Origin of the sequence: Petrotoga mobilis SJ95 (genome assembly GCF_000018605.1) — a bacterium.
GTDB lineage: Bacteria > Thermotogota > Thermotogae > Petrotogales > Petrotogaceae > Petrotoga > Petrotoga mobilis.
In genome coordinates this window covers 2087299-2144969 of sequence record NC_010003.1, presented here as the reverse complement: position 1 = coordinate 2144969, position 57671 = coordinate 2087299, and the positions used below count along the sequence as shown (strand labels likewise).

At 34.6% G+C, this 57671-nt stretch carries 51 protein-coding genes and 1 tRNA gene (2 of these 52 only partly in view); 13 read left to right on the top strand and 39 right to left on the bottom strand.

All coding sequences use genetic code 11. The features are described from left to right. The 4 genes from PMOB_RS09955 to PMOB_RS09940 all read right to left on the bottom strand — a co-directional run. A protein-coding gene (locus PMOB_RS09955; protein WP_012209720.1) for a tetratricopeptide repeat protein crosses the window boundary here: on the bottom strand, positions 1–3058 show its 5' portion. The gene continues 2678 nt to the left of window position 1, outside the view; 3058 of the gene's 5736 nt are visible here — the first part of the coding sequence; it begins with the start codon at positions 3056–3058; its stop codon lies beyond the left edge, outside the window. A 615-nt stretch (positions 3059–3673) separates the two neighbouring features. After that, positions 3674–3871: a hypothetical protein gene (locus tag PMOB_RS09950; protein WP_012209719.1), complete on the bottom strand. Its 198-nt coding sequence runs from the start codon at positions 3869–3871 to the stop codon at positions 3674–3676. A gap of 32 nt (positions 3872–3903) precedes the next feature. Beyond that, on the bottom strand, positions 3904–4356 hold the full coding sequence (dtd, locus tag PMOB_RS09945) for a D-aminoacyl-tRNA deacylase (protein WP_012209718.1): 453 nt from the start codon (positions 4354–4356) through the stop codon (positions 3904–3906). 1 nt (position 4357) lies between these two features. Then, the gene (locus PMOB_RS09940) at positions 4358–6496 is read right to left on the bottom strand and encodes a RelA/SpoT family protein (RefSeq protein WP_012209717.1); all 2139 of its coding nucleotides are present in this window, start codon (positions 6494–6496) and stop codon (positions 4358–4360) included. 272 nt (positions 6497–6768) lie between these two features. Between PMOB_RS09940 and PMOB_RS09935 the strand changes: the two genes are divergently transcribed. From PMOB_RS09935 to PMOB_RS09885, 11 genes are all read left to right on the top strand, one after another. After that, complete coding sequence (locus PMOB_RS09935) at positions 6769–7593, top strand: phosphate ABC transporter substrate-binding protein PstS family protein (RefSeq protein WP_012209716.1); 825 nt, start codon at positions 6769–6771, stop codon at positions 7591–7593. A gap of 71 nt (positions 7594–7664) precedes the next feature. Then, positions 7665–8492 (top strand): phosphate ABC transporter permease subunit PstC, encoded by an 828-nt coding sequence (gene pstC / locus PMOB_RS09930; RefSeq protein WP_041534449.1) that lies wholly within the window; start codon positions 7665–7667, stop codon positions 8490–8492. Next, complete coding sequence (gene pstA, locus PMOB_RS09925) at positions 8480–9328, top strand: phosphate ABC transporter permease PstA (protein WP_012209714.1); 849 nt, start codon at positions 8480–8482, stop codon at positions 9326–9328. Before pstC ends, pstA begins: the two co-directional genes overlap by 13 nt. After that, positions 9325–10092, top strand: a complete 768-nt coding sequence (gene pstB, locus PMOB_RS09920; protein ID WP_012209713.1) for a phosphate ABC transporter ATP-binding protein PstB — start codon at positions 9325–9327, stop codon at positions 10090–10092. The genes pstA and pstB overlap by 4 nt, the downstream gene beginning before the upstream one ends. Positions 10093–10150: 58 nt before the next feature. Then, the gene (gene phoU, locus PMOB_RS09915) at positions 10151–10813 is read left to right on the top strand and encodes a phosphate signaling complex protein PhoU (protein WP_012209712.1); all 663 of its coding nucleotides are present in this window, start codon (positions 10151–10153) and stop codon (positions 10811–10813) included. A 14-nt stretch (positions 10814–10827) separates the two neighbouring features. Next, positions 10828–11526: a response regulator transcription factor gene (locus PMOB_RS09910; protein WP_012209711.1), complete on the top strand. Its 699-nt coding sequence runs from the start codon at positions 10828–10830 to the stop codon at positions 11524–11526. Continuing rightward, on the top strand, positions 11523–12494 hold the full coding sequence (locus PMOB_RS09905; protein WP_012209710.1) for a sensor histidine kinase: 972 nt from the start codon (positions 11523–11525) through the stop codon (positions 12492–12494). Before PMOB_RS09910 ends, PMOB_RS09905 begins: the two co-directional genes overlap by 4 nt. Before the next feature lie 323 nt (positions 12495–12817). Continuing rightward, positions 12818–13984 (top strand): ROK family transcriptional regulator, encoded by a 1167-nt coding sequence (locus tag PMOB_RS09900; RefSeq protein ID WP_012209709.1) that lies wholly within the window; start codon positions 12818–12820, stop codon positions 13982–13984. A gap of 60 nt (positions 13985–14044) precedes the next feature. After that, on the top strand, positions 14045–15292 hold the full coding sequence (locus PMOB_RS09895) for an ABC transporter substrate-binding protein (RefSeq protein ID WP_012209708.1): 1248 nt from the start codon (positions 14045–14047) through the stop codon (positions 15290–15292). A 76-nt stretch (positions 15293–15368) separates the two neighbouring features. Continuing rightward, a complete protein-coding gene (locus PMOB_RS09890; RefSeq protein ID WP_012209707.1) occupies positions 15369–16292 on the top strand; it encodes a carbohydrate ABC transporter permease in 924 nt (307 codons plus the stop codon). After that, on the top strand, positions 16289–17122 hold the full coding sequence (locus tag PMOB_RS09885; RefSeq protein WP_012209706.1) for a carbohydrate ABC transporter permease: 834 nt from the start codon (positions 16289–16291) through the stop codon (positions 17120–17122). Before PMOB_RS09890 ends, PMOB_RS09885 begins: the two co-directional genes overlap by 4 nt. Before the next feature lie 103 nt (positions 17123–17225). On the opposite strand, the gene PMOB_RS09880 is transcribed toward PMOB_RS09885, so the two are convergent. The 6 genes from PMOB_RS09880 to pfkA all read right to left on the bottom strand — a co-directional run bounded on the left by PMOB_RS09880 (position 17226) and on the right by pfkA (position 23949). Continuing rightward, entirely contained in the window at positions 17226–18770 is a 1545-nt protein-coding gene (locus PMOB_RS09880) for a TrkH family potassium uptake protein (RefSeq protein ID WP_012209705.1), read from the bottom strand. Between the two features lie 10 nt (positions 18771–18780). Then, positions 18781–19455 carry a potassium channel family protein gene (locus PMOB_RS09875; RefSeq protein ID WP_012209704.1) on the bottom strand — a complete coding sequence of 225 codons (675 nt, stop codon included), beginning with the start codon at positions 19453–19455 and terminating at the stop codon, positions 18781–18783. After that, positions 19448–19882 carry an NAD(P)-binding protein gene (locus PMOB_RS09870; protein ID WP_012209703.1) on the bottom strand — a complete coding sequence of 145 codons (435 nt, stop codon included), beginning with the start codon at positions 19880–19882 and terminating at the stop codon, positions 19448–19450. Before PMOB_RS09870 ends, PMOB_RS09875 begins: the two co-directional genes overlap by 8 nt. Positions 19883–19942: 60 nt before the next feature. Continuing rightward, positions 19943–21352, bottom strand: coding sequence for an ATP-dependent protease ATPase subunit HslU (gene hslU, locus PMOB_RS09865; RefSeq protein WP_012209702.1), 1410 nt, complete (start codon positions 21350–21352; stop codon positions 19943–19945). A 44-nt stretch (positions 21353–21396) separates the two neighbouring features. Beyond that, on the bottom strand, positions 21397–22833 hold the full coding sequence (pyk, locus tag PMOB_RS09860; RefSeq protein WP_012209701.1) for a pyruvate kinase: 1437 nt from the start codon (positions 22831–22833) through the stop codon (positions 21397–21399). A gap of 108 nt (positions 22834–22941) precedes the next feature. Next, positions 22942–23949 carry a 6-phosphofructokinase gene (pfkA, locus tag PMOB_RS09855; RefSeq protein WP_012209700.1) on the bottom strand — a complete coding sequence of 336 codons (1008 nt, stop codon included), beginning with the start codon at positions 23947–23949 and terminating at the stop codon, positions 22942–22944. 214 nt (positions 23950–24163) lie between these two features. On the opposite strand from pfkA, the gene PMOB_RS09850 reads away from it, so the two are divergent. Further along, positions 24164–24637 (top strand): Fur family transcriptional regulator, encoded by a 474-nt coding sequence (locus tag PMOB_RS09850; protein WP_012209699.1) that lies wholly within the window; start codon positions 24164–24166, stop codon positions 24635–24637. Positions 24638–24714: 77 nt separating this feature from the next. Here the strand turns inward: PMOB_RS09850 and gcvPB are convergent, their stop codons facing one another. The 13 genes from gcvPB to PMOB_RS09785 all read right to left on the bottom strand — a co-directional run bounded on the left by gcvPB (position 24715) and on the right by PMOB_RS09785 (position 37394). After that, positions 24715–26151 carry an aminomethyl-transferring glycine dehydrogenase subunit GcvPB gene (gcvPB, locus tag PMOB_RS09845; RefSeq protein WP_012209698.1) on the bottom strand — a complete coding sequence of 479 codons (1437 nt, stop codon included), beginning with the start codon at positions 26149–26151 and terminating at the stop codon, positions 24715–24717. Continuing rightward, positions 26148–27494 (bottom strand): aminomethyl-transferring glycine dehydrogenase subunit GcvPA, encoded by a 1347-nt coding sequence (gene gcvPA / locus PMOB_RS09840; RefSeq protein WP_012209697.1) that lies wholly within the window; start codon positions 27492–27494, stop codon positions 26148–26150. The genes gcvPB and gcvPA overlap by 4 nt, the downstream gene beginning before the upstream one ends. Positions 27495–27559: 65 nt before the next feature. After that, positions 27560–28885 carry a glycine cleavage system aminomethyltransferase GcvT gene (gcvT, locus tag PMOB_RS09835; protein ID WP_012209696.1) on the bottom strand — a complete coding sequence of 442 codons (1326 nt, stop codon included), beginning with the start codon at positions 28883–28885 and terminating at the stop codon, positions 27560–27562. 138 nt (positions 28886–29023) lie between these two features. Beyond that, positions 29024–29695 carry a metallophosphoesterase family protein gene (locus PMOB_RS09830; RefSeq protein WP_012209695.1) on the bottom strand — a complete coding sequence of 224 codons (672 nt, stop codon included), beginning with the start codon at positions 29693–29695 and terminating at the stop codon, positions 29024–29026. A gap of 71 nt (positions 29696–29766) precedes the next feature. Beyond that, entirely contained in the window at positions 29767–30039 is a 273-nt protein-coding gene (locus PMOB_RS09825) for an HU family DNA-binding protein (protein WP_012209694.1), read from the bottom strand. A 115-nt stretch (positions 30040–30154) separates the two neighbouring features. Beyond that, a complete protein-coding gene (rdgB, locus tag PMOB_RS09820) occupies positions 30155–30778 on the bottom strand; it encodes an RdgB/HAM1 family non-canonical purine NTP pyrophosphatase (RefSeq protein WP_012209693.1) in 624 nt (207 codons plus the stop codon). Then, complete coding sequence (rpe, locus tag PMOB_RS09815; RefSeq protein WP_012209692.1) at positions 30771–31430, bottom strand: ribulose-phosphate 3-epimerase; 660 nt, start codon at positions 31428–31430, stop codon at positions 30771–30773. The genes rdgB and rpe overlap by 8 nt, the downstream gene beginning before the upstream one ends. 12 nt (positions 31431–31442) lie before the next feature. Then, the gene (gene rsgA / locus PMOB_RS09810; protein WP_012209691.1) at positions 31443–32345 is read right to left on the bottom strand and encodes a ribosome small subunit-dependent GTPase A; all 903 of its coding nucleotides are present in this window, start codon (positions 32343–32345) and stop codon (positions 31443–31445) included. Further along, entirely contained in the window at positions 32342–32845 is a 504-nt protein-coding gene (locus tag PMOB_RS09805) for a PASTA domain-containing protein (RefSeq protein WP_012209690.1), read from the bottom strand. Before PMOB_RS09805 ends, rsgA begins: the two co-directional genes overlap by 4 nt. A 5-nt stretch (positions 32846–32850) precedes the next feature. Next, on the bottom strand, positions 32851–33894 hold the full coding sequence (gene rlmN / locus PMOB_RS09800) for a 23S rRNA (adenine(2503)-C(2))-methyltransferase RlmN (protein ID WP_012209689.1): 1044 nt from the start codon (positions 33892–33894) through the stop codon (positions 32851–32853). Between the two features lie 291 nt (positions 33895–34185). After that, the gene (gene guaB, locus PMOB_RS09795; RefSeq protein WP_012209688.1) at positions 34186–35637 is read right to left on the bottom strand and encodes an IMP dehydrogenase; all 1452 of its coding nucleotides are present in this window, start codon (positions 35635–35637) and stop codon (positions 34186–34188) included. Positions 35638–35839: 202 nt separating this feature from the next. After that, positions 35840–35915: transfer RNA gene (locus PMOB_RS09790), tRNA-Ala, on the bottom strand. A gap of 123 nt (positions 35916–36038) precedes the next feature. Beyond that, a complete protein-coding gene (locus PMOB_RS09785; RefSeq protein ID WP_012209687.1) occupies positions 36039–37394 on the bottom strand; it encodes an MBL fold metallo-hydrolase in 1356 nt (451 codons plus the stop codon). A 307-nt stretch (positions 37395–37701) separates the two neighbouring features. Between PMOB_RS09785 and PMOB_RS09780 the strand changes: the two genes are divergently transcribed. Further along, positions 37702–38802 (top strand): BMP family lipoprotein, encoded by a 1101-nt coding sequence (locus PMOB_RS09780; RefSeq protein WP_012209686.1) that lies wholly within the window; start codon positions 37702–37704, stop codon positions 38800–38802. 53 nt (positions 38803–38855) lie between these two features. On the opposite strand, the gene PMOB_RS09775 is transcribed toward PMOB_RS09780, so the two are convergent. From PMOB_RS09775 to cobO, 16 genes are all read right to left on the bottom strand, one after another. Beyond that, positions 38856–39497, bottom strand: coding sequence for a protein-L-isoaspartate(D-aspartate) O-methyltransferase (locus tag PMOB_RS09775; protein WP_012209685.1), 642 nt, complete (start codon positions 39495–39497; stop codon positions 38856–38858). Further along, on the bottom strand, positions 39497–41740 hold the full coding sequence (locus PMOB_RS09770) for a bifunctional dihydroorotate dehydrogenase B NAD binding subunit/NADPH-dependent glutamate synthase (protein WP_012209684.1): 2244 nt from the start codon (positions 41738–41740) through the stop codon (positions 39497–39499). The genes PMOB_RS09775 and PMOB_RS09770 overlap by 1 nt, the downstream gene beginning before the upstream one ends. Positions 41741–41755: 15 nt before the next feature. Beyond that, positions 41756–42034, bottom strand: coding sequence for a M48 metallopeptidase family protein (locus tag PMOB_RS09765; protein WP_012209683.1), 279 nt, complete (start codon positions 42032–42034; stop codon positions 41756–41758). After that, entirely contained in the window at positions 42027–44972 is a 2946-nt protein-coding gene (locus PMOB_RS09760) for a type I restriction endonuclease subunit R (protein ID WP_012209682.1), read from the bottom strand. The genes PMOB_RS09765 and PMOB_RS09760 overlap by 8 nt, the downstream gene beginning before the upstream one ends. An 88-nt stretch (positions 44973–45060) precedes the next feature. Then, positions 45061–46362 (bottom strand): restriction endonuclease subunit S, encoded by a 1302-nt coding sequence (locus PMOB_RS09755; RefSeq protein WP_012209681.1) that lies wholly within the window; start codon positions 46360–46362, stop codon positions 45061–45063. Further along, the gene (locus PMOB_RS09750) at positions 46353–47888 is read right to left on the bottom strand and encodes a type I restriction-modification system subunit M (protein WP_012209680.1); all 1536 of its coding nucleotides are present in this window, start codon (positions 47886–47888) and stop codon (positions 46353–46355) included. Before PMOB_RS09750 ends, PMOB_RS09755 begins: the two co-directional genes overlap by 10 nt. 37 nt (positions 47889–47925) lie before the next feature. Next, positions 47926–48501, bottom strand: a complete 576-nt coding sequence (locus PMOB_RS09745) for a nitroreductase family protein (RefSeq protein WP_012209679.1) — start codon at positions 48499–48501, stop codon at positions 47926–47928. A gap of 248 nt (positions 48502–48749) precedes the next feature. Next, positions 48750–49433, bottom strand: a complete 684-nt coding sequence (locus PMOB_RS10355) for an RsiV family protein (RefSeq protein ID WP_012209678.1) — start codon at positions 49431–49433, stop codon at positions 48750–48752. 14 nt (positions 49434–49447) lie between these two features. Continuing rightward, positions 49448–50371: an L-lactate dehydrogenase gene (locus PMOB_RS09735; RefSeq protein ID WP_012209677.1), complete on the bottom strand. Its 924-nt coding sequence runs from the start codon at positions 50369–50371 to the stop codon at positions 49448–49450. 74 nt (positions 50372–50445) lie between these two features. After that, positions 50446–51540: a M14 family metallopeptidase gene (locus PMOB_RS09730; protein WP_012209676.1), complete on the bottom strand. Its 1095-nt coding sequence runs from the start codon at positions 51538–51540 to the stop codon at positions 50446–50448. A 14-nt stretch (positions 51541–51554) separates the two neighbouring features. Beyond that, complete coding sequence (locus PMOB_RS09725; protein ID WP_012209675.1) at positions 51555–52949, bottom strand: YfcC family protein; 1395 nt, start codon at positions 52947–52949, stop codon at positions 51555–51557. 52 nt (positions 52950–53001) lie between these two features. Next, complete coding sequence (locus tag PMOB_RS09720; RefSeq protein ID WP_012209674.1) at positions 53002–53658, bottom strand: MBL fold metallo-hydrolase; 657 nt, start codon at positions 53656–53658, stop codon at positions 53002–53004. 424 nt (positions 53659–54082) lie between these two features. Then, complete coding sequence (locus PMOB_RS09715; RefSeq protein ID WP_012209673.1) at positions 54083–55678, bottom strand: hypothetical protein; 1596 nt, start codon at positions 55676–55678, stop codon at positions 54083–54085. Between the two features lie 21 nt (positions 55679–55699). Further along, positions 55700–56449, bottom strand: coding sequence for an ABC transporter ATP-binding protein (locus PMOB_RS09710; protein WP_012209672.1), 750 nt, complete (start codon positions 56447–56449; stop codon positions 55700–55702). A gap of 80 nt (positions 56450–56529) precedes the next feature. Continuing rightward, on the bottom strand, positions 56530–57024 hold the full coding sequence (locus PMOB_RS09705; RefSeq protein WP_146026671.1) for a hypothetical protein: 495 nt from the start codon (positions 57022–57024) through the stop codon (positions 56530–56532). Positions 57025–57245: 221 nt separating this feature from the next. Then, positions 57246–57671 carry the 3' portion of a cob(I)yrinic acid a,c-diamide adenosyltransferase gene (cobO, locus tag PMOB_RS09700; RefSeq protein WP_012209670.1) on the bottom strand. The gene runs 90 nt beyond the window's last position, so 426 of the gene's 516 nt are visible here — the last part of the coding sequence; the start codon falls outside the window, past its right edge — the gene reads right to left on this strand; it ends in the stop codon at positions 57246–57248.

Below are 57671 nucleotides of genomic sequence, written 5' to 3'. Positions count from 1 at the left end.
TCGTTCGTAGTTTAGCCAGTTGGGAGTATGCATCCCCTAGGTTTTTTTGAATCATTGCATACTCTTGCGAAGATAGCTTAAGAATCCCAACTTTCAATGCTCCTTCATAGGCTTTGATTTCTCTTTCCCAATTCTCTGGTGTCTTTTCTATTTTAACAAGGTTGTTGTACACATCTCCAAGGTTTTTTTGCACCATTGCATACTCTTCTGGGAATCGCTCAAGAATCCCAACTTTCAGAGCTTCTTCATAGGCTTTGATTGCATTCTCCCAATTCCTTGATGTCGTTCGTAGTTTAGCCAGTTGGGAGTATGCATCCCCTAGGTTTTTTTGAATCATTGCATATTCTAGCGAAGATAGCTTAAGACTCCCAACTTTCAATGCTCCTTCATAGGCTTTGATTTCTCTTTCCCAATTCTCTGGTGTCTTTTCTATTTTAACAAGGTTGTTGTACACATCTCCAAGGTTTTTTTGCACCATTGCATACTCTTCTGGGAATCGCTCAAGAATCCCAACTTTCAGTGCGTCTTCATAAGCTTTGATTGCTTTCTTCCAATCCTCTGATGCCTTTTCAATTTTAGCAAGGCTGGTGTATGCATCCACAAGATTTTTTTGTGTGATTGCATACTCCCCCGTGTCTCCTTTAAGACTCCCAACCTTCATTGCTTCTTCATAGGCTTTGATAGCATTCTTGCAATTCTCTGATGTCGCATCAACCCATCCAAGTCTGGCGTAAGCATCCCCAAGATTTTTTTGTGTGATTGCATACTCTTCAGGAAATTGCTCAAGAACCCCAACTTTTAGCGCTTCCTCGTAGGCTTTTATTGCATTCTTGGAATTCCCTGATATCGCTTCAATTTTTGCCAGCCTAGTGTATGCATCCACAAGATTTTTTTGTGTGATTGCATACTTTTCAGGAAATTGCTCAAGAATCCCAACTTTTAGCGCTTCCTCGTAGGCTTTTATTGCATTCTCCCAATTCCCTTTTGTCGCCTCTACCTCAGCAAGCTTGGTGTATGAATCCACAAGATTTATTTGAATCATTTCATACTCTTCTGGGAATCGCTCTAAAATTTCAACCTTCAGTGCTTCTTCGCAGGCTTTGACTGCATTCTTGCAATTCTCTGAAGTCGTTTCAGCTTTTGCCAGTCTAGTGTATGCATTCACAAGATTTTTTTGTGTGATTGCATACTTTTCAGGAAATTGCTCAAGAATCCCAACTTTCAGGGCTCCTTCATAAGTTTTGATTGCATTTTTCCATTTCCTTGATGTTGTTTCTATTTTAGCAAGCTTAATGTATGCATCCACAAGATTTTTTTGTGTGATTGCATAATCTTCTGGAAACCGTTTAAGAATCCGAACTTTAAGAGCTTCCTCGTAAGCTTTTATTACATTCTCCCAATCCCCTTTTGTTGCCTCTACCCCAGCAAGCTTAGTGTATGCATCTACAAGATTTATTTGAATCATTTCATAGTCTTCTGGAAATCGCTCAAGAGTATACACTTTAAGTGCTTCTTCGTAGGCTTTAACTGCATTCTTGCAATTCTCTGATGTCGTTTCAGTTTTTGCCAATCTGGTGTATGCATCGCCAAGGTTTTTTTGTACTATTGCATAATCTATTGGGAATCGCTCAAGAGTATACACCTTAAGGGTTTTTTTGTAGGATTTGATTGAATTCTTACAATTCTCTGATGCCTTTTCAAGCCCGGCAAGCTTGGTATATGCATCACCAAGATTTTTTTGTACTATTGCATAATCTATTGGGAATCGCTCAAGAGTATACACCTTAAGGGTTTCTTCGTAGGCTTTGATTGCATTCTCCCCATTCTCTGATGTTGCTTCTATTTTAGCAAGTTTGGTGTATGTATCACCAAGATTTTTCTGCACCATTGCATACTCTTCTGGAAAATGCTCAAGAGTATATTCTTTAAGAGTTTCTTTGTAGGTTTTGATTACTACTTTCAAATACTTTGATTTTTCTTCTTCTAATTGAATATCAGCTAATTCCTGTGCTCTGTTTTTAATTTTAAATAATACGTCAGGAACCTTTGAAAAAGCTGAGACCATAATTTCAAATACGTTTAATTCTGTTATTGTTGTTTCTAGTTTAATTACATAGTCTAAATATGCCTCGTCAACCCAAATTTGATTATCTTTTATTAATTTAACGAATCCTTTCTCTTCTAGAGTCTTGATATGATCAGTCCATTCAAAATCTTTTATTTTTAAACCATCTTTTTTAGAGACGATTTTCACCCATTCTAGAGGAAAGAGCAAGTTTCCTTTATAACATCCACATATGTATAGCTTTTTTAGCGCTTTTAAAATATTCTTCTCAACTGATTCAAAAGTTTCAAATCTTTTTTCCAACTTATCCAAAGGCATGAAAATAGATCCTATAGTTCCATCAAATTTAATTTCCTCCCACTTTTTATTAACTTCAGAGGCAATCTTTTTCCCTTCCGCCGTTGGTATTTTGTTAAGCTCTATCTCCCTCTCGAATATAGTTTCTGAATTTATATTCTTACTTAGCATCTTCTGTTTTACTTTTTTTTCTTCTAATCCTGAGCGACAAGTAGCAATAATAAACACATTGTTCTTTTTTGAGATTCTAAAAAAATGCTCAAAATTTTCTTGATCTACAAATCTATGCAAATCATCAATAAACAGAATTTTTGGTCTCCAAAACGCTAGAGAGTGGGGGAGTGAGATCTCCTTGTCTATGCCATTGCATCCTGCGATTATTACACTATATGGAGCCTTTAAATTAATCAGAGCTTGATAGGCTGCTCTAGTTTTACCACTTAATGGAGGTCCCTTTATGAGTATATTTTCCTTAATATTCAAACTTTCACTAATCATTTTGTCTTCTTCTCTTTGATAATAGTATGGATCAAATGGACGCTCTTTCAACATTTCTTCCGGCTTAAGCAAAGATGATTTTTTCCACACAAGCTTATCCAATGCTTTGAGCCTTTTATTTCTTTTATGGATAGATAAAATTAGTGTAATAAAAATAGGCCATCTGATTCCAATAAGCTTTATAATAATCTTGAACATAATTTCTTCCTCCCTACCGCCAGTCAAACTGTCTTTTAACGTTCAATACACGAAAATGAAGCTAGATGAGATCGGTTATAAACCAGGCCTATCAAGTTTTTTCTTATCCAACCCTCATCTTTCGATTTTAAAAAATCGCCGAAAAAGGAGATCGTACAAATGTAATTATACGGTAACTCTTATCTACTCTACTTCGATTTCGTCTACTCTGATTATATGAAAGAACCTTCTGAATTTAAATATTCCTTGTTCTAATCGATATGATCGATTAGAACAAGGAGTTTAGTTCTTTTTATTTGAACTAAGTTATTGTTTTTAAGGCTCTTAAATATATCAAAAAATTTCTTCCATACTCCAAGGAAGCTTACAAGAAAGGTACTCTAATTGAATGGTTATTTTCTGAGTTACCTTTGTGCAATTATCCAATATTTTAGTTTTTTCTTTCCTTATTTTCCTTTAACCCTCTTAAAGTGTTTTCTTTCGTTCGTCGCGTTTTTTAATTATTCTCAAGTGTGTATTGCATACTACAATTATTTCACAACCTAAAACATTTCTCCCTTCTTAAATGAATTAGAAAGTATTCTCACTAACTCTTTCCAAATGAAATAGAATCATCTATTCACCCCTAATGTATTTTTTCTCGCCGTTAGGTAGTTTGAATTTAACAACGACTCCTTTTTGAGGTTTTTCATAACCTAAATATATTTTATGCACATTAGATTGATTAACTCCTGATTCTACACCTTCCGATGAAATGTGTGCTTCAAAAGGATCTTCGTTGTAGACAAAAACGGTAACTTCTAACTCTTTCATAAAATCCCTCCAATCAAAGATATTTGTTAAATTCAAAACAACTTTTGAGAATCTAAAAGTAAAGTCACTGGACCATCGTTGACAATATTTACTTTCATATGAGCTTGAAACTCACCTTGTTGAACGTTTATAGGGTATTTTTCTTTAAGATAGGAAAGAAAATTATCGTAAAGAACTTTAGCTTTCTCAGGAGTTGCCGAATCAGTGAAGGATGGTCTCCTTCCTTTTCTACAATCACCATATAAAGTGAATTGAGAGACAACGATCATATCCCCCATAATATCTAATAAAGATCTATTCATTTTATTTTGATCATCTTCAAAAATTCTAAGATTTACAATCTTATCAGCCATCCAACTAATATCTGATACTTGATCAATTTTCGAAATGCCCAAGAAAACCAGGAGACCTTTTTCTATTTGAGCAACAATGTTATCAGAAATGGTTACGGAAGCTTGTGATACTCTTTGAACCACTGCCCTCAAATTATACCCTCCTAACAGAATAAACACCTTTAGAATTTTTCAATTTATTACTCAAAAGACTCAGATGCTTTAAATTCTGAACAGCTAAATATATCCTAATATTAAGATAATTAGAATTATTTGTCATTTCGAATTTTTCAATATGTCCCCCTTCATTATTTATAACATTTCTAACGTTATTTAAGACATTTTTACTTTCCACATCAATCATTAATACCGTAGAAAATTTGTTTTGATTGAGTTCGTTCCACTCAACATTTACCTTCTTACTATCATCAATATCCTGAATATTATTACAATCTTTTCTATGTATGCCGATGCCTCTACGGGTTATCACACCAATAATTTCATCACCTGGAACAGGCATACAACATTTAGCAAAATAACTTTCGACTCCTTCTTCACCATCAACAAGAACGGAGATCCCTTTCCTACTTGAATTAGTTTTTTCGACCGTAGTGATTGTTTCCTCTTCTTTTTCATTGAGGGTAAAAATATTTCTAATAGTATTAATACTGATATCTTCTAAAGATAACTTAATGAAAAATTCGTCGTCACTTTTTATATTGTATTTAATATAAAATCCTATTTCTTTCAATTTCTCGAGAATTTCATCCATAGAAAAATTAAGTTTTTTAGACAGCTCTCTAAACTTGTCTTTGCCTCTTTCTATTAACTCCACTTCGTTTTTTTGCCTGTAATATTTTTTTATCTTTGATATAGTCTTGGGAGAATGAGCATATTTTAACCAATCAATACTAGGTCCTTGAAAATTCCTATTGATCAATATCTCTACTATGTCCCCAGTCTGTAATTTGTATGAAATAGGGACTAATTTACCGTTGACTTTCGCTCCAGAAAAATGATTGCCAACCTCAGTATGAATAGCAAAAGCAAAATCAATAGGTGTTGCTCCTCTTGGTAAATGGATTATTTCTCCCTTTGGTGTAAATACAAAAGTTTCTTTTGAAAGAAGATTCGTTTCGATATCTTTCAATTCAAAAGCATTTTGAGCAATATACCTATGTAATTCCATAAGATCAGTTAAAAATTTCAATTTTTCCTGACTAACACCCTCTTTATAGACCCAATGGGCAGCTAAGCCGTATTCAGCTTCTTCATGCATTTCCCAATCTCGAATTTGAATTTCCAAAGGATCTCCTTTATGGGTTATAACGGTGGTATGCAGGGATTTATAACCATTGAATTTAGGGGTTGCAATGTAATCTTTTATTCTACCTGGAACAGGGGACCAAATAGAATGAATTATTCCCAACACAGCATAGCATTTATTCTGATCTTCAGTAATTATCCTAAGAGCTATGTAGTCATATATTTCATCTAAAGTTTTTCCTTTTCGAATCATCTTATCCCATATACTATATAAATGCTTAGAGCGACCTTCAACCGTCGCTTTAATTTTCTGATTATCAAGCTCTTGTTTAATAATCTGCGCGTATTCGTTCAATCGATTTTGCCCAAGTCTAATTTTTTCCTCGATTTTCGTCTTTAGATCAAAATATGTCTCAGGATACAAATACCGAAAAGACAAATCTTCCAACTCTTCCTTCATCTTATAGATACCCAATCTATGGGCAATAGGTGCGTATATTTTTAAAGTTTCGTCGGCCTTGGCTATCTGCTTTTTTCTATCGACGAATTCTAAAGTTCTCATGTTATGTAATCTATCTGCCAATTTAACGATTATGACTCTTATATCCTCAGACATAGCAAAAAGCATCTTTCTGATAGTTTCTACTTTTTCTAAAGATTTCATGTCATTTTCGTTTAGCCGCTCATTGAGCTTTAAATTGCTAATCTTAGTGACACCTGAAACTATATTAGCAACATCGATCCCAAAAAGATCTTTTATTTTATCTATTGAAACACCACAATCTTCAACTACATCGTGCAAAAGACCAGCTATAATAGTATCCACATCCATTTTTAAACCTGCGAGTATCAATCCAACACTTTTTGGATGCTCAAAAAATTCCTCACCAGAATCCCTAAATTGACCACTATGAGATGTTTCAGCCAATTCATAGGCAATTTTTATTCTTTCTTTTTCTTTTTTAGTAAGCTTCACATTTAATAGCTTTTCTACTTCTTTCTCATAACTTTTCGATTCAATCAACATAATCAAACACCTCTTAACGATTCTTAAAAATAATTACTTATTTCATTTAAAAACAGTACAATAAAATTATAGCACAAATTCTAGAAATTTGAAACAGAATAAAAGCTTAAAAAATTTATCAAATTGTAATAGCATTTTTATTTTTAGGTTCATCAATTATGGTTAAATATCAATGAAAGTACCTCCTTAATATTTCTTAATATCACTTGATTTTACCTAAAAAAAAGATTGTTATAATAACATCGAAAACATAAATTAAGGAGGGAAATATTGTGAAGAAAGTATTATTAACGTTTGTTTTAGTTGGTATAGCTCTTTTCAGTTTTGCAGAAACACTTGTTCTAAAAGGTTCAAACACGATTTTTCCAGTAGCTCAACTTTGGATTGAAGAGTTAAAAGATATGTATCCCGATTTAACAATCACATTGGAAGGTGCTGGCTCTTCAACCGGTATTGCTGCTTTATTCAACGGAACAACAGACATTGCAAACTCAAGTAGATGGCTTAAAGATTCTGAATTAGAGCAGATGCATGAAGAAGGTAAGTACTTCATTCCCGTTGTTTTAGGATACGATGGAATAGCAGTAATAGTTAATCCGAATCTTGGAATTGATGATATCACTATAGAAGAATTGGCAAAAATTTACACTGGTGAAATCACAAGATGGAACCAATTGAGCCCTAATTTACCAGGTCAAAGAATCGTTGTATATTCAAGGAACACAGCCTCAGGAACCTATGAAACATTTGTAGAAAAAGTTTTAGAGGGTAAAAGGATGACTCCAACAGTTCAGATGTTAGAATCTACCCAAGCGGAAATACAAGCAGTTGCACAAAACATGTATGCCATAGCTTATACAGGTGTAGGTTACGTAACTGACGATGTAAAAGTTTTATCGGTTGAAGGTGTACAACCAACAAAACTGAATATTTTAAATTCTGTATATCCAATCTCAAGACCATTGTATATGTTTGTTGATGCTACAAACGGTTACCCAGAAACTGGTCCAGTTAAACAATATTTGACATTTGGACTATCAAAAAGAGGTCAAGAGTTAGTTGAACAGGCTGGTTACGTTGCAGCATACGGATTTTAAAAAGATTATCTTTTAGAAGGAGTGCTTTATTCGTGAATAGACGAGATTTAAAAAATATCGTAAATCAAAGTATAATCACAGCTGTTGCAATGGTAGGAATTTTGGCATTAATTGGTCTATTCATTTTTATCATAAGAGAATCACTTCCAGCCCTGACAGAAGTTGGGGCTGAAATTTTTACCAGTAAATATTGGTATCCAACATATGATCCACCAGAGTACGGCATGTTAGCAATGATAGTAGGTTCTTTCATACTAACGGGATTTGCTTCTATTATAGTTATACCCATAGGGTATATAATTGCGTTTTTCTTGTATGACTACGCCACGAACAGGGAGCAAAGAATTATAAAATCAGCGATAGATTTGTTATCCGGGATCCCAACTGTTATAATAGGTTCATTCTTATTCATTTATATTTCACCTATCCTGATGAATTTCGGTGCTTGGTCAGCAGGTAATTTGCTTTTGGCAGCTATTGGATTATCAATTTTATCTCTGCCATACGCTGCATCTCTCATGCAGGAAGCATTATCATCTGTTGACATCAGTTTAAAAGAAAGCGCCTTAGCCTTAGGAGCAAGTAGGTTCACTGCCGGATTTAGAATAGTAAGCAAAGCAGCCCTATCAGGAATTTTGAATTCAATAATTCTAACTATAAATAGAATCATAGGAGAAACTATTGTTGTATTGATGGTTTCGGGTGGAGCTGCCATAATTCCTAGATCAATTTGGGATCCGGTTAGACCTTTGACCGCTACTATTGCAAGCGAGATGGGGGAAGTACCGATAGGAAGTACTCACTACTCTGCGTTGTTTACAGCGGGTTTAATTTTGTTAACGATATCTTTTATTCTTACGATGATATCTAGGAGAATAACGAGGAGTTGGAAAAGTTGAAACAGCAAACTGGAATAGATTCTATTATATCACTCATTTTCAGAATTATAAGTTATATCGCCTTTGGCATAATATTGTCAATAATCATAATAGTAATAGTAGATGGTGCAAGATATTTTACTCCTTCTTTTTTTGTAGAGTACCCCAGCCAAGGTATGACTGCAGGAGGAATTGGACCAGCTATATTGGGAAGTCTATTGATGATTTTTTTTATCCTGTTATTTTCAATACCAATAGGAGTTCTCACTGGTACATTCCTATCTGAATACGGCCAAAAATCAAGATTAGGAAGAATAATTGACGTATCCGTAACCTCGTTGTCCGGTGTTCCTTCTGTTGTCTATGGATTGTTTGGATTAGCACTCTTTTCAATAACTCTTGGATTTGGGACGTCGCTTCTTAGTGGAAGTTTAACTTTGGCGATAATGACTTTACCAGTAATATCATCATCAGTAAAAGAAGCCCTTGCCTCTCTACCTAGAGAACTAAGGGAATCAGCCTATGCATTAGGAGCAAAAAAAACTGAAACTATTTACAAAATACTATTTCCTGCAGCAAAAAATAGAATAATAACAGCAATATTAATTGGTGCGGGAAGAGTTATCGGAGAAACCGCTCCTGTCTTATTAACCGGTGCAGTTTTCTATTCAACTAAGTTACCAAACTCTTTACTCGATCCCGTTATGACTCTCCCAACTCATATATATTTTATAACCATGGCTTATGGTGAGAGTGCTCAATGGATGGCAAAAGCAACTTCCGCATTCTTAATATTACTTATTTTAGTAATATACTCTATAGCCTTTAAAATAAGAGGAGGAAAACAAAAAAGTTGAATACAGAAAAAGAAATTGTGATAGAAATCAAAAATTTTAATGGTTGGTACGATCAAAAACAAGCCTTAAAAGATATAAATATGGAAATCAAAAAGAAAAGAGTCAGCGCAATAATAGGACCTTCAGGTTGTGGAAAATCAACTTTGTTGAGAAGTATTAATAGAATCAACGATGAAATTCCAGGCTATAGAACAAGCGGAGAAATAATATTTGAGGGGAAAAATGTATACGAAAATAACATTGATTTATCAACGCTTCGAAAAAAAATTGGAATGGTTTTTCAAAAACCTGTTCCTTTTCCGATGTCTATTTATGAAAACATTGCCTTTGGAATAAAATTACACACACCAAGAAATAGTAGAAAAATGGATGAAATCATCGAAGCAGCACTAAAAAGAGCAGCTTTATGGGAAGAAGTAAAAGACGACCTCGACAAACCAGCGAGCTCACTTTCTGGTGGACAACAACAACGTTTGTGTATTGCTAGGGCTATCGCCATTGATCCTGAAATAATCTTATTGGACGAGCCTACATCTGCCCTAGATCCTATAGCAACGCAAAAAATTGAGAATTTAATTGAACACCTGTCGGAAAATTACACTATAATCATTGTTACACATAACCTAGCTCAAGCCATTAGAATATCAGATTATATGTATTTTATGTTTCAAGGAGAGCTTATCGAATCTGGAAAAACAGAAGACATTATAAAAAACCCTAAAGAACAATTGACAGAAGATTATTTAAATGGTAGAATTAGCTAAAACTTTAATAAACAAGCAAACAAAAGAAAGTATATAAGGAAAATAGGGAGTGGAATAAATGGATTACACACATTTTGAAACTGAAATGACACGATTAACAAGCGAAATATCCAAGCTTTTAACTGTAGTTTTAAGATCCTTTGAAAATTCTATTAAATCGCTAGAAGATAAAAACCTTGAATTAGCCGAAAAAGTCTTAAAAGCGGATGATCAAATAGATGAATTAAACCGCCAAATTGAAGAATCAGTATATCAAATTGTAGCAAGGTATCGACCTTTAGCTAAGGATTTGAGATACGCAGTAACAATGATAAAGTTTGCAAACAATCTTGAAAGGATAGGAGACCTTTCATGCAATATTGCAGAAAAAACTGAAACCTATGCCCATGTTGATTTAAAGGACATTGTAAATAATAAAGAAATAAAAAAGATGTTCGGTATATCTTTAGAAATGATAAAGGACTCGTATAAAGCCTTTGGAGAAAAAAACATTCAACAAGCAGTTAAAATATGGAAAAGAGACGACGAAGTAGACGACCTAGAAAGACAAATTCGAAAAATAGCTGTGCAAAAATTGGAGGATGAATCATTCAACAAAGAACTTATCATACCTTATATATTGTTGGCTAGAGACATAGAGAGGATCGCTGATCACGCAACAAACCTTTGCGAAGAAATAGTTTACATAGAAACAGGCAAGGAAATCGAAGAGTATCTATAAATGGAGGCTTTTTCATGCCTAAAGTATTAATTGTTGAAGACGATGAAGACATAAGAGATATATTAAAAACTTATCTTCGTTTAGAAGATTTACAAATCTTCGAAGCCGGTACGTTATCACAAATGAGAAATGTTTTAAACAAAGAATCAAACATCGATATAATCTTACTAGATTTAATGCTACCCGATGGTAACGCAGTTGATGAGTTACCTAAAGTTAGGGCTTTGAATAGAGAAATAGGTATAATAATCATTTCTGCAAAAAATACAGATGGAGAAAAAATCTTGGGAATTGAATCAGGAGCAGATGACTATATCACTAAACCCTTCAATCCCAGAGAAGTTACAGCAAGGGTGAGGGCTTTATTAAAAAGACTAAAAAAATCCGAAAGTAAAATGATTTTTGGACCAATGGAAATATACTCAAACAATTATTTAGTAACTTACAAAGGTAAAAATATTGAATTGACCTCAAAAGAGTTTGAAATACTTGATCTATTAGCAAGGAATTCAGAAAAAGTTTACACCAGAGAAGAAATTATCGACAAGATTTGGTTTGGAGATGAATTTATTACAGACCGGGTCATCGACGTACATATAAGCATGATCAGATCAAAGATAGGGAAAGAATGGATAAAAACTATTAGAAACGTAGGATACAAGTTCAACAAAAACGCTTATGCAGTAGATAACAACGGTGAAAATAAAATATGAAAAATACCAGTTCGTTTGATTTTCAAATATTTGACTCTTTAGAAGACGCGGTATTACAGTTAGAAAACAAAACAACTATACTTAACGCAAATACCACGGCCAAAGCTTGGGGATTAGGAGCAAATAAAGAATTATTGAACACCATAAGTTTCAATGAAATCGATCAGCTTGCAAAGCATATATTGAATAATGAGGACTTTGAAATAGAAACAAATATATATTTCTTTGAAGGATACAGCAAGTTTTGCAAACTCACATTCAAACAAAAATATCAACTTTTGATATTACAGGACAAAACAGAATTTGAATTACTAAAAAAAGTGAAAGAGGATTTCATAACTTCTGTATCCCACGAACTCAGAACTCCCCTCACTATAGCAAAAGGAAATACTCAAATTCTCAAAGACTTCATGAAAGATAATCAATTTATAAAACAAGTTACCAAAATCGAAGAATCTCTTGACAGAATAGAAAATATAATTTCTCAACTAACTCTTCTTTCGAAAGCAGAATTTGGAGAATACGAATTAAAAAAAGAAGTAATAAATCCAAGTACACTATACAATGAAGTAGTAACTGATCTCTACGAAAAAATACAAGAAAAATCGGTAAAGCTACACTTCAACTGCCATATTCACTCCTTAAAAGGTGACAAGTTTGTACTCTACACAATCTTCAGAAATCTACTTTCCAATGCGATTAAATATTCTTACGAAAATTCTGATATATACATTGATTTCCAAAATGAACAACTCATTATAAAAGATGAAGGTATAGGTATAAGAGAAGAAGAACAAAAAAGAATTTTTGAAAGATTCTATCGTGGGGTCGAGGCAAAAAATCACGCCAAAGGATCGGGGTTGGGTTTGGCGGTGGTTAAATATCTATGTGAACTAGCAAATTATAAAATAGAATTTGAATCAAAATGGATGGTAGGTACAACCTTTAAAGTCTTTTTCTACAAGTAAGCTTAACTTCTAATTCCCACTCAAACAGCCTCAACAAATTTATTATCTAAATTTTTTAAAATTTTCATTAGGTATTACTGCATAATGAGCAGTATTTAATGAGGTTTTCATATGAAAACCACATATTCGTTCAAGTATTGAACTATAAATATATAGACCAAATTTTTTTAAATAAAAAAAGTATGATTTCTTAAGATATTCCTAAATAATCGCTTTTAAATGATAATAATTGGGTATAAACGCTCATAATCAAACTTGACATTTATAATAAAATGTATTTAAATTGAAAGTGAAGCAGAAATAAAATGCAAAGGGGTTTACTGATGACAAATAAAACATACAATATAGAATTAGTTAAAGAGCGAAACAGGACTGTTGTTCTAGAATTATTGAATTCTAAAGGGACAAGCACAAGATCAGAAATATCAGACATAACAGGGCTTACAAACGCAACTATAACAAATATAGTCAACGAATTAATTTCCAAGGATTTAGTAGAAGAAGTTGGAACTGTAGACGGCAAATTAGGTAGAAAAAGAAAACTTATAAAAATCAAAGAAGACGCTTTTTATGTTATAGGTATTGAATTCGGGGTAAATATAGTACGTGCAGGAATATTCAATATTAAGGGTAAAAAAATTAATAGTATTGAAAAAGAAATAAATTCATATGGAAGGCCGACTGATGTTTTAAAAAACCTAATTTTAATAATTGATGAATTGATCAATAACTCCAAAGTCGATTTCTACAAGATTAAAGGGATGGGTATTGCTATGCCGGGTTTGATAGACAGTCAAAAAAGAATTTTACGATCAGTTCATCCTTTCCCATTACTAAAAGAATACCCGCTAGTTGAGCAGCTAGAAGAACACTATGAAAAAACAATTTGGTTAGAAAATGATGCAAATGGTGCCGTTTTAGGTAAAAAGTGGTTTGGACATGGAAAAAAATTTAACAATTATGTTTTTATTGTAGGTGATTCCGGAATCGGCGCAGGAATTATAATAAACGGAAAGTTATATTCGGGAACTTCTAATTCTGCTGGAGAAATAGGCCATACAGTCATAACTAAAGATTTAATTCCTTTGGAAAGTTTCGGAGGTTTATCAAGGTTAGCAGATGAATTTAACTTACCATTAGAGATAATTTTAAATGAATCAAAAAAGTCTGATGAAATTAAAAAAGCAATTGATGAAATCAGTAAATTTTTAGCTTTGGGAATAGTGAACCTGGTAAATACGATTGATCCCGAAGCAGTAATTTTAGGAGGGAGAATTTTAAAAGTAGGCAACTCTGTAATCAGAGAAATAAAAAAAATAGTTGAACAATACACCTTTTCCAATGAAATACCAGAAATTTTAGTCGCAACAAAGAAAGAAGATGCTATTTTGTCAGGTGCAGCCTCAATTGCGATCGAACACATCGTATCTTCTCCATATGAATTTTTGCTAAACAATGCCAAAAACATATCTTATAACAAACCCAAATAAAAAAGAAAGTTTTAGAGCTTCCAAATAAATTGTGAATTCTCAAAAAGGAGGTAGCGTAAGATGAGAAAATTAGTAGGTTTAGTACTTCTAAGTGTATTAAGTTTCACAATGATCTTTGCCCAAAGCGGGCAGGTAGAGATATTCAGTTGGTGGACAGGTGGAGGAGAAGAAGAGGCTCTTTTAGCAACTATTGAGGATTTCAATGAACTATATCCAAACATTGAAGTAATTAACGCAACTGTTGCCGGTGGTGCAGGGACTAACGCCAAAGCGGTATTGAAAACAAGAACCCTTGGTGGTAACCCACCAGATACATTCCAAGTACATGCTGGTTGGGAGCTAACAGATACATACGTAATACCTGGACTCATGGAACCTTTAACAGACTATCTCAAATCTTGGGGAGTATACGATAAATTTCCAAAAGGTCTAATAGACATTGTAAGTTATCAGGGTGAAGTATATTCCATTCCTCTGACTATCCATCGAAGTAACGTAATCTTCTATAACAAGAAATTATTCAACGAAATAGGTTTGACAAAAGAGCCAGAAACTTGGATGGAATTCATAGACGCATTAGAAAAAGCAAAAGCTGCAGGTTATACCCCACTTGCTTTGGGAGATAAAAACAAGTGGGAAGCCGGTCAAATTGCGGAAAATCTCATGGTAGCCGAATTTGGAGCCGTTAATTACAACGCATTATTCAACGGTGAACTATCGTTCAACGACAAAAGGCTTGACAGTGCATTAGAGAAAATGGTGCAACTTATGAACTACGTGAACGTAGACCATGCAGCTTTGGAATGGCAAGATGCTGCAAGGCTATTGTATGAAGACAAAGCTGTTTTCAACTTAATGGGTGACTGGGCGGAAGGTTACTACAAAACCTTAGGTTGGACACCAGGAGAAGACTTTGGATGGTTTGAACTGCCTGGTACGCAAGCGGTATTTGTACTAGTATCTGATACCTTCGGATTACCAAAGAATGCCCCACACAGACAAAATGCACTAATCTTTTTGGAATATTTGGCTTCCACAAGGGCTCAATCATTGTTTAACCCAATCAAAGGTTCTATCCCAGCAAGAATTGATGCAGATCCAGGAGATGATCCATATCTAATAGAAACAGCTGAAGATTTCAGAACTCTCATCATATCACCATCCATCGTTCACGGATCCGCTGCGCCCGAAGCATTTGTCACATCATTTAACGATGCCATCAACAATTTAGTAACTACTAAAAATGTTAACCAGGCAAAACAAATGATATTATGGGCTGCTGAAGACGTAAATCTACTCACAGATTAACATTAAGATAACTTAATCTCGGCCCTTTATGGGGCCGAGATTTTCAATATACCTCAATCGATAAGGAGAGATAGATATGTCCGTTCAAAAGAAAAAAGCAAGAGCAGGATTCCTTATAATTCTCCCTTCTTTAGCATTCATAGGAATATTTGTATATTATTTCATATTTTTAACTCTAAGAACATCAACATCCAACTGGAATAGTTTCTCCTCATTATTAAGTGGGGAATACAAGTTTGTAGGGCTTAGAAATTATCAAAGGTTATTCATGGATCCCAGATTTCAAACAGATTTATGGAATACATTATTCTTTACCCTATTTTTTCTTGCTGGTTGTATTATACTCGGTATATTTTTAGCCAATATTATTGACAAAAAATTGAAAGGATCAAGTTTTTTTCAAAACCTCTTTTTATTCCCAATGGCAATTTCATTTGTCGTAACAGGAACTGTTTGGGGTTGGATATTCGCTCCGGGGAACATACCAACTTCCCCACAGGGAATTAACTTATTACTTGAAAACCTTGGATGGTCAAACTTACAATGGATGTGGTACACGAGTACTCAATCAATAGGAAAATTCAATTTAGCGTTGATACCAGTGGTAATAGCAGCAACCTGGCAGATGTCAGGATACGTAATGGCAATGTATTTAGCTGGGCTTAGAGCTATCCCTGAAGAGATGATAGAAGCAGCACAAGTAGACGGTGCAACAGGTACTCAATTATTTTGGAGAATAAAGATGCCTATGCTTAGACCAATTACACTTAGTGCAATGATAGTAATAGGACACATGTCCTTAAAGATATTTGATTTAATATACGCTATGACTGGAAGTGGGCCTAACAACGTTACCGATATGCCTGCTGTTTACATGTTTGAACAGATGTTCAGATCAAACAGATATGCAGTAGCATCAGCTATTGCAATAATAATGTTGGTAATGGTAGCAGCGGTTATAGTACCATATCTTTATAGCTCTTTTAGGGGGGAGAGATGATGGCAGAAAAAACAAATAAAACTTCGCTTACAATCTATTACATTATATTGGCTTTATTCACAATATTTTACGTGCTGCCGTTTTATGTAACTCTAAGCACCTCTTTTAAACCGTTTGAAGAAGTCTCTATATCAAACATGTGGAAACTTCCAACTAAGATTTCTTTTGAAGGTTTCAAAGAGGCGTTTGCAAAGTTAGGGCCGAATCTAAAAAACAGTTTTTATCTTACAATACCAGCAACACTAATATCTGCAATGATTGGTTCTATAAATGGCTTTGCCCTTTCAAAATTAAGATTCAAATATTCAAATATTATTTTTGCACTCATACTATTTGGCATGTTCATACCTTATCAGAGCGTATTATTTCCACTGATACAATTTTTTCAACTAATAGGCTTATACGGTACAATACCAGCATTAATAATAACCCATGTTATATACGGAATACCGATCACAACATTAATGTTTAAAAATTACTATGAGGAAATCCCAAACGAATTAGTAGAAGCATCATCTGTGGATGGAGCAAACATATGGCAATCCTATACAAAGATTCTTTTACCTATATCTATACCTGGTTTCGTAGTTGTTATAATATGGCAGTTCACTAACATATGGAATGAATTCTTATTTGCAGTAACGATAACTAGTGACCCAACGAAACAGCCCATAACGGTGGCGTTAGTCAATTTGGCTGGCAGTCAGGTCGTTCAATGGAATGTTCAAATGGCAGGAGCTTTAATAGCTGCCCTTCCTACACTCATCGTTTACATGATATTGGGAAGGTATTTTGTAAGAGGCTTGCTCGCCGGTTCAGTCAAAGGATAAAATAAACCCGCCTAATTATAGATGGCGGGTATTTTTTATCTTCCTAAATTTGTTTTTTTTAATATGAAAAACAAAAGATCGTTCAAGTATTAAAGCATATTTTTTAAAAAATATCTCTCAAATCTTTAAACAATTTTATAAGTGCATTTATAATGACGAAAAATTCCAGACGCCCTAAATACATTCCTAATGTTTGAGTCCAAATCACTCCTACGGGAGCTTGATTAGAAGTAATACCTGTAGAAAGTCCAACAGCAGATAAAGTCGAAGCATACTCAAACAACGCGTTATGAAGCGGATACCCATAAGCCAACAATATAAAAACGCCAATAAAATAAGTGATAAAATACATTGTAAAGACTACTAATACATTTTTTATTGAGTTAAGATCAATTTTCTTTCTTGATACCCCTTTATATACTTCTATGTAAAAAGTGGTTCCAGAGGGTTTAAAAAATTCTTTGATCTGGTTAATTATCAATTTGAAAGCGATATATACCCTGAATAATTTTAAACCGCCTGATGTGGAATCCATCATTCCGCCTAAGATCATCAATATTGTCAAAATTAACAATCCGAAATAATTCCAGTTTGAAAAAGCTACGGTTGAAAAACCCGTACCTGTTAAAGCTGAAATACTCTGAAACGCAGAATGAACTAAACCATTTCCAACTCCGTAAATTTCAACTGTTGTAAAAGCAAAAAGCAGCAAAAAGGAAATAACTAAAATTATGAACATGGTCTTAATTTCGGGATTTTTTAAAAAAGGCTCAGATTTAATTTTTTCTCTTAATTCAAGTAAAGAAATTTTTTTGGACCGATAGTCTCTGCGATTCCTAATAAAATTTCTAATCATTAATAAACCAGCATAATGGACTCCAAACCCGGTTCCGCCCATAATCATAAGCAACATGATAATTATTTCTACCTTCAAGCTACCAAAAGAACCTATACTAAAATTTTTTGTAGAAAATCCTCCTGTAGCCAAGCCGGTTAATGTATGGTTAAAGGCGTCAAAAAAAGAGAGTTTTCCTACAAACATCAAAAGCAGAACACCTATAACCGCCCAACTTAAATAGATTCTAAGAATAATCCTAGCTGATTCCCTCAAATTTGGAACTAAATTATCACTTCTTCCTTCTGCTTGATATATGCCAACCCCCATAGTACCAGCTATGATTACAGTAATTATAGCAAAACCAGCTCCACCAATAAATTGCATCACCGAGCGCCATATTAAAATAGACCGGGGTAGTACTTCCACATCAGAAAACATCGAAAGCCCCGTCGTTGTCCAGCCACTTGTGGATTCGAAAACCGCTTGTGAAAAATTCAATTCACCAGAAAAAATAAAAGGCAGAGAAGAAAGGAATATAGCGAGTGTCCAAACAAAAAAAACTGTGACCACAGCATCCTGTGTATTTAATTCTTTTCTTTTTTCTCCACTTCCAATGAAGCGAAACATCCCACCGCTAAGAAAGGACAATATCCCCGTAATCAAAAATGGTAGAAAATCTTTAAATGAATCATAAATAAAAGCCGTAGAACCCACTAAAAGTATCAAAACTGAAAGACCTATTATAATATTTCCTGTATTTCTAAAAATAGCTTTATACCTTAATTTTAAAAAATATGTGTAAGAAGGCACTTGATCACCTCTATTTTAACGTTTCTATAACATCGTCAGCTTGTTCTTTTAAAGCCAGAACGATCAATCTATCTCCTTTATAAATAATTGTTTCACCTTGAGGAACCATTATATCTCCGTCTTCTCTTATCAAAACTCCAATTATTGAATTCTGAGGTATATTTAATTCCTTCAGTTTTTTATTTACCGCTTTATCATCTTCAAGTATAGTGAGTTCCAAAATGGATAACTTCTCCACATAGGGATTGAAAAAATCGGTAATATCTTCATGAATCAAAGAAGATTCTATTATTTTTTGCATCCAAGAAATTGGAACTAGAGTTTCGACATTAATACCTTTGAAAATAGTTTCGTTTTCTGTTGCATTGACTAGAGAGATTATCTTTATATCTTCATAATATTCTCTCAACAGCCAAGATACAACAAAATTCAATGCGTCATCCTCAGAGATTATTATTAAGGCTTCTACTTTTTTATTTAGATCCAAATTTTCTATCCATTTGATATCGGTGGGATCTTGCTTGACGAGCTCAAGAGCCGGAAAATTTACCTTTAATCCATCTAAAATCTCCAAATTTTCCTTATTTTGACTCACATAGTAAACCTGATTACCCAATAAGAGTAATTTTTTAGCTAAAGAATAGGCTAATATCTTTCCCTCTATGATATAAAAAATTCTACTCATACTTAACTACTTCCTTCTCCAATTCCTCAACTAAATCCATTACTGAATCCTCAATGGGACAAAATAAATTCAATCCTGCCTTTATAAAAATTGATTTCTTCAAAGGGTCGTTCACCCTTGCGGCTATTCTTACTCCCGAATTTAATTTTTTAATTCCATAAGCCAACATAAAATTTAAATTGTCATCGGGAGTGACAATATAAACCATGTGAGCTTTTTCAATATTCACATCCTTTAACGCAGCCATATCGCTTGTGTCAATAACTCTTGTGAAACCGGTAAAGTTCCTTTTTGATAACCTTTCAAAAGATGATTCTTCTTTATCAAGAACTACAACATTGTAAGCTTTACTTAATTTCAAAGCTAATTCAGAACCCAACCTTCCACAACCTATTATAATTATGAGTTTGGAATTATTTAATCGCATATGTCCTCACTTCCAAAAAATATTATTGAAATATACAATTTACTAGCTCACTACCGTCCATCAAAGGATATATTCTCTAAGATCTTCATCACCATATACTTTACCAAGTCTTAGATCTACATAATTGCTATCAATTTTCAATTCCCATTCTCCTGATGCGGGGGCTTCAAAAGAAACCTCTTCAAGAACTTTTTCGACTACAGTGTAAAGTCTTCTCGCTCCAATATTTTCAACTTTTTCGTTCAGCTCAAAGGCGATATCTGCCATTCTTTCAACACCATCTTCAGTGAACTCAATTTTCACACCATCGGTTTGAAGTAAGTACTGATACTGTTTTAGTATTGCATTTTTTGGCTGGGTTAGTATTCTAATAAAGTCTTCCTTAGTCAAATCTGATAATTCTGCTCTAATTGGGAATCTACCTTGAAGCTCAGGAATCAGATCCGAAGGTTTAGCCTCACTGAATGCACCAGCAGCTATAAACAATATATAATCAGTACTAATAGAACCATACTTTGTCATGACGGTTGTCCCTTCAACTATTGGCAACAAATCTCTTTGAACACCTTCTCTGGATACATCGGGTCCTGAAGAAACACCTTTGGATGTAATTTTATCGATCTCATCGATGAAAATTATGCCACTATTTTCGGCTCTACTTACTCCTTCTTGAATTAATTTATCTTGATCAATCAATTTTTCCGATTCAATAGGCTCCAAAACCTTCCTCGCTTCAGAAATCTTCATTCGCCTTCTTTTTTTCTTCTTAGGCATAAGATTTTGAAACATTTCTCCAAACTGAATACCCATGTCTTCTAACTCAGGTCCTAATCCAGCAAACATTGGGGAAGATTGTTCCTCGACTTCTACTTCTATTTCTACATCCTCTAATTCGCCGTTTCTTAATTTTTCCAATAATTCCTCTCTTCTTCTTCTTATATTTTCGTCTTCATTTTCATCGTAGTCCTTATTTTGGGAATATTCAGCGTTTTGATTGAAAAGTTGCATCACATCCATAAATGAGGGCTGAGCTTTTGCTCTTTTCTTTGAAGGCACGAGTACTTCTACTATTCTTTCTTCTACGAGCCTTTGAGCTTTATCTTTAACTTCTTCCATCATTTCTTTTTTAACCATATTGACTGAAGAATCAACCAATTCTCTGACCATACTTTCTACATTCTTTCCAACATATCCAACTTCGGTAAACCTTGTAGCTTCAACCTTCACAAATGGTGCATTGGCAACCTCTGCTAATCTTCTAGCAATCTCAGTCTTTCCAACACCGGTAGAACCTATCATCAGAATATTTTTTGGTATAACATCTTTTCTAACATCTTCTGATAGAGACAACCGTCTAATTCTATTTCTCAAAGCGATAGCAACTTGTTTCTTTGCTTCCTTTTGACCGATTATATAGTTATCCAATTTTTCTACAACTTTTTTTGGAGTTAATTCATCTATTTTATTCATAAAAATCACCTCAAAAATAAATTTTTACTAATGTATTAATTATATCATATCTCATGAACCTTTAAGAGATTGGTTTTACTGGAGAAACCATAGGGAATCCCAGCCGTCACTATGATATTTTCTCCTGATACACCAAAATCTAAAGATTTTACGATATTGCTAACGCTCTCCAACATATTATCTGTGTCGGTAAATTTTTGCATGATAACGGGGGTGACTCCCCATATCAATGCCAATCGATGATAAGTAGTTATCCTTGGAGATGCAGCAACTATTTTAATATTTCTTCTGAACCTAGACAAAGCTCTTGCCGTATAACCACTATAAGTGGTGGCAACTATAACATCAATTCCTAATTGCTCGGCAATTTTTATTGCAGACATCGTTATCGAATTGGTAGCGGGATCTCCACCACCGTATGTTGAATAATCAAATTTGTAGTAGTACTCTTCTAGTATTTTTTCGGTTTCTTTAGCTACATTAGCCATAACTTTGACAGCTTGTTCAGGGTATTTCCCAATCGACGTTTCTTCAGACAACATAACTGCATCCGTCCCATCTAATATAGCATTAGCTATATCAGTAGCTTCTGCTCTTGTAGGAAAAGGATTGTTAACCATACTTTCAAGCATTTGGGTAGCTGTTATAGCAGGCTTTGCCATTGTATTTGCAATCTCTATTATTCTCTTTTGAAGTAAAGGTATTTGTTCAACTGGTGCTTCAACACCCAAATCTCCTCTTGCGACCATTACCCCATCAGCTTCTTCAATGATCGATTCAAGGTTGTCTAGAGCTTGTAATGTTTCGATTTTAGCGATAATGGGGAGATCGGGCATACCCAATTCCGTTAGAATTCTCCTCGTTCTAGTGATATCTTCAGCTTTTCTAACAAAAGATTGTGCTATATAATCTACGTTCCATTCTACAGCCTTGTTTAAATACTCCATATCTTTTTCTGTTAAAGGTGGCAAACTGATATCTATTCCAGGAACGTTTATCCCTCTTCTGTGAGTGATACTGCCACCGGTTACAACCTTCGTAACAATTTCTTTTTCGTTACTGCTAACGACTACAAGTCGAATTTTTCCATCATCAAGAAGAATAAAATCTCCTTTTTTAACTTCTTTAGGTAATTCTCGATAATTTATACTCACCCTTTCTTTGTTGCCAACGATCTCCTCGATAGTCAAAATAAATTTCTGTCCCTCTTCCAACATTACTTGATCCGTCTCAAATTTGCCCGTACGAATCTTAGGACCTTCTAAATCGAGTAAAATGGCAAAAGGTATGTTCAAATCTTTTCGTATCTTCTTTATTAAATTTACTCTTTTCTCATGATCAGCAATGGTATCGTGAGAAGTATTCAATCTTGCTACATTCATTCCTGCATTTATCAATTTTTTTATCATCGTTTCATCTTGTGTAGCTGGACCAATTGTGCAAACGATTCTCGTCTTTTTATTTTCTATTTTTTCGTTCATAACTATCCTCCTAAAGATGCGTAACTTTTGGGTGTTTCTTCCCAAATTACATCTTTTTTTTAGATTCCATGCCTTGGGAATTTTCAAGGGGTTTACCCCTTGAACGCCCTAGGATAAAATCCCTGCCAGCTTTACAATCTCCATATCCAATTTATTATTTTCAGAAAGCACTTTTTCAAGAGGTGTTCTTATTAAATCGTTTTTACTCAAGCCCACCATCACGTTAAAATTTCCGTCTTTAATTGATTTTACTACTTCGTTCCCCATTCTCGAAGCCAAAATTCTATCGAATGCAGTAGGAGAACCCCCTCTTTGAATATGGCCTAAAATTGTTATACGCGTTTCAAAACCAATTCTATTTTCTAAATGTCTGGCGACTGTATAGGCGCTGGCAGATCCCTCCGCAACAACGACTATTGAATTAATCTTACCCCTTTTTCTTTCATCCCACATTTTTTCTGCTAAAGCATCGTAATCGGTGGGAACTTCTGGTATTATTATAGCTTCCGCACCTATAGCAAGACCTGACATCAACGCTATGTATCCAGATGTCCTTCCCATAACTTCGACGATAAAAGCCCTTTCGTGGGAAGAAGCGGTATCTTTTAACTTTTGCATGGCATCAACTACTGTGTTAAGACAGGTATCAACACCTATGCTCATATCGGTATATGCAATATCGTTGTCTATAGAAGCCGGTACGCCTACTACAGATATCCCTTGTTCTTCTGCTAGCAACTTTCCCCCAGTAAGACTCCCGTTACCCCCAATTATAACTAACACATCTATACCTAAATCCTTCAATATATCAGCAGCTTTTTTTCTAACTTCAGGAACTTTGAATTCTGGTACTCGAGAGGTTCTTAAAATGGTTCCCCCTCTTTCCATTATTCCACCAACATCTGAATATGTTAGTTTTTTATATTCTTTATCTAAAATACCAGCAAATCCTCTCAAAAACCCATACACTTCGATATTTTCCACTACTGCACTTCTTGTAACAGCCCTAATAACAGCGTTCATTCCAGGTGCATCTCCACCACTGGTCATTAAACCGATTTTTTTAACCTCACTCACTGTATCCCTCCTAAAAATCTTTATTATTTTATACTTCATTTAGAAATCCCAAAATTCATTTAGCGCCCCGTCGCCCCAATCCTTGCCCATTAAGATATAAGGTCGCAATTCTTTGCTCTCTGCTCTTTAAGCTACCTTTTTATTATATCACTTGTTTTTTGACACTATTGTTAATTTCACTATAATTCAAATAATTCTTTAAAATCTTGTGTTATAATTAACCAGTAAAATAATTTAAACTAAGGTGGTAGAGTTGGAAATTAAATACGATAAAAATAGTATAATCAAAATATTAAAAGATAACAAGATTAAGGTTACTCCAAATAGATTCAAAGTAGCCTTTGAGCTTTTTAACTCTAATGAACATCCGTCGATTGATCAATTGCATCAAAAGTTAGTAAAAAGTAATGAAACTCAGATTTCTTTCACTTCAGTGTATAACATTGTAAAATTATTTGAAAATGCAGGACTAGTAAAAGAAATTTTAATTGAAAATAAAATTCATTACGATTCTAACATCACCCCTCATGCGCATTTTATTTGCAAAAATTGTGGAAAAGTGCAAGATATAGAGTTAGATAAATTAAATTTCATAGATGAAAAGAAATTAATTAGTTTTAAAACTTTTACTGAAGAAGAATTAAAAGATAACAAAATCGACTCTGTTGAAATCACTTTCTATGGAATCTGTGGAGAATGTTTAAAACAAGAAAACAGTGAGGCGTAAGTCGATATTTTTGCCTCACTGTTTTTTTGACTTAATATAACAAATACCTTCAACTCTCATCCCCAACTTATCAACGCCTACTCAAATTTTACCTTTAAATCCTTATTGGCTTTTATTTCGTCCAATCTTTTAATAGTTAAAGTCAAAGGAGCTTCTTTTAACTTATCTGGTTCTTTTCTGGCTTCTTCTAAGATTTTCTCATATATAGAAGCAACTTCATCCAAGGTTTCTTTGCTTTCAGTTTCGGTTGGTTCGATCATCATTGCTTCATCCACTATCAAAGGAAAATAAACTGTTGGAGGATGCATACCATAATCTAAGAGCCTTTTTGCAAAATCCAGTGTGCTTACACCATAATCTTTCAACGAAGTCCCTTTTATTACAAACTCATGCTTACAGACATCTGGATAAGCAACGTCTAAAAATTTCGACAACTTCTCTTTCAAATAATTCGCATTTAAAGTTGCAAGTTCACTTACCTTCTTCAAACCTTCTTTGCCCATTGATAATATGTAAGTGTATGCTTTGATTAGTACTAAAAAATTACCATAAAAGCTACGTACTTTACCAATGCTTTTAGGGATATCATAATCAAAATAATATTCCCCACTTTCTTTCATACCCACAATAGGTTTAGGCAAATACTCTTTTAAAAAAGACTTTACCGCTATAGGACCACTCCCAGGTCCCCCCATTCCATGAGGGGTGGAAAATGTTTTGTGTAGATTTAGATGAACAACATCGAAACCATTATCTCCAGGTCTTACTTTTCCCATTATTGCGTTTAAATTCGCCCCATCGTAGTACAACAAGGCATTGTTTTTATGCATCAAATCAGATATCTTCAGAATATCTTTTTCAAACAATCCCAAAGTATTTGGGTTTGTGAGCATAATAGCGGCAGTATTTTCATTCACTAAAGATTTCAAATGATCTAAATCGACTCTTCCCTCATTATTCGAATTAACTTTAACCACTTCAAACCCTGCCATTACCGCAGATGCAGGATTCGTACCATGAGCGGAATCTGGTATGATAACTTCATTTTTATGACCTAAATTATTTTCTTGTAGATATTTCTTAATAACAAGCATTCCTGTAAGCTCCCCATGGGCACCAGCAGCAGGCTGCAGGGTAACATAATCCATCCCTGTTATCTCTTTGAGAAATTCTTGTAATTCATACATCAATTCCAACGCACCTTGTACTGTACTTTCCTCTTGATAGGGATGAATAAATTTGAATCCATTCAAAGATGCAGCCTCTTCATTCAGAAAAGGATTGTATTTCATTGTACAAGAACCCAAAGGATAAAAACCTCTATCAACCGAATGGTTTAGACTGGCTAATTGATTGTAATGTCTAACAACATCAACTTCGTAAAGTTCTGGTAGATTCGGAGCTTCATTTCTAACTAAATGTTCTGGTATATCTATCTGAGATTCTTTGACATCCAATTTAGGAAGCGAATATGATGTTCTCCCGCTAACTGATTTTTCAAATATCAATTTCATGATAATCCCTCCAAGAAAGAACATAAAAAGTCGATATCTCTTTTTTTAGTCAGTTCTGTTGCACAAAACAGTACCTTATTCCCCATTTCTTCATAAAAATTCTTCAGTATCAAAGGTCCAAAATAATGTTGCTCCAACAGTTTTTCGTTGAGAAGATCAGGATCAATTTTGCTTTCTAATACAAACTCGTTAAAAAATGGTCCGTCAAATACAGGTTTAAACTTTTCAGTCTCTACCAATTTTTTTGCTAGATAATGGGCTTTATGATAATTCTGAAGAGAAACTTCTCTTATCCCTTGCTTTCCCATCACATTCATATACAAAGAAGCCAAAAGAGCATTGAATGCATGATTTGAACATATATTAGAAGTAGCCTTCTCTCTTCTTATATGTTGTTCCCTTGTCTGCAAAATCATGCAAAATCCTCTTTTACCATCTTGATCCACGGTTTCACCGATAATTCTGCCAGGCATCTTTCGGATGTACTTTTTTTTGGAAGCGAAGATTCCCAAACCCGGTCCCCCAAATGAAGGTGTATTTCCTAAAGATTGACCTTCTCCTACTACTATATCCACCCCAAATTTTCCAGGAGTTTCTAACAACCCTAAAGAGATTGGATAGGTAACTACAATGAAAATAACATCGCTAGGAACCTTTTCTCTTATCGCTTTCAAATCTTCTATTACACCAAAAAAGTTTGGATATGAAACTACAACACAAGATGTTTCTTGGGTGATTTTAGAAGTTAATTCATCTAGATCTAATTGACCCGTTTCAGATAAATAGCCTATTTGCTCTATATTCATCCCTTGCACTTCAACATAGGTTTTTGATACTTCTTGATACTCGGGATGAACCGTTTTAGACATCAAAACATGATTTTTACCATTAATTCTTTTTGCCATTAAAATAGCCTCAGCTAAAGCTGAAGCACCATCGTACATAGATGAATTAGAAACTTCCATCCCCGTAAGATTGCAAATTTGAGTTTGATACTCATAGAGTATTTGGAGGGTACCCTGAGAAACTTCAGCCTGGTAAGGCGTATATGCAGTTAAAAAATTCCTATTTGAAGCTAAAGGATATATCACAGAAGGAATATAATGATTGTAAATTCCCGCACCTCTAAAAATCCCGTATTCTTCCATATTTTTATTCATTTGCGATAAATCGGTTAGCCTTTCTTTAACTTCTAATTCACTCAAACCCGATGGGATATTCAACTCACCTTTGAACAGTGCTGGAATATCTCGATAAAGTTCATCTATATCTTTTATTCCCAAAAAAGAGAACATTTCTTCTATGTCTTTTTGGGTATGGGGTAAATATGGAAAATCATTCATTATAACATCTCACCTCTTTTTATTATTCTTATAAAAGTTGATATAGCGCCCCTTTGCCCGTATTTTTACTTTGTGCTTTTTACACTTCCTTTATAAAACGGAGTTTTCACGACCTCAGCTTCTAATAACTTTTCCCTTGCTTTTATACTCACAATGGTTTCTAATTTTGAAAATTCTTTACTTACATAGCCTAAGGCTAAATTTTTCCCCAAAGTAGGAGACTTTACACCACTTGTCACAAACCCTATATTTTCATTATCTTTGAAAATTTCATACCCATGTCTCACGGGCATCTTGTCGTGTACTTCCATACCAACTAATTTTCTTTTGATTCCTTCTTCTTTTTGTTTCAGCAAAGCTTCCTTACCAATAAATTCTTTATTAAAATCAACAGTCCAACTTAGACCTGCCTCCAAAGGAGTAGTATTTTCATCCATATCGTTGCCATAAAGGAGCATTTTAGGCTCGAATCTCAAAGTATCCCTGCTTCCTAAACCACATGGTTTCCCATCAACCTCTTTAGCAAGTTGTATAAGTCTATCCCAAACTTTAACAGCGATCGCTGGAGACAGGTACAACTCAAAACCATCTTCACCTGTGTATCCGGTCCTTGATAATATTACTTCTTCTCCTTCCAATCCTAGAATTTTGAAGGAATAATATTCTATACTATCCAGATCAATATCTTTAAGATATTTTTGCAGTTGATCCTGGGATTTAGGACCTTGGAAAGCTATTTGGCAATATTCATCACTCTTGTTAATAACCTCAACATTAAAAGAAGAAGATTGCTTTCTTACCCAATCAAAATCTTTTTGAGTATTAGATGCGTTGACTACCAACAAGATCTTTTCTTCGTCTAATTTATAAGCGAGAAGATCATCTAAAATTCCACCATCCTCGTTACACATAGGAGAGTACACTATTTTACCAATGGGTATCTTTTCCACATTATTTGTAATAAGGTAATTTACAAATTTCTGAGCATCTTTCCCTTGCACAAATAATTCACCCATATGAGATACATCAAAAACTCCAATACAATTTCTTACTGCGTTATGCTCATCAATAATAGAAGAATACCATAACGGAAGCTCCCAACCTGCAAATTCTCCCAACTTCGCTCCAAGTTCTATATGTCTTTCATAAAGCGGAGTCTTTTTTAGTTCAGACAAAGTAATTCCTCCCTTCTCCAATTCTTCAATTATAACTATCGCGCTTTCAAAATCTTTATCCTCAACATATAAATCGTAAATTGCTCCTTCACCGAAATATTCTCCACCTATTCCAATGGGAGATTTTAAAAATACTTGTATACCGTTTTCTTCCAAAATTTGTTTCAAAATCTGGCTCTGTGAATAATTGCAGTAATCTTTTAGTTTTTTCAGCATTGTCTCACACCTCTCAGAGAGAAGATACTATTCAACCTTAATTATATCACTCTTTGAAAAAGTTAGAAAGTCGAAGTATTTTTAATTAGAAGAGTTTAAAAGCAATTAAAGACGATTAAAGAAGTTTAAATCGATTTTTCAAACAGCTTGTAAAACTACGTGTCTGTTATCCTCAGTGATTCCAAAGGCCGTCAATTTCCCACCGTACACACATCCCGTATCTATATCTACACTTATTATTTTCTTATTATTATCACGTTTCACAAAGATCTTATCTTCACCTGTTAAGTACAATGTTGGAGTATGTCCATGAATAACGGTATAATTAAAATACCTTTCTGACATACTTAAAAATTCATCTCTTATCCACAACAAATCCCATTTATCTTGTTTTGAAAGTGACTTTTTTGGATTAACTCCCGCATGTACAAACAAATATTTCTCGTTTTCTACTTCCAACTCATAATACAGAGGTAGATCTTTTAAAAAGTTTATGTACTCTTCCCCAATATTGTTATTGAAACTTTTAATTGTCGACAATGCACCGTTGTAAAACCAGACACCTTCTCCATACTCATGAGTTTTTTGACAATAGTCGACCATCATATCGTCATGGTTCCCCTTTAAAAAAATACGATTCCTCTGTTTGCTTAAAGTAATCAAAAGATCCAGCACCTTTTTTGAATCAGGTCCTCTGTCCACATAATCACCAAGAAAAATCATTGTGTCAGAATCTTTGATCTGTATCCGTTTTAAAAGCGAAATTAAAGTATCGTACATACCGTGGATATCTGAAATCGCCCAGATCACTTGAAACCCTCCCATGTGATCAAGTCTTTATCATAAAAAAATGGGCAGGAATCCTGCCCATTTTTTGGAATTTACTTCACCATATCTTTTAATTCTTTACCAGGAACGAATTTTGGAACCATCTTTTCTGGAATCTTAATAGCTTTTCCAGTTTGTGGGTTGACACCTTTTCTAGCTGCTCTTTTCTGAACTTTGAAAGTTCCAAAACCAACTAACTTAACCTCTTCACCCTTACTTAAAGCCTCAGACACTACATCAACAAAAGCATCAACGAAACTTTCTGCATCTTTCTTTGTTACGTTAGCCTTCTTTGCAAAAGCATCAACTAAATCTTTCTTATTCACAAACATTCCCCCTTTCAACAGATAAAGATTCTTAAATCCTGATTCTACGGAACTTCAACGAAATTATACCATAAAACCAAAAAAATATCCACTTTTGAATCAATATTATGAAAAATTACTCTTTATTTTCTAATATTTTAGCACTTTTTAAAAAAAGAAGCAACTTTTTTATAGCCTTTGCCCTATGACTTATGCTATTTTTTACGTCTTTGGTCAGTTCTCCAAATGTATAATCGTATCCATCGGGAATAAAAATAGGATCGTAACCGAAACCATTCTTTCCTCTTATCTCAAATGCTATTTTACCATAAACTTCTTCTTGACAAGTAACTAAAATATTTTTTTGAGGGTCAAAATACGTCGCCGCACAGGCAAAATAAGCGGTTCTATCTTTTTCATTTTCCAGCATTGATAATAATTCCTTCATCTTTTGCTCATAGGAATGATTTTCCATGAACCTTGCAGAGTTCACGCCAGGAAATCCTCCGAGAGAGATTATAGACAAACCAGAATCATCTGAAAAAACTGGTTTTTTTATTAATTTTGAATAAGCCCAAGCTTTAATAACAGAATTTTCTACATAAGTTTCGCCGTACTCTTCTACTTCAAAATTATCCTCTTTTATCTCATCAAATATATATTTAACATTGATACTTCCATTTATATCAATATTTTGCAAGATTTCATTGATTTCTCTTACCTTGTTTCTGTTTGATGTAGCCAAATAGACGTCACTCAAAATCTTCTGCCACCTTTTTTAGTTCGATTATCTCTTGTGAAGGATTTTCTGAATAAAACACACTGGCACCAATGATAAAAGTGTTAACGCCACTTTGGTGAAGTAATCCGATGTTCTGTTTATTCACTCCTCCATCAACCATTATTTCAACATTCAGTCCTTTCTCATCAGAGAGTCTTCTTAATTTTCTCACTTTTTCATAAGTAGTTTCTATAAAATGTTGTCCAGTAAATCCTGGATTAACCGACATAATCAATACCTTGTCCACATATGGTAGAATTTCTTCTAAAAGTGATACTGGAGTATGTGGATTTAAAGTAACACCTGCTTCACACCCCAACTCTTTGATTTTTAATACAGTTCTGTGTAGATGTGTGACCGCTTCATAATGCACTGTTATGCTATTCACAGACTTAGAAAAGTTTTCTAAATATTTATCTGGTTCAACTATCATCAAATGAGCATCCAAATATATATCTTTAAATTTTTTTCTAATCGATTCTACTATTGGAAAACCAAAAGTAATGTTTGGAACAAACACTCCATCCATAATATCGAGATGTATTCCATCAGCATCTTTAGAAACTTTCTCTACCTCTTGAGCTAAATTCAAAAAATCAGCAGCTAAAATGGAAGGATATATTTTTATCAAACTGAAACACCCCTATTGTAATTTTAGTGAACTATCTTCTATTTCTTCGTATATTTGACAATAATTGGTATACCTACTCAATGAAATCTGTCCGTTCTCTACAGCCTCTTTAATTGCACATCCAGGTTCAACCGTATGGGAACAATTAGAAAACTGGCAAAAACCGTCAAATTCCAAAAATTCTCTGAAATAACGCCTTACTTCATCTTTTTTTATTCCCCTTAGCTCTAAACTCGAAAAACCTGGTGTGTCGACTATATATCCTCCAAAATCAAAATAAAGCAGTTCAGCATAAGTTGTTGTGTGTTTACCTCTACCTAATTTTTTGGAGATTTCTCCTTCTCTAAGTTTCAATTTTGGATCTAAAACATTCAATAAACTGGACTTTCCAACTCCAGAAGGACCTGCAAAGGTTGATACTTTGTTTTTTAAATATGATTTTAATATATCTAAATTATTTTTCGTTATTTTGGATGTAGGAATCACAGGATAAATTTTACCATATATTTCTATAAATCTTTCCATTTCTCTTTTTTCTTCGTCACTACCAAGCAAATCCGTTTTGTTTAACACTATGACTACATCAAGCTTCTCTTTTTCAGCGAGAACTATAATTTTATCGACTACTATCAAATCTACTCGAGGCTCTTTAATTGATGTAACTAAAACTAGTTGATCCAAGTTAGCTACTCTAGGTCTGTATAATTCATTTTTTCTCTCTAAAATGTTTTCGATTCTTCCATAAGCATTTTGTTGGTCCTTAGAATACTCTACATAATCGCCAACAATGGGCCTAATCTTCTGTAATTTAAATCTACCAGGGAGAAAGCAGTTAATTTTTTGATTACTTTCCAAATCTTGAACGGTTACCATATCCGAATGAAATCTAACAACTATACCCTTTCTCCAACTCATTGATTACTCCCTTCATATTTACCGACATAGAGAATCACCCTTTCTCCACTATAATTATTTCCTGGTGTTGGAGACATGTTCAATACCACATCATTTTCTTCAGGTTTATAAGTTAATTGATTTCTAATTTCAAAGGCTATGTTGTACTCATTTAAAAACTGTTGCGCTACTCCGGAAGGTATTCCTATCAGATCAGGAATCTTCAGAGTATTCATCTCTCTAAGTTGGACTATTACGTGATGTCCTTCTTTTACCTTTGTACCAGGTTCAGGATCGGTATACAAAACTTTTTCTCCATTACCTACTACGTTTGGAATTAGATTTAATTCCTCTAAAGAAGAGATTGCTACCTTTTTATCTTCTCCGATCAAATATGGAATCTCAACCATATTGGAACTATTGGCAAAAACTGTCATAAAAAAAAAGGCAAATATTCCAGAGGCAACTATCCCTAAAATAAAAAATATCAAATTTTTTATTAATTTTCTTACTTTAATCATTATGTTCACCTATTAGCTTCTTTTAACTCTCTAGTTCTTAATTGGCCACATGCGGCTGATATATCACTACCTTTCTCAGCTCGCACCACAGCATCAATTCCGTTCTTAACGAGAGTATCCAAAAAAGCTTGAATAAACCTTTTTGACGGCTTTTCAAAGCCCGCTGGATTTTCATTGACAGGAATTAAATTAACCATCACTTTCAAATCACCAAATAGTTCAACTAATTTCAAAGCGTCCTCTTTTGAATCATTAAATCCTTTTATCAAAATATACTCAAAAGTAACCCTCTTTTTTGTTTTTTTCTGATAAATTCGGCATGACTGAATAACCTGCTCTACCGGATATTTATGATTTATTGGCATTATTTGATCTCTTTGAAGATTCGTTGGTGCGTGAAGTGAAACAGAAAGTCGAAACTCTTTGTTCAAATCACCTACTTCCTCAATTTTCTGAGGAATTCCCGCGGTTGAAATGGTTATATGCCTTGCCCCTAACTTTTTCATCTTTGGATGGTTTAATATCTCTATGGTTTGAACAACGTTGTTAAAATTTAATAATGGTTCACCCATTCCCATGTATACAACATTTTTTACATCCATCTCTTTATCTTTTTCCATAGCTAACAGTTGACCAATGATCTCACCTGTCGATAAATTTCTAACGTAACCGCTTTGTCCTGTAGAGCAGAAAGAACATTTCAGTGGGCAACCAACTTGTGTTGATATACAAGCTATCGTTCTTGAAGGGTAGTAAATAATTACCGCTTCAACAGTGTTCTTATCCTCTAACTCCAAAAGATATTTGGTGGTTCCATCTATCTTTGAAACCTCTTTTTTAACAATATGAGGAATAGATATTTTAAAATTATCACTGAGTTTTTGTCTATCGTCTTTAGATAAATTAGTCATCGATTCGAAATCAAAAACTCTTTTCTTATAAATCCAATCACAAATTTGATCAGTTCTAAACTTTTCAAGTCCCAATTCATTGAGCAAATAACTTTGCAAGTCTGAATATTCAAAATCTAAAATGTTTTTTGTTTGCATATAACTTCCTCTCCATTAAAATATATACTATCGTTTCCCCTTCCATATACTCCACGAGGGACCTGCGGTCCCTAACCCAACTGGGATGGAGGGCTCCGCCCTGTGACCCTTTTAAAATCAGAGCCTTAATTTTGAAGCTTAATTATAAGAATATCTTCTAAATCTTAGTCTTAGCGACCCTTCTCCCCGCTCCCCACCCATAAGGATAAAAGAATTTTTATCCCTTGACCCTGCCAGCCCACCCCTTTAAGTAGGTGAAAGATCAGCCTATTATACGTCATAAATCAATAACTAAGATGAAAAGAAATAATTCGGAGCTTCACGTGTAATCTTTACATCATGTGGATGACTTTCTGTTATACTTGCGGTTGTAATTTTTATAAATTTAGCCTTTTGCTGTAATTCCTTGATATCTTTTGCCCCAACATACCCCATTCCAGCTTTGACTCCTCCAACTAATTGTATTATAACATCTTTTACCTCACCTTTGTATGCTACCATAGCTTCAACACCCTCTGGCACAAGTTTCTCATTTGGTGTACTTTCTTGGAAATATCTATCTTTGCTCCCTTTTTCCATAGCTGCTATCGAACCCATGCCTCTGTATGTTTTAAACTTCCTACCTTGATAAATTATCGTTTCACCCGGTGCCTCTTCAGTACCTGCAAAAATACTTCCCATCATCACGGTAGAGGCTCCTGCAGCTAAAGCTTTGACGATATCTCCAGAATATCTTATCCCACCATCTGCAATAACAGGGATATTGTATTTATTCGCTTCTTCTGAAACTTTCATAATTGCACTTAACTGTGGTACCCCAACACCGGAAATAACTCTGGTGGTACAAATAGAACCTGGCCCAATTCCAACTTTTACTGCATCTGCTCCGCTTTCTATTAACATCTTGGCAGCTTCAGCAGTAGCTATATTTCCAGCAATTACAGGGAGTTCCGGGAATCTTTCTTTTATCTTTTTTAATGTCTCAATAATATTTTTGGAATGTCCATGGGCTGAATCTAAAACTACAAAATCGACTCCTGCATCAACTAATTCTTGCGTTCTTTGTAAACCCTCTGAAACACCAACAGCAGCTCCAACAACTAAACGCCCTTTATCATCTCGTGTTGCGTTTGGGTTTTCGATTACGGAAGTAATATCTTTTATCGTTATCAAACCCTTTATATGTCTTTTATCATCTACTATAGGCAATTTCTCTATTTTATTTTGATGAAGTATCTCTTTTGCCTCTTCCAAAGAAATATGTGAACCAGCTACAACTAAATTTTGGTAGGGAGTCATCAATTCTTTAGCTTTCTTTTCCATATTTTGTTCAAACCTAATATCTCTGTTGGTCAATATACCCAAAAGAACTTTATCATCATCCACAACTGGTAATCCACCAATTCTGTACTCTCTCATGATCTTTTCAGCTTCTTTAACGGTTGTATCGGGCGTAATTGTTATGGGATCGTATATAATCCCGTTCTCTGTCTTTTTTACCTTTGAAACCTCATAGGCTTGCTGTTCAATCGACATATTTTTATGAATAACACCAACGGCACCTTCTCTTGCCATAGCTTTTGCCATTTGGGATTCAGTCACAGTATCCATAGCTGCAGAAAGAAAAGGGATCTTTAAATGGATATTTTTTACTAAACAAGATGTAGTATCAACCCTGCTCGGTACAACTTCGCTATACTGCGGTAGTAGTAACACATCATCAAAAGTTAGATACTCTTCCATTTCTCTGCCTCCTTGCCGTGGTGAATATTATCGTAAAAAAACGTTTTTAGCGCCCCTTAGCCGGGGCCCTGCCCTGTAACCCATTTAAAATTATTTAATTTTTAAAATATTTATTCTATCTAGATTTGCGCCCCTTCGCCCCGCAGCCCACCCATGATAAAAGATTTAATATATAAAAAATGAGGGAATATTTCCCTCATATTGGTGGAGTCGATGGGACTTGAACCCACGACCTCTACCGTGCCATGGTAGCGCGCTCCCAGCTGCGCCACGACCCCGTAAATATAGAAACTTCATTTAAGCATAAGAATTATAACACAACTGATCTCTTTTTTCAAGCATTTTTTTTAACATAAAATCACAATTTCTAATTAATTTTTATTATTGTAGTTGACAAAACGTTAGAATTCAACCCTGCTTATTAGTACCCCTTCTGCGTCGTAGAGGGCTGCAATATCGCTATCGTTATTCCATATATAAGCGCCCGTCCATTTTAAATTAGTTGGAGGTTCATCTATTGCGTTACGGCCTGACAAAATATTCACACATTTTCCAGCTTTAAGTATATATCCATCTGGAAGATTAAACTTTTGGTTCCCAACTTCGCTAACCAAAACCCATCCTGTTAAATCAACGTCTATATCAGTATTGTTGCAGATAGTAACCTTTTCATCAGAAACATCTAAATGCGTAATCAATATAGAAGTTTTTTGTGGTGTTGATTCTTGGGCATCTTCCATAAGATTAACAATGTTAATTGGTTCAACGTTAAAATTTATTTTATTCCCATCACTAATAGCTATAATATGTCCCTGCAAATCTGTACGAAAAAGATCTACCTTACACATTTCCAATCTTTCTAATACTTCCTGTGCTGGATGACCGTAATTATTATTTTTACCCACAGATATAACCGCATATTTTGGATTAACTTCCTTTAAAAACTCTTGCGAGGTCGAAGAATCGGACCCATGATGTCCAACCTTAAGGACATCTGCCTTTAAAAACATACTATTATCTATCATATCTTTTTCAGAAATTCTATCGGCATCTCCAGTGAAAAGATAAGAAGAATTTCCAAAATCTAACTTCATAACAGCACTCCAAGAATTAAGATCTGTTCCATAATTTTTCACCGGTCCAACAAAATACACATTGCTGAATGAAGGGCAACCTATCACAGCCGCTAAAGCAGGATTAATTAAAGTAATCCCAGCCTTAGCTGTTTTAATGTAGGTCCCTTCGTTTCTCACTTCTAAAACAAAATCATTATAGGTTTTCGTGGTGTGGGAAACATCCGGGGCATAGACATTTTCAACTTCAAAGGCTTTTAAAACATCATCTAACCCACCTATATGGTCTGCATCAGGATGAGTAGCTATCAAATACTCTATATCATCAACATCTTGGGATTTGAGGTAAGTAACTACATCGTCACCATACCAATTATTACCACCGTCAATTAAAATATCAACATTATTCGGTAATTTTATATAAACTGAATCACCTTGGCCAACATCAATAAAATGAACTTCAATATCCGAAGTGATAGGAAGAGTTATGCCTGATCTTTCTAAAAATGGCAAATAATCTTCAATCAGGTCTATTAATTTTTGGATATAGTTAACTTTCCAATACATTAGTTCATCTGTTTGGTAGCTCGTGACGTAACTCCAAATAAAGCTTGGAGAATTAAAGGATAGAGAAAGGGAAAAAGGAAGAAGTAATATGCAAAATATCAGTAGAACCTTCTTCATAAGTATCTCCTCATTACTTTGTTTATTATTATATTTTTACTATCCTTAGGAGCTTTAAAACATCTGTTAGCGCCCCTTCGCCCCGCTGCCCACCCATAAGGAAAAGAAGTTTTTATCCTTCATCCCCGCAGCCCACCCATAAGGAAAAGGAAGGATCTGAAGCCTTTAACCCAGCAAGGGAAGAGCCACGTAGCCCACTTCATGATCCATATTTTATATTATATCATTAAATCATAAAATTACTCTTCGTAAAACTTTAAATTATAAATATGCTATAATATTATAAACCACATAGGAGGCGATTTTTATGAAAAAGTACCTAAGTGTTTTCTTTGTTGTTTTGTTCTTATTTTCCACTATTTTCGCTTTCAAAGTAACCATGGTCACCGACGTAGGAGGGCTAGGAGACAAATCATTCAACGACGGAACGTGGCAAGGTGTTTTAAGAGCAAGAGACGAATTAGGGGTAGAAATTGCAGTAATCCAATCATCTGAACAAACAGATTATTTACCAAATCTATCTAACGCTGCAAGAGATTCAGACGTTGTAATCGCAGTGGGCTTTATGATGACGGATGTTCTGTTCAACGTAGCTCCCCAATTTCCTGATGTTTATTTTGTAGGGATAGATATCGAACCATCTCCTGGACAAGTAGTCCCTTCAAACGTAGTTTGTTATGTTTTCAACGAACATGAATCAAGCTTCCCAGCAGGTTATTTGGCTGCAATGATGAGTAAAACAGGAAAAGTTGGATTTATAGGAGGAGTTCCAGTTCCTGCCGTTACCAAATTCGAAGCTGGCTACGCAGCAGGGGTTAAAGTATACAATGAATTACATAACGAAGATGTCCAAGTCGTATCAGGCTATGCAAACACCTTCAATGACCCTGCTTTAGGAAAGAGTTTAGCTTTAACACAGATGGAGAACGGAGCAGACATTGTTTTTCATGCAGCTGGACCTACGGGTAACGGAGTAATTGATGCTGCTAAAGAAAGAGGAAGCAATCTGTACAATCTCCCCCAAAATGCATCTTTGGAGCAAATCATCGATAAATACTATGAATTAGAAAAGAATTATTTTGCAATAGGCGTGGATGTAGATCAAGATTACATGGCTCCGGGTTACGTATTAACAAGTGCGATGAAAAGGGTGGACACAGCTGCTTTTGAAGGCATTCAATCCGCCATGTCCGTAAGAACCTTTGAATCTGGTGTTTTTAGATTAGGTATGAAAGAAGACGGAGTAAGTATAACGCCAATGAAATACACAAGAAGCATGGTGCCCATTAGATACTTTGTAGAAATCGAATATCTAAAAAAATTGATAAAAGAAGACAAATTAATAATACCATCAGATCCTTCCCAAATTGGATCATTTGAAGTTCCTGAGATAACTTTTCCATATTAATAATTAAAATATCCCGCTTTTTGCGGGATATTTTATATTTTAACTAAACACTCTCACCAACCATATTCACCTATTAAAGGAACAAACATGCATCCATCAGAGTATTCAACCTTCATATTTCCATCCTCTAACTTAGTTATTTTATGTAAACGTTGAAAGGTTCTAGAACCAATTGGAATTACCATTCTACCACCAATTTTAAGTTGAGAAAACAAAGGTTCAGGAACCTTTGGAGCTGCCGCTGAAACTATGATTCCGTCAAACTCAATCTCTTCTTTTGTCCACCCTTTTGTTCCATCTCCAACCTCTAAAACAATATTTTTATAACCTAATTCCTCAAATTTATTCTTTGCTCTTTGGGCTAACGTTTCATTTCGTTCTATCGTATAAACAAGACGCACTATCTCTGCAAGTAAAGCAGTTTGATAACCAGATCCCGTTCCTATCTCTAAAACTACGTCGTTTTCTCTTAACTCTAATAATTGAAGCATTAAGCCGATTATATAAGGCTGAGAAATAGTTTGCCCTTCGCCAATAGGCAAAGGGCAATCATCATATGCATACCTCTCAAGATCTTTTGGTACAAACAAATGTCTTTTAACCTTCAAAAAAGCATTTAGAACCTTTTCATCGCTTATACCTCTTCTTTTTAGCTGATACTCAACCATCATTCTACTTTCTTTCTCAAAATCCATCAAAATTTTCCTACCTTAGAAGAAATATATTCATCTATTGCCTTAGCAGCTCTTTTACCTGCACCCATTGCCTCGATAACGGTTGCTGCACCTGTAACTATGTCTCCTCCTGCCCAAACTCCTTCAACAGAAGTAACCCCGGTAACGGGATCTGCCTCTATATAACCCCATTTATTCAGTTTCAATTCAGGAAATGCATTGAGTAATACCTTGTTTGACTCTTGACCTATAGCAACGATAAAAAGATCTGCGGGTATTTCAACGTAACTATTTTCAATAGGGATAGGTCTTCTTCTACCAGAAGAATCAGGTTCTCCCAATTTCATCTTTTGACAGACAACACTTGTCAATTCTCCCTTTTCGTTTCCTTTACACTCTATTGGATTAGTCAGCCACATAAAATTGATTCCCTCTTCAACGGCGTTTTCATATTCTTCTTTTCTTGCTGGCATTTCTTCCTCCGATCTTCTGTACACCACTGTTACGGTTTCGGCACCAAGCCTTAACGCCGATCTTGAAGCATCCATCGCGACGTTGCCTGCTCCAACAACTACCACATGTTTGCCTACCTTAACCGGAGTATCAACCAAAGGAAACTCATATGCTTTCATCAAATTAACCCTTGTTAAGAATTCACTTGAAGAGTAAACCCCGTTCAAATTTTCCCCTGGGATATTCAAGAATCTGGGGGTCCCCGCACCTGTACCTATAAATATAGCGTCGAACTCTTCTCTCATTTCATCTATTGTAATTGTCTTTCCTACCACTACATCCGTCTCAATTTCCACTCCCAATGATTTAACATACTCGACTTCTTCAAATACTATCTCTTTTGGAAGTCTGAACTCAGGGATACCGTAGGTCAAGACCCCTCCGGGTTTGTGTAGGGCTTCAAAAATTTTTACGTAATATCCCATCTTTGCCAAATCTGCTGCCACCGTTAGTCCTGAAGGCCCTGCACCTACAACAGCAACCTTTCCTTTGACATTGTCTTTAGACACTTGGATATTATTCTTTTCATTTTTTCTTTGTACTCTTTCCCAATCCGCCACAAACCTTTCTAATCTACCTATGGCAACTGGTTCAAAAGCACCTGATTTACCTAGGGTACATGCACCTTCACACTGATTCTCCTGCGGACAAACTCTTCCACAAATAGACGGTAAATTGTTGTAACTCTTCAGTATTTCTGCAGATTTGGTAAGATTACCTTCTCTCAACTCTCTTATAAAACCTCGTATATCTACACCAACGGGACATCCGTTTATACAATTATATGCGCTATCAGGACATTGTAAGCATCTATCGGCTTCCATCATAGCCTCTTCCAAGCAATAACCATATGCAACCTCTTGAAAGTTATGCTTTCTCTCTTCGGGAGGTTGTTTTTTCACAGGAACTTTATTCCTCAAAATCTTTTTTGGACGTTTTTTCTTTTTTTCTTCTAAAGATTCCTTCTCCTCGACTTTGTACTGCCCCAGTCTCTTTAACAATTCATCCCATTCAACGAGCTCACCTTCAAATTCAGGGCCATCCACACAGGCAAATTTAACGCTATCTCCAACTGTTACCCTACACCCACCACACATTCCTGTTCCATCTACCATAATTGGGTTCAAAGACACTATTATTGGAAACCCAAGTTCTTGAGCTGTCTTTGTGGCAAACTTCATCATTATAACTGGTCCGATAGCCCAAGCCTTATCTATTTTTTCACCATCTGAAACTACTTTTTTCATACCATCGGTAACCAAACCTTTCATACCTTTTGATCCATCATCTGTTGTTACTATCAACTTATCAGAAAGTTGTGAAAACTCATCTTCTAAAATTAAAAGATCAGCGGTTCTTGCTCCCATAATCGATATTACCCTGTTGCCTTTTTCTTTCAACGCCTTTAAAATAGGTAAAATCGGGGCAACACCGATGCCTCCACCAATCAATAATACCGTCCCATAATAATCGATTTCTGAGGGATTGCCCAAAGGTCCAACAACGTGGGCAAAGGAATCACCATTTTCAAAAGTTGACATTTTCGTCGTGCTTTTACCAACCACTTGAAATATGAGTCTTATCTTATCCTCAGTTTTATCAACTATAGTTAGAGGAATTCTCTCTCCATCTTCCTCTGATATAACTATAACGAACTGACCAGGTTGTGCATGTGCTGCTATCTTTGGTGCTTCAACCCAAACACTGTATACATCTTGAGCTAACTTCTTTTTCTCGGATATTTCGAACAAAACTTCCACCCCTTTTTAGTTTTTTTCAATGTTTCTATTGAGATATTCTTGCACTAAAGCATCGAACATTTTTCCATGTTTAGGGTATCTCAAGTGTAATAATTCATGAATAATTACCTCAAATCTAAAACTTTTTGGCTCATTTAAAAGTTTTTTATCAAAGGTTAACCTACCTCTTGAAGAGCAACTTCCCCATTTTTTACTCATTTCACGAATATGAATTTCTTTTGGCTGGACCCTAATATCTCTAGCTAAATTCCAAACTTCGGCTTTAAAATCAACTGGGTCAATCATTTACATCCCTACCTTTTAGAATGTAGAGATATTTTTCGAATAACTGTTTTATTTTTTCGCCTTTGAGCCCTTTCGGCCCTAATAACTTGTAAAATTCCTGTCTCATTTTTCTTTTTTGAACTTCGTCTTTATCCCAAAGAGGATAAGTTTCCTTCTTTTTTTCGAACTCTTCAGCAATATCCTCGGCATCATCGATCGATTCATCTTTCAACAATTCTTTGAGGGTAAAAAATGCTGCTGATTTTCCACTTTCTTTTTGAGCCTTCTTCTTGTCATTTGTTTCTTGTACCAAGTTCTTTAAGCCATTTAAAGTTTCTTCTGTACTCTTCTGTCTGTTTTTGTACAAGAAAAGTAAATTCTCCGCTTTTTCTCCTATTGTAATGAGAATTGGATATTCTACGCTTTCTTCTTCAACAGTCTTTTCAATACTCTTGTATAAATTAAAAACCTTTTCAACGTCTGAAGCATTACTTTCTTCAATCCTCTTTAAAGTATATTCATCTATCACAAAAACTTCCAATGTATCTTTAATTTTACTATTTTTTGTATACTTTTGAATTAATTTCTTTGTTTTCTCTGTGAATTCCTCATCTACAGATACACCTTTTTCATAAGCATTTTTCAAAATCTTATACATCCTTGAAAGGGTATCATAATCTTGTAGATATTTCTTTAAAAATTTGTCGGGAGATAATATTTCATACAAACCAGACAGCTTCTTATAATACACAAAAAACTCATTACGTTTTTCTTCATCCATAAAATATTCTAAGATAGCATCTACAGATTTATCTCTATCTTTTTTGGCAACGATAGAAAGATATTTCTCTTTGCCGATTTCCATTTGTTGAGCAAATTCTTCCTTTAAAAGTTCAATATCTTCGATTACCCCTTCTATATCCTCAGAATCAAAAGCAAGTGCCTTTTCTAAATTATTAAAAATTCCAACAAAATCGACAACAAGTCCGTTCTTTTTATCTTTTTCTTCCTTCTTGTAAGGTCTATTGATTCTGGCTATAGCCTGTAAAAGAACGTGATCTCTCATCGGTTTATCTAAATACATACAATAAAGAATCGGCGCATCAAACCCAGTTAATAATTTTTCGGTTACGATTAAAATTTTCGGTAGCTCCCCAGGCTTTTTAAAGTTCTCTCTAACTTTTTTCTCTTCCATTTCAGATAAATAATATTTCGTCATTTGCGGAGGATCGTTTTGACTCTGACTATATACAACTTTAGAGTATTCAGGAGGTAGATGTTTATCTAATTCTTCCTTGTACAATGCACATGCTTCTCTATCAACAGCGACAAGAAATGCTTTGAAACCCATTGGTTCAATAAACTCTTTAAAATGCTTTGCTACAAATTTTGATATCAACTGAACTCTATCATTGTTTTTTAGCATATTTTTAAGTTTTACGGCTTTTTCTAAAACCTTGTTAAGCTCTTCTACATCGCTAACCCCTTGTGTCTCTGCCAGTGTCAGAAATTCTTTCTCAAGAACATCTTTTTCAATCATCATTTTATTTGGCGCAAACGTATAATACAAGGGAACGGTAGTGCCATCTTTAATCGATTCTGATATGCTGTATTTATCAAGGTATCCTTTAGGGGGATCATCTTTACCAAATGTAACAAACGTTCCTTTCCCATAATTTGTCTTATCTATGGGAGTACCAGTAAAGCCTATATAAGTTGCATTTGGTAAAGCTCCTTCTAAAAATGTACCAAGCTTCCCACCCGTACTCCTATGGGCTTCATCTACTAAAACAAAAATATTTTTCCGTAGATTTAAATCAGCAGGAATATTATCAAACTTATGAATCATACTAACAATTAAACCTCTTTTATCGGTTTTAAGAAGCTGCCTTAGATGTTTTTTACTTTCTACAACCTCTACATTTTCAATACCAACAGATTTCAGATTGCTGAACAACTGTGATTCAAGTTCGTTTCTATCAACAAGCATAATTACTGTCGGATTTTCAAAAAAGGGATCTTCTATTATTTTTTTCGCCGTTACAATCATAGTGTAAGTTTTACCAGAACCTTGAGTATGCCAAATTAACCCACGTTGCTTTGAAGGATCTTTAGCCCTTTCAATTATCTTATCAACGGCTTTCATTTGATGAGGCCTTAAAACAACTTTTTTAAGCTCTTCATCTTGCTTTGTAAAAAGAATAAAATCAGTAAGTATCTTTATTACTCTTTTTCTATCAAAAAAAGTTTTAATTAAAGTTTCATAACCTTGATCTAATTCATCCTTCCATTCGAAGAGAGACCCTCCTGAAAGATTCCAAGTTGCACCGTAATAAAAGCGAATCACATCTATCAAACCAAAGATTTGTAAAATAGCCAAAAGTTCTGGCGCTTCCTGATGATACCTTTTTACTTGCTTATAGGCTTCATTAAGCGGATCCGTTCTATGAGGTGCTTTCGTTTCTATGAGTATAAACGGGACTCCATTAATAAGAAACACCACATCTGCCCTTATTGTTTCGCTCCCATTTGTAAATGTAAATTCATCGGTAACTTGGAATATGTTTCTATCTATTTCGTAGGTATCTAAAAAAGTTACGTTTCTTTCTCTTTTTTCATTGGGTACAAATATAGTTTTAAGTCCTTTTAAAAATTCCCAGATTATCAAATTACCTTGTATATTGGGTGGAATCCTTTCAAGATCTTTTAATATTTTTTCTGCTGAAAGATGGTCCATAAACCCAGGATTGAGTTTTTGAAGTTGCTTTATAAATACATCTTTGAATATTAAGCCTTTTTCTCCACCTTTTAGCCTCAAGGCTTCATCAGGTTTGACGTATTCCCAACCAAGGTTCAGAAAAACCTTGCTTCCTTCTGATGATCCATATTCAGCAGATTCTTCTTGTACGTATTTTATAATTGGATCCTGAGCAGAATATTTTTCATCTCCCAAGCCCATAGCTACACCACCACTTTCTCACTTTTTTCTCCACTAAATTAATAATATTTTCTCTTTGCTTTTGGCAAAAGTAAGAAAAAATTATTTTTTATTCATCGAAAACATTCTCCAAATGATTTACCCTTATTTTTGCGGTCATAAGATTATGTAAAAGCGATTTAAAGAGATCTTCAAGGGCTTTTTTCTTGCTCTCTTCCGCCTCAATTTTTTGATCGATCGCTGAGAGAATTGAAGCGATCTTTTTTTGTTCAGAGAGGGGAGGGAGTGGAATGGTAAGTTGACTAAGCGCACGCCAAGAAGTTCTTGGGTGATTCACTCCGGTCATTGTTTTAATTGCATATTCTCTAAAATAATTTGTATGTTCTAAATACGCTATGAAACTTGCATATACATTTTCTTTTGCTTTAAATACAAGAAGATCTGTTGAGCAAATACCCTCTTGTTCCACCAGAATACCTTTGTCTAAATAAGGCCTCAATTTTGCATAAAGGATATCATTTGGATAGATTTTATACTTTGCGCTTTTTACTCCCTTACTTAGACCAGTTTTTCGAAGCTTTATATTTCCCGATTCAATGTGCTCTAATCCAACATAAATATAATTCCCGTTTGAAGGGTCGATAATTTCTTTTCTAATTTCAACTATTTCCCCAAAGTTTTTAACTTCCCACTCTTCAGGCACCAATCCGATCTCCGTTTCTTTAAGTGGTACTTTTTCAACTTCTTCCAAACTTACAGGCCCATAAGTAAACAGGTGATTCATCATAGACTTTTTGAGTTCTTTTGTTGCTTTTATAACATCCTCAGTCTTCTCCTTTGCCTCTTGTACTGAAGAGAGGACATAGGCAATCTTTTTTTGTTCAGAGAGCGGAGGGAGGGGAATTCTTATTTTTCCTAAATTTTTAGGATATAGATGACCTCCTTTAACTTCTTCCCTAATCTGGTTTCTGGAACTCATCAAAATAAGAGATAAAAAGCAGAAATAAGGAATGATGTTTTTTTTAGGTCTTACTCTTATCAATTCAGCTACAAAAAAAGTTTTTTGACTTGGTATTTCTTTGACATATCCTATTTTTTGACCTACGATATTAGAAGAATGCGCGGCAGAAAGTATAAGACTATCCCCTTCTTTAATTCTGCATCTTTCCCCAAAATCTGTTTTTACAAAACTTCTATCCCCCTTTATTATATTTGATATTTTATTTTCATTTTCATAATCCTTTACCTTTATAATTCTATAACCTTTATAATCTTCATAATCATCTCTTTTAGGAGTCTTACCTTGTTGAAGTTCAGAAACCTCCCCCAACCTCACAACTTCCCAATCTTTCGGTAGCAAGCCGAGTTCTGTCTCTTTGTATTCTTCTTTCTGGTAAAGATCTAATTCCATAATCCCATCTCTTTTAAAATAATCTCTAATTTTTCATCGGCTTCTTTTCTTTCTTCTTCTGCCTCTTTTAACTGCACAACAGCATCCTCCAAAGGCAGTGTTTCGTCTTCACCATTTTGAGCAACATAACGGGAGGGGCTTAAGTTATAATCATTTTTCGCGGCTTCTTCTTTAGAAATAATTTTACTTATTCCCTCTTCTTCTTTCCAGTTGAGATAGATCTCTGCTATCCTTTCAACACTCTCATCAGGCAAGAAGTTCTTAGGTCTTCCTTTTTCATAGAGCTTTGATGCGTTTATGAGAAGTATCTGGTCTTGCCTTTGTGCTGGTTTTAACTTATTAATCACTATGATAACCCCTGGTGCTGAAGTATTGTAGAATAAATTTTCAGGAAGTAATAAAACCGATTCTACAAGATCTTTTTCAACAAATTCTTTTCTTATATCTCTTTCTCTATTTTTTCCAACATTTCCACTACCCCTTGATACAGCACCTGTATCAATTACTAAAGCCATCTTACCATCATTTTTCAATGAAGCAAACATATGCTGGATCCATCCCCAGTCTGCGCTGTTTGATGGAGGGTATCCAAAAACGAATCTATTGTAAGGATCGTTTTCATAAACAGATTGTGAGAATGTTTGATTCCACATTGGATTTGCAGTTACTAAATCGAATTTCTTGAGCGGTCCTTCAGAAGTTGTAAACGCAGGTCTATTCATCGTATCTCCAAGGGCAATTTGTGCTTCCATGTCGTGTATAAAGATATTCATTTTTGCCATTGCATACGTTGAATGCAAGATTTCTTGCCCATAGAATTTAAGAGGTTCTTTAGTTCTGTCTTCTGAGTATTTTTCTTTAAATCTCAGATGAGCTTTAATCAGCAAGCCCCCAGATCCACAACAAGGATCATAGACTTCATTACCTGGTTTTGGGTCTAAGATTTTTGACATCAAAATCGCTACCTCACCAGGAGTGTAAAACTCACCAGCACTTTGCCCAGAACCTTCGGCAAATTTTCTCAACAAATATTCGTATGCACGACCTAAAATATCCGGATCAACATCTTTCAAGCCAAGACGATGTCTTCCTAAAACATCAATTAATGCTACCAACACATCGTCACTTATAATTCTTTGACCACCTGCAGTTGCGTTGAAATCTACAATATCTATTACACCTTGAAGTTTGGGATTGTATCTTGCAATTGTTCTTACGGCGTCGGTTAAATATTCTCCGACATTTGTAGTTTTTTTAGCAACTTCAGACCATCTCGCTTCTGGTGGCAAATAAAAACGAACTAACCCTGGATCAATCCTGCTAAATTCTTCTGCTGTCTCAAGTGAACCAAACTTTTCTGATAACTCGTTCAATTCGTCTTCGAATACGTCAGAGAGTCTTTTTAAAAATATCAAAGGTAAGATATAATCCTTGTATTTGGGGGCATCTATAGGTCCTCTTATTTTACAAGCAGCTTCCCAAAGCCAGTTTTCTAAAGTTTTGGTATCAAGATTATTTTGAGCCATTTGTCGTCCTCCCTGTGTTCCAAATCAATAATTATAATCAAAATTTATCAAAATGAATAACCTTTTCAAGAGGCCTTTTTGGAACGTGGAAATTGCCGTTCTCGTCCATATAATATTCAACCTTCTCGTCGTTGTTTTCTGCAAAAGAGTCATGCCCTTTATAACCTAAAGGAATTACTGTATCGATCTCGTAGTCATCAGGGACGTTTAGGATTTCTCTTACATTTTTCCTGTTGATAGTTACAATTGGGCATCCACCTATACCTTTTGACCATGCAGCTAACAAGATATTTTCAAAGGCAGCTCCTATATCGTGACCAATCCACTTTGTGGCTCTTTGTTTGTTGACTAAAATAAAAATATATGCAGTTGGCTTTTCTCCTTCTTTAGGAGTCCCTTTTGGGGATATGTAGCTAGCCCACCCTAAATTTTCAAAGACTTTCTCGCAAGTTTCTTTATCTTTTACAATTATAAACTCTAATGGTTGTTTATTTGAAGCACAAGGTGCTAACCTTGCACAATCTACTAACTCTTTCAATATTTCATCATCGATGGGGTCTTGCTTGAACTTTCTTATGCATCTTCTTTGTTTGATTATTTCTATTACATCCATGTTGTTGTTTTCCCTCCATTAATTATTTTTGAAAGATGAACTTTTTTCTACGCTGTGCTTAGTCTTTATTAGCGCCCCTTCGCCCCGCTGCCCACCCATAAGGAAAAGGTTTTTTTAATCTCTTTATCCCTACAGCCCCCCATAAAGAAAGGGGTATTTTAATCCCTTTAGCCCGATGCCCACCCATAAGGAAGAGCTAAGGCATTGCCCTTTTATTCCGCAGCCCACCCACAGTTTGCTGACATTTCTTATTGAATTTCTATGCCCAATTCTTTAAGAGGTATTTTGAACTCTCTTATACCGGATGAATATGGAGCAATTTCGTAAAGTTGATAGATTACAACAAAATCTTCATTTGTAATATAATAATCTCTATCATACCCTATCGTGTCTAAAGTTTCATCAACATTAAAATAAATTTTAGGGTCTGCATTTATTTCTTCGATTATGCTTTCTTTGATTATTCGAAAAGATTCGCCTGTGTCTTCACTGTATAAAGCTAAGAAATCGTATAGATTGAGGAATTTACTGAGAGTTAGATCGTAATTGTAAGTTTTTCTTGTAGTCATTGGATGAGCCTGGTGATAAACATAAGAAAAATAATCAGTGTAAAAGCTCACAAAACTGTCTGAAACAAATCCTATTTCTGATTCTATAACTACTTGAACGTATGGTTCCTCAGATTCGTCTATACTATTTCTAAGACCATAAAGCTGATCGAGATATTCACTTAAGAAATCTTCAACATCTTTTACTAAGTAACTGTTTAAAAGAAAGGCACTTGGTGCATCCTTTGTACCGTAAAAAAATGGAATACTTACTCTTCCACCTAAGTTTTCTGATAGATCTGACGATAGGGTTATGTATTCGATTGAATAGAGGGTTATAGAAAACAGTATAAGCAATAAAAATATACTTAAAAATTTTTTCATAGTTGCTCTCCCCCTTAAAGTAAGTTTTTGATTGATTCGAGATATTCTTTTATTATGCTTTTTGAACTTTCAAACTTTTCTGTTTCTTCATCATTCAAAGTTATATCGATAGTTCGTTCCACCCCGTCTTTGTTTATAACCGCAGGATATCCTATGTACACATCATCCAACAACACGGAAGGGGTATATACTCTTCCTTCATTCTTAATTATCGATTCTACCAGTGCAGTAGTTGCTGAAGCTATTCCATAATTAGTTGCACCTTTTTTGCTTATTATAGTGTAAGCAGAATTTTTTACATCATCAAAAATCTTACTCAGATCTTTATTACAATTATCTTTGTACGGGCAATTACGGCAAAAACCTTTAATTGGAACACCTCCAATCATTGCCGAACTCCACGCTGCCAACTCTGAGTCACCATGTTCACCTATTATATAGGCGTGAACACTCATTGGGGAAACTCCACAATTTTTCCCTATTAAGGCTCTTAATCTTGCGGTGTCCAATATTGTTCCAGTCCCAATTACCCTATTAGATTCAAAACCAGTTACTTTCCACACAACATAGCTCATAACATCAACAGGGTTAGTAATGTTTATTATCAACGTATTTGGAGCATATTTTTTTATATTTTCTGAAATGCCTTTTATTATTTTAGCATTCTTTATTGTCAAATCTAACCTTGTTTCACCAGGCTTTTGAGCAGCTCCTGCTGTAATTAATACTATATCGCTTCCTTCTATATCACTATATTCCCCTGCCCTTATAATCATTCTTTTGTGAAAGGTTGTTGCATGCAATAAGTCCAATGCTTCACCTTCAGCCATTTCTTTGTTGAGATCGTAAAGAACGATCTCGTCAGCAACTGCTGCGTTTATTAAAGCAAAAGCAGTACTTGAACCCACTCTTCCCGTTCCTATTATGCTAATTTTCAAAATTATATCCCTCCAATTTTTTAAGTTTGCATCTATTAAAAACATATCTCAAAGTTATAGTATGCTTTTGTTCTCTACTTTAAAAATTCAAAATATTTCAATATTCCATTCAATGCCTTTTTAGTATCTTCTTCAAAAGAATTTCGCCACTCGTTACGCTCCGGAAAAAACATTTCTCTGAATAATTTATCAACTTTCGATCTTACTTGAGAATTTTTTGTACCATACCACCAAGCTTGATTTTCTAAAACCAAACTTTTTATACTTTTCAGTTGACCTATTAATCCTTCACCATATGTACCGTATTCCAAGCACGTAGAATAGAAATTCGAAGTACTGTGATACTTTTTGTATATATAATCTATCATATCTCCATTTATACTGTAAAAAGTTTCTTTTTTCGCTTGGGTAATAGGAGAATAATTAAATTGCTTTTCTCTGATATTACAATCTTCTTTGTCAAAGGCAGAATTAACAATCAACAATTTATCTTTTGAACCTGCCCCAGTATGGATGTCTAAATGGAGGATAAATTCATAGCTATTAAAAACTCTTTCATAGATTCCTTTTATATACTTAGTTGATTTCTCTTCTTTTTTTCCGCCATAATAAACAGATTTATTATCATCATATTGCCCTTTGGTTAGAGCCTCTTTTACCCCTTTTGTGCCTAATTTTAATAAATAAGGTAGCAATTCAAAAAATCCTAATATTAAACTTGAATCTAAAACACCAACCGACCCCTTTTTAGTGAAATACCTTTGCATTTTTTCATATGACTCGTTGTTTAGATCCTCGTTTTGATAAAGAAAATTTCTATTTAAATCAACGTTGTTTTCATTTACTCTTCTTTTATGCCTCATCCCCCAAGGGTTCAAGGAATGAATGAGAAACAACGAAATTTCTTGATTTTTTATTCGGTGTAAAAACTCTTTAACGAATATTTGCATGAACACATTACCCGCGAATCCTTCTATTCCATGCTCGCCTGTTGTAATAAGAAATAACTTTCTGTTACCTTCGTTCTGACATAAAAAACTATCAATATAACTGTCCTCTTCAATTGAATAGGAATCATTAGAAACTGTAGAATAATATTTCTTTAGCTCATTTTCAAAGGTGTAAAAGTTTTTTCTACACTCATCATAATCATAGGAATAATCATACATCTCTCTATCTCCTATTATATAGGACCGTATCCTATTTTTACTGCAATATACAAATATAGCAAAGAAAGAATAAACACAGCAAGCTGAATCTTCCAAATGAATTTAAACCATTTTAAATAACTAACTCCAGCAATTCCCAACGAAATTAACAACACTGCATTAGTTGGATACAACAAATTACTAAACCCATCTCCAAAAACGAAAGCTTGTACAGCGGTTTGTCTAGTGATTCCAACCAAATCTGCCAAAGGAACTACAATTGGCATAGTCAAAAATGCTTTTGCTGAAGCTGAACCTATAAATAAATTCATAATAAAAAAAAGCAAATAAATCAAAAAAGTTGCAGCGACAGTTCCAGATTCAGATATAACAATAGATGCATTGTACAATATCGTATCTAAGATTTTTCCATTGGTAATTATCAGTTTTACCGACATAGCCATGAGAATCAATATGACTCCAGGCAACAGATTGCTCATCCCTATTAAAAAATCTTTGAATACTTTAGAAATACTTTTTTCAACAACCAAACCCGATAAAAAACCTCCTACCATGAATAACACACCAACAACGGGCAACATAAGACCACTCATAAATCCAGTAAAACCAGAAATTAAAATCAGTATAAACAAAATTGAAATTATTGTTATTAAAATTTTAGAAGCTTTTGAAGTATTTACATCATAATCGATGGTTTCTATTTGCTGATCAACAACCTCTTTTTGGTGCTTCTTAGCATAATTCCTCAAAAAAAAGAATAAAAGTAGGTAAGTAGTGATAAAAATAATTATTCTGAGACCTATTCCCGAAAAAAGTGGGATTTCAGCTATTCTTTGTGCCACCCCTAAACTGAACGGATTCGCTATTGCTGCAGAAAAACCAAATCCTGCTGCGAGTAAACTCATCCCCAAACCTGTTAGGTCATCCCAACCCAAGGAAACTGAAAACATTATTACAATCGGTATTAAAGGGACAATTTCTTCAAAAATCCCCATCAATGCACCTAAAAGCATAAAAACTAGAATCATCAAACCTAATAAAACGTTTTTTTGCTTGCTGTACCTTTTAACAATTTTATTAATGATGTATTCGATGACATGGTTTTTGTTCAAAATATAGATCGAACCGGAAACTACCAATATAAACACAATAATAGTGATTATAAGGGGTGCATCAGAGCTCCATAATACTTCGATTGGAGCGGTAAACCATCGCCAAAAGGGATAATTTGGTTTTTCTATTGTCTGGTAAGAATCTTCTACGATGACTGTTCTTCCATCTATAAACTCTCTTTGATACTCCCCCGCAGGCAATAAAATTGTTAATACCCCTGAGATCATCATGATAGAAAAAATAACTAGTGCTGAGGTTATAAACATATTTCTGCTTATTTTTACAGACTTTTCCATACCTCATCCCCCTTGTATAATATGTTTTGATATTTTATTGTCTTTAGTATTTTTAAATTTCAACAACCTTTCCAGCGCCACCTTCTATATAGGCTTCTGGAAAAAGTTTTTTTATATCTTCTTTGTGTTGGGTACAATGTGTTGCACAAATTAGTTTTAAACCCTTCAAAGATTCTGCAGGTGTTCCATGTAACCCTCCAATTATTCCGTATACTTCTCCAAATGTTGAAGCGGTTTTTAATATATTTTCCATCTTTGGATGTGAACATCCAACTATGATTACTATTCCTTTTTCAGTTTTTACACAAAGAGATTGTTCTATCCCTTCTAATTCTCCTGTGGAATAAATGCCTTCATGTATTTCAATAGGACCTTTTATGGTAATAACTTCTTTCGCATTTTTCACTCCCCTGAAAGATGGAGGAACGTAAACCGTTACATCGGGGTTTTTTGAGAGAAAACCCGACAAACCGCCCACATGATCATAGTGGTTGTGAGATATAAAAACCTCATCTATTGTAGATGGATCAACTCCTAGCTTTTTCATGTTATTTAACAGAATATCTCCACTTCCACCGGTATCAAAAAGTATCTTAGGTGCTTTTCCTACTTCAATCAAAGCAGAAAATCCCCAATTAGCTTGGAGATCTTTGTCATACACTGTGTTATCGTATAAAATAGTAACTTTCAATCGTTTATTTTCTACCATTGTGGTTCCCCCTTTTATACAATCACTATTTTAAAAAGCTCTAAAACATTATATTTAGCGCCCCTTCGCCCCGCTGCCCACCCATAAGGAAAAGAATCTTTTACCCTTTCATCCTGCATCCCGTTCATTAGAAGGAAGAATTACTCCCATCGTTCCGCAGTCCGACCATAAGAATGAAGAAATACTTCCATCATTCCACAGCCCACCCCATTAGAAGGAAGAATTACTCCCATCGTTCCGCAATCCGCCTATAAGAATGAAGAAATACTTCCATTGTTTCGTAACCACCTATAAAGAAAACCCTTCTAAAATATATGATAGCACACATTCTAATAAATAAGAAAAACCCTCTTACAATTTCTATAGAGGGTTTATTAAAGTACTACTGAAATTCAATCCAATTTTTAGATTCACCAACGGAATGTTATTCCATTGCTTCTATGTACTGGTTTATCTTTCTTTGTTCTTTTCCAATAGATCTTATAATTACAAGCAATAGCACAGCTACTGTTCCAAGTATTATTAGAGAAGTAAGCTGCATGCTGATATTTTTAAAGATCCAAAGCGGACCTTGGGCAAGCATTAGGTCATAAAAAAATAGCAAGCCAAAAATAGCCGCAGCGTACCCCATTGTTATCAATTCTATAACCAATACTTCTTTCCCTTTGAAAACCTTGTTCATTTGGGATACATCTCTTTTTGGATCGCTGAGAAAGATTCTTGTCCCTAATAGCGATGAATAGTACAACAATATGACAGTAGGAATTATAAGTATCAAATCAAATAATTTAAATTTTAGCACAATGGAGAAAACTATTATAAGAGCGATGAACTCAATTGTATAAAGCCCTGTAGAAATCATTATTTTTGAGTTCACCATAGTTCTTGTTTTGAAAGGAAATAACTTTGGAACGGGCCAGATTTTTATTTCTTCAGTCAACATATATGCAGAAATCATGGCAGAGTAGTCTGCAGCTATCAACACAAAAAAGATAGTTATGTAAGATAAATCTTGCATACCTGTGAAAAAGAATATGAACGGCAATACCACCGGATAAATCATCATAAAGATCAATTGGGAATTCCTGAAAAGAAGTTTTCTATCTTTTTCAAAAAGAGGCAGACGTTTGGTTTTAAATTTTTCAATTTTTTTAACCTTTGACTTTTTCCTAGAGGTTGAGAAATCAAGATTGTTCGAGTATCTATATACCAAGTAAAAGAACAATATCGAAACAGCATAGATGAATACAAGAGAAAAGATACTGCCGTTTATAGCGTTGATGAACTGAGCATGTGGCCAAAGAGGGTTCATAAATACTTTAAGAGAGTTCCCCATGCCTTCCACAAGGTTTTGTGGATCACTAGTCATCATACGGGGGAGAAATTGGGGTATTAAGACCATAAAGATAAGGCCTATGAAATAAGTTAATTGGGCAATTCTTTTTGCAGATGTTTTACCAACAAAGAAAGACATAATTAATCCTATTACAATCGATATAGAGATCAAAAAAAGAAAAAAACCTATAATACCCAAGATAGATAGAATAATATTTGAACCTTTCAAAATCATATACGAGACAACTATTGATAAGAAGGCTCCACTCCCTATTCCAGACATGATTAAACTATCTATAGTAGAGGAAAAAAAGAGTGTTGACCTTTTAATGGGCATGGTCAAAAGGATGTCCATCATATCGTTATCAAAAAGCGTAGTTACAATTAATGGGGAAAATTGTAAAACAAAAATCGCACTTACAAATAAAAAGGAAGGTGCAAACATTAGCTCTAACAAAGTATAATTAGAATCCAAACCTATTTGATTCAACGGAATGTTTAAATTAAATGAACCTGCAGCTGCAAGCATCGTAGGAATGATAACAGCTAAAAAAATTATTGGGACTATCAGATAGCTCATTACACTGGAGAGCATACCTGAACCTCTTTCTATCCCTTTTTTATTTTTTGTTGGTCGAGATTTGTTTTTATAGGAGTATTTTAACAACAATTTTAATTCATTCATTATTGTCTCAGAACCTCCCCTCTAAAGTTCGTCGATTATTTCTTTTACTTCACTACCCCCTGTTAATTCCAAGAAAATGTCCTCTAAACTCCTATTTCCTAGTTTAGAGAGAGATCTCAATTCTTCCAAATTACCTTCTGCAAGGATCCTACCGTGATCGATGATCCCTATTCTGTCACACATCTTTTCTGCTATTTCAAGGATATGTGTCGTAAAGAATATCGCGGAGCCTTCGCTCTTGTATTTTTGTAAAAGTTCTTTGAGTATCCTCGCTGCTCGGGCATCCAAACCTACGGTTGGCTCATCCAAAAAAATTACCTTTGGTTTTCTCATCAAAACTGAGGCAACCATTAATTTTTGTTTCATACCATGAGAATAATCACCTATGTAATCATTGAGGTAATCTATCCCAAAGGCATCACATATTTCGTTGAATCGAGAATGAATTTCGTTTGAATTTAATTTGTATACGTTCATTACAAATTCTATATACTCACTGCCTTTGAGGTTCTCATACATTTTTGGTTCATCAGGCACAACGCCAATTTCTCTTTTTATCTCCAATTCGTAATTATTGTAATCTTTATCCATGATGAAAATTTGACCAGAGGTTGGTTTTAGTGTTCCTGTGAGCATTTTTATAGTTGTAGTTTTCCCTGCACCGTTCGGACCAAGAAAACCATAAATTTCCCCCGCACTTACGTTTAAGTTGATTCCATCAACAGCGGTGAAATCTTTAAATTTTTTTGTTAAATTTATCGCTTTTATCAATTTTATACCCCCCTCTACCTCATTCTAACTTTAATAAGTTTAAAACCCTCTATTTGATTCCAGAGGGTTTTTTTAAAGTTTTAGCTTTGAAAGAAAGGAAATCTCAGACCTTCAATATCTTTTTCGTTTTTCTCAAACTTACCAGAATACTCTTCCATTTCTTTTAAATCCCAATCGAATACCGTTAAATAGCAACTTCCTTCCTTTTCCTCGCTGAATATTGCGGGGAAATTGTATAGATCTTCAAAATCTTCTTTCTCGCTCTCTTCATCGGCTAGCGACACCTCAGTAATCACTGAATACGCTTTTAAATCAACGATCTCTGCCAATTCACCTAAGAAATACATAAATTTGTCGAATTCTTCTTCGGTATCGACATCTAGTGGTAAGTTAACGGGAACCACTTCTTCTTCAATTTTGAATTGTGATAGGTGCTCGCTGATATCCTGAGCTAAATCTTCATCTTGTTTTTTTATCTTGTCCAAAAATTCTTTCTTAGATTCCTCACTAAAGTTCACCCATAAAATAACTTCAGGGTGAAGATGGTCCTCATGTACTAAATTTGAATCATTCATATACTCGATAGCCACTGTGTGAAAATTTGGATAATTTGAAATAAAAATCTCCTCCTTTTTTATTGAACAAAATTAGAAACTCTAAAACTTATCATTGTTAATATTATTATACCATTATTTTTTTATTATACATATTAATAAAATAAAACAGAAAATTATTTTTCGAATACCTAAATAATCGACTTCGAAGAAACTTTGCTTATTTAAATTTTTACTGTTATTTAAAACTCTATACCTTTTCTTGCTTGAACTCCTTGGTTGTAATAATGTTTAATCTCTTTCATCTCGGTAACCAAATCCGCCATTTCTATAATTTCTTCTGGGGCATATCTCCCAGTTATTACAACCTCTATCGAGGGAGTTCTTTCTTTAATTGCTTTTACAACTCTATCCAGGGGAATCAACTTGTAGTATAAAGCAATATTCAACTCATCCAACACAACCAAATCGTATTCAACGCCTTTTAAAATCTTCTCACAAATATCCATTCCCCTTTTGGCTGCTTCTATGTCCTCTTCTGTAGGTTTTTTGTATATAAAACACTCCCTACCAAACTGTTGAATATCGATGTTTTTAATATATTGGCTCACTTTCAATTCACTATACTCCATACCTTTTATAAACTGTGCAAAAAAGACTTTTTTGCC

Coding starts and splice junctions, on each gene's coding strand:
- rlmN (WP_012209689.1), bottom strand. CDS start 33,894: ATGCAAACAAAAAACATTTTAGATTTTGAATATTCAGACTTGCAAAGT.
- gcvPB (WP_012209698.1), bottom strand. CDS start 26,151: ATGAAATTGATATTTGAAAAATCAGTTAGCGGGAGAACATCATATTCG.
- phoU (WP_012209712.1), top strand. CDS start 10,151: ATGGATTACACACATTTTGAAACTGAAATGACACGATTAACAAGCGAA.
- guaB (WP_012209688.1), bottom strand. CDS start 35,637: ATGGAAGAGTATCTAACTTTTGATGATGTGTTACTACTACCGCAGTAT.
- rsgA (WP_012209691.1), bottom strand. CDS start 32,345: ATGAGTTGGAGAAAGGGTATAGTTGTTAGATTTCATTCGGATATGGTA.
- PMOB_RS09910 (WP_012209711.1), top strand. CDS start 10,828: ATGCCTAAAGTATTAATTGTTGAAGACGATGAAGACATAAGAGATATA.
- PMOB_RS09905 (WP_012209710.1), top strand. CDS start 11,523: ATGAAAAATACCAGTTCGTTTGATTTTCAAATATTTGACTCTTTAGAA.
- PMOB_RS09885 (WP_012209706.1), top strand. CDS start 16,289: ATGATGGCAGAAAAAACAAATAAAACTTCGCTTACAATCTATTACATT.
- gcvT (WP_012209696.1), bottom strand. CDS start 28,885: ATGCTGAAAAAACTAAAAGATTACTGCAATTATTCACAGAGCCAGATT.
- PMOB_RS09705 (WP_146026671.1), bottom strand. CDS start 57,024: ATGAATGATTCAAATTTAGTACATGAGGACCATCTTCACCCTGAAGTT.
- PMOB_RS09750 (WP_012209680.1), bottom strand. CDS start 47,888: ATGGCTCAAAATAATCTTGATACCAAAACTTTAGAAAACTGGCTTTGG.
- PMOB_RS09720 (WP_012209674.1), bottom strand. CDS start 53,658: ATGGTAGAAAATAAACGATTGAAAGTTACTATTTTATACGATAACACA.
- PMOB_RS09785 (WP_012209687.1), bottom strand. CDS start 37,394: ATGAAGAAGGTTCTACTGATATTTTGCATATTACTTCTTCCTTTTTCC.
- PMOB_RS10355 (WP_012209678.1), bottom strand. CDS start 49,433: ATGAAAAAATTTTTAAGTATATTTTTATTGCTTATACTGTTTTCTATA.
- PMOB_RS09755 (WP_012209681.1), bottom strand. CDS start 46,362: ATGGAATTAGATCTTTACCAGAAAGAAGAATACAAAGAGACAGAACTC.
- PMOB_RS09780 (WP_012209686.1), top strand. CDS start 37,702: ATGAAAAAGTACCTAAGTGTTTTCTTTGTTGTTTTGTTCTTATTTTCC.
- pfkA (WP_012209700.1), bottom strand. CDS start 23,949: ATGAAGTATAAAATAATAAAGATTTTTAGGAGGGATACAGTGAGTGAG.
- PMOB_RS09730 (WP_012209676.1), bottom strand. CDS start 51,540: ATGTATGATTATTCCTATGATTATGATGAGTGTAGAAAAAACTTTTAC.
- PMOB_RS09715 (WP_012209673.1), bottom strand. CDS start 55,678: ATGAATGAATTAAAATTGTTGTTAAAATACTCCTATAAAAACAAATCT.
- PMOB_RS09870 (WP_012209703.1), bottom strand. CDS start 19,882: ATGCGATTAAATAATTCCAAACTCATAATTATAATAGGTTGTGGAAGG.
- PMOB_RS09725 (WP_012209675.1), bottom strand. CDS start 52,949: ATGGAAAAGTCTGTAAAAATAAGCAGAAATATGTTTATAACCTCAGCA.
- gcvPA (WP_012209697.1), bottom strand. CDS start 27,494: ATGAATGATTTTCCATATTTACCCCATACCCAAAAAGACATAGAAGAA.
- hslU (WP_012209702.1), bottom strand. CDS start 21,352: ATGAATAAAATAGATGAATTAACTCCAAAAAAAGTTGTAGAAAAATTG.
- PMOB_RS09745 (WP_012209679.1), bottom strand. CDS start 48,501: ATGGATGTAATAGAAATAATCAAACAAAGAAGATGCATAAGAAAGTTC.
- PMOB_RS09950 (WP_012209719.1), bottom strand. CDS start 3,871: ATGAAAGAGTTAGAAGTTACCGTTTTTGTCTACAACGAAGATCCTTTT.
- PMOB_RS09940 (WP_012209717.1), bottom strand. CDS start 6,496: ATGTTGATTGAATCGAAAAGTTATGAGAAAGAAGTAGAAAAGCTATTA.
- PMOB_RS09900 (WP_012209709.1), top strand. CDS start 12,818: ATGACAAATAAAACATACAATATAGAATTAGTTAAAGAGCGAAACAGG.
- PMOB_RS09760 (WP_012209682.1), bottom strand. CDS start 44,972: ATGGGCTTGGGAGATGAAAAATATTCTGCTCAGGATCCAATTATAAAA.
- PMOB_RS09775 (WP_012209685.1), bottom strand. CDS start 39,497: ATGGATTTTGAGAAAGAAAGTAGAATGATGGTTGAGTATCAGCTAAAA.
- PMOB_RS09805 (WP_012209690.1), bottom strand. CDS start 32,845: ATGATTAAAGTAAGAAAATTAATAAAAAATTTGATATTTTTTATTTTA.
- PMOB_RS09875 (WP_012209704.1), bottom strand. CDS start 19,455: ATGAGTAGAATTTTTTATATCATAGAGGGAAAGATATTAGCCTATTCT.
- PMOB_RS09765 (WP_012209683.1), bottom strand. CDS start 42,034: ATGATTGACCCAGTTGATTTTAAAGCCGAAGTTTGGAATTTAGCTAGA.
- PMOB_RS09890 (WP_012209707.1), top strand. CDS start 15,369: ATGTCCGTTCAAAAGAAAAAAGCAAGAGCAGGATTCCTTATAATTCTC.
- pyk (WP_012209701.1), bottom strand. CDS start 22,833: ATGAACGAAAAAATAGAAAATAAAAAGACGAGAATCGTTTGCACAATT.
- PMOB_RS09895 (WP_012209708.1), top strand. CDS start 14,045: ATGAGAAAATTAGTAGGTTTAGTACTTCTAAGTGTATTAAGTTTCACA.